General features: G+C 67.7%; 46 protein-coding genes. 15 read left to right on the plus strand and 31 right to left on the minus strand.

Annotated features, from left to right (window positions below):
• Positions 1 to 232: 232 nt before the first annotated feature.
• The 7 genes from bla to pip form a co-directional block, all read right to left on the minus strand.
• Positions 233 to 1,084, minus strand: a complete 852-nt coding sequence (gene bla / locus FJU31_RS05535) for a subclass B3 metallo-beta-lactamase (RefSeq protein ID WP_150453852.1) — start codon at positions 1,082 to 1,084, stop codon at positions 233 to 235.
• Between the two features lie 157 nt (positions 1,085 to 1,241).
• Positions 1,242 to 1,883, minus strand: a complete 642-nt coding sequence (locus FJU31_RS05540) for a response regulator transcription factor (protein ID WP_150453853.1) — start codon at positions 1,881 to 1,883, stop codon at positions 1,242 to 1,244.
• Positions 1,876 to 2,934 carry a sensor histidine kinase gene (locus FJU31_RS05545; RefSeq protein ID WP_150453854.1) on the minus strand — a complete coding sequence of 353 codons (1,059 nt, stop codon included), beginning with the start codon at positions 2,932 to 2,934 and terminating at the stop codon, positions 1,876 to 1,878. Before FJU31_RS05545 ends, FJU31_RS05540 begins: the two co-directional genes overlap by 8 nt.
• 180 nt (positions 2,935 to 3,114) lie before the next feature.
• Complete coding sequence (locus FJU31_RS05550; RefSeq protein ID WP_150453855.1) at positions 3,115 to 3,855, minus strand: MgtC/SapB family protein; 741 nt, start codon at positions 3,853 to 3,855, stop codon at positions 3,115 to 3,117.
• Complete coding sequence (gene mgtA, locus FJU31_RS05555; protein WP_150453856.1) at positions 3,855 to 6,614, minus strand: magnesium-translocating P-type ATPase; 2,760 nt, start codon at positions 6,612 to 6,614, stop codon at positions 3,855 to 3,857. Before mgtA ends, FJU31_RS05550 begins: the two co-directional genes overlap by 1 nt.
• 56 nt (positions 6,615 to 6,670) lie before the next feature.
• Positions 6,671 to 6,970 (minus strand): hypothetical protein, encoded by a 300-nt coding sequence (locus FJU31_RS05560; RefSeq protein ID WP_150453857.1) that lies wholly within the window; start codon positions 6,968 to 6,970, stop codon positions 6,671 to 6,673.
• A gap of 540 nt (positions 6,971 to 7,510) precedes the next feature.
• On the minus strand, positions 7,511 to 8,458 hold the full coding sequence (pip, locus tag FJU31_RS05565) for a prolyl aminopeptidase (protein WP_150453858.1): 948 nt from the start codon (positions 8,456 to 8,458) through the stop codon (positions 7,511 to 7,513).
• A gap of 131 nt (positions 8,459 to 8,589) precedes the next feature.
• Between pip and FJU31_RS05570 the strand changes: the two genes are divergently transcribed.
• Entirely contained in the window at positions 8,590 to 9,261 is a 672-nt protein-coding gene (locus FJU31_RS05570) for a TraX family protein (protein WP_150453860.1), read from the plus strand.
• Positions 9,262 to 9,281: 20 nt separating this feature from the next.
• Positions 9,282 to 10,391: a DNA glycosylase AlkZ-like family protein gene (locus tag FJU31_RS05575; protein WP_150453861.1), complete on the plus strand. Its 1,110-nt coding sequence runs from the start codon at positions 9,282 to 9,284 to the stop codon at positions 10,389 to 10,391.
• 15 nt (positions 10,392 to 10,406) lie between these two features.
• Here the strand turns inward: FJU31_RS05575 and FJU31_RS05580 are convergent, their stop codons facing one another.
• From FJU31_RS05580 to FJU31_RS05595, 4 genes are all read right to left on the minus strand, one after another.
• Positions 10,407 to 10,706 carry a hypothetical protein gene (locus tag FJU31_RS05580; protein WP_188115459.1) on the minus strand — a complete coding sequence of 100 codons (300 nt, stop codon included), beginning with the start codon at positions 10,704 to 10,706 and terminating at the stop codon, positions 10,407 to 10,409.
• 67 nt (positions 10,707 to 10,773) lie between these two features.
• Positions 10,774 to 12,522 carry a sensor domain-containing diguanylate cyclase gene (locus FJU31_RS05585; RefSeq protein WP_150453862.1) on the minus strand — a complete coding sequence of 583 codons (1,749 nt, stop codon included), beginning with the start codon at positions 12,520 to 12,522 and terminating at the stop codon, positions 10,774 to 10,776.
• Positions 12,523 to 12,635: 113 nt separating this feature from the next.
• On the minus strand, positions 12,636 to 13,586 hold the full coding sequence (locus tag FJU31_RS05590) for a cation diffusion facilitator family transporter (RefSeq protein WP_150453863.1): 951 nt from the start codon (positions 13,584 to 13,586) through the stop codon (positions 12,636 to 12,638).
• A gap of 69 nt (positions 13,587 to 13,655) precedes the next feature.
• Entirely contained in the window at positions 13,656 to 14,315 is a 660-nt protein-coding gene (locus FJU31_RS05595) for an AprI/Inh family metalloprotease inhibitor (protein WP_150453864.1), read from the minus strand.
• A 208-nt stretch (positions 14,316 to 14,523) separates the two neighbouring features.
• Between FJU31_RS05595 and FJU31_RS05600 the strand changes: the two genes are divergently transcribed.
• A complete protein-coding gene (locus FJU31_RS05600; protein WP_150453865.1) occupies positions 14,524 to 15,300 on the plus strand; it encodes a CHAD domain-containing protein in 777 nt (258 codons plus the stop codon).
• Positions 15,301 to 15,781: 481 nt separating this feature from the next.
• Here FJU31_RS05600 and FJU31_RS05605 read toward each other — a convergent pair whose 3' ends face one another.
• From FJU31_RS05605 to FJU31_RS05665, 13 genes are all read right to left on the minus strand, one after another.
• Positions 15,782 to 18,577 carry a PAS domain-containing hybrid sensor histidine kinase/response regulator gene (locus FJU31_RS05605; RefSeq protein WP_246161223.1) on the minus strand — a complete coding sequence of 932 codons (2,796 nt, stop codon included), beginning with the start codon at positions 18,575 to 18,577 and terminating at the stop codon, positions 15,782 to 15,784.
• Between the two features lie 101 nt (positions 18,578 to 18,678).
• The gene (locus FJU31_RS05610; protein WP_150453866.1) at positions 18,679 to 18,939 is read right to left on the minus strand and encodes a hypothetical protein; all 261 of its coding nucleotides are present in this window, start codon (positions 18,937 to 18,939) and stop codon (positions 18,679 to 18,681) included.
• Positions 18,936 to 20,288 (minus strand): TFIIB-type zinc ribbon-containing protein, encoded by a 1,353-nt coding sequence (locus FJU31_RS05615; protein ID WP_150453867.1) that lies wholly within the window; start codon positions 20,286 to 20,288, stop codon positions 18,936 to 18,938. Before FJU31_RS05615 ends, FJU31_RS05610 begins: the two co-directional genes overlap by 4 nt.
• Before the next feature lie 20 nt (positions 20,289 to 20,308).
• Positions 20,309 to 21,448: an SPFH domain-containing protein gene (locus tag FJU31_RS05620; protein ID WP_108768966.1), complete on the minus strand. Its 1,140-nt coding sequence runs from the start codon at positions 21,446 to 21,448 to the stop codon at positions 20,309 to 20,311.
• Positions 21,449 to 21,563: 115 nt separating this feature from the next.
• Complete coding sequence (locus tag FJU31_RS05625) at positions 21,564 to 22,097, minus strand: lipocalin family protein (protein ID WP_150453868.1); 534 nt, start codon at positions 22,095 to 22,097, stop codon at positions 21,564 to 21,566.
• Between the two features lie 12 nt (positions 22,098 to 22,109).
• Positions 22,110 to 23,183 carry an SAM-dependent methyltransferase gene (locus FJU31_RS05630; protein ID WP_150453869.1) on the minus strand — a complete coding sequence of 358 codons (1,074 nt, stop codon included), beginning with the start codon at positions 23,181 to 23,183 and terminating at the stop codon, positions 22,110 to 22,112.
• Positions 23,180 to 23,971 (minus strand): DUF1295 domain-containing protein, encoded by a 792-nt coding sequence (locus tag FJU31_RS05635; RefSeq protein WP_150453870.1) that lies wholly within the window; start codon positions 23,969 to 23,971, stop codon positions 23,180 to 23,182. Before FJU31_RS05635 ends, FJU31_RS05630 begins: the two co-directional genes overlap by 4 nt.
• On the minus strand, positions 23,968 to 24,513 hold the full coding sequence (locus FJU31_RS05640; RefSeq protein WP_150453871.1) for a DUF2878 domain-containing protein: 546 nt from the start codon (positions 24,511 to 24,513) through the stop codon (positions 23,968 to 23,970). The genes FJU31_RS05635 and FJU31_RS05640 overlap by 4 nt, the downstream gene beginning before the upstream one ends.
• A 15-nt stretch (positions 24,514 to 24,528) precedes the next feature.
• Positions 24,529 to 25,788 (minus strand): SAM-dependent methyltransferase, encoded by a 1,260-nt coding sequence (locus FJU31_RS05645; RefSeq protein WP_150453872.1) that lies wholly within the window; start codon positions 25,786 to 25,788, stop codon positions 24,529 to 24,531.
• The gene (locus FJU31_RS05650; RefSeq protein WP_150453873.1) at positions 25,785 to 26,552 is read right to left on the minus strand and encodes a DUF1365 domain-containing protein; all 768 of its coding nucleotides are present in this window, start codon (positions 26,550 to 26,552) and stop codon (positions 25,785 to 25,787) included. The genes FJU31_RS05645 and FJU31_RS05650 overlap by 4 nt, the downstream gene beginning before the upstream one ends.
• On the minus strand, positions 26,549 to 27,826 hold the full coding sequence (locus FJU31_RS05655) for an NAD(P)/FAD-dependent oxidoreductase (protein ID WP_150453874.1): 1,278 nt from the start codon (positions 27,824 to 27,826) through the stop codon (positions 26,549 to 26,551). Before FJU31_RS05655 ends, FJU31_RS05650 begins: the two co-directional genes overlap by 4 nt.
• A 2-nt stretch (positions 27,827 to 27,828) precedes the next feature.
• Entirely contained in the window at positions 27,829 to 28,782 is a 954-nt protein-coding gene (locus FJU31_RS05660; RefSeq protein WP_150453875.1) for an acyl-CoA desaturase, read from the minus strand.
• 84 nt (positions 28,783 to 28,866) lie between these two features.
• Entirely contained in the window at positions 28,867 to 29,634 is a 768-nt protein-coding gene (locus tag FJU31_RS05665; protein WP_150453876.1) for a hypothetical protein, read from the minus strand.
• Positions 29,635 to 29,773: 139 nt separating this feature from the next.
• On the opposite strand from FJU31_RS05665, the gene FJU31_RS05670 reads away from it, so the two are divergent.
• From FJU31_RS05670 to FJU31_RS05680, 3 genes are read left to right on the plus strand one after another with little or no spacing between them, the layout of a single operon-like run.
• Positions 29,774 to 30,397 (plus strand): sigma-70 family RNA polymerase sigma factor, encoded by a 624-nt coding sequence (locus FJU31_RS05670; protein ID WP_150453998.1) that lies wholly within the window; start codon positions 29,774 to 29,776, stop codon positions 30,395 to 30,397.
• Positions 30,394 to 31,077 (plus strand): ChrR family anti-sigma-E factor, encoded by a 684-nt coding sequence (locus FJU31_RS05675; RefSeq protein WP_150453877.1) that lies wholly within the window; start codon positions 30,394 to 30,396, stop codon positions 31,075 to 31,077. Before FJU31_RS05670 ends, FJU31_RS05675 begins: the two co-directional genes overlap by 4 nt.
• A 19-nt stretch (positions 31,078 to 31,096) precedes the next feature.
• Complete coding sequence (locus FJU31_RS05680; protein WP_150453878.1) at positions 31,097 to 31,783, plus strand: NAD(P)H-binding protein; 687 nt, start codon at positions 31,097 to 31,099, stop codon at positions 31,781 to 31,783.
• Here the strand turns inward: FJU31_RS05680 and FJU31_RS05685 are convergent.
• Genes FJU31_RS05685 through FJU31_RS05695 form a run of 3 tightly spaced genes read right to left on the minus strand, consistent with a single transcriptional unit; the run spans position 31,749 to position 36,848 of the window.
• Positions 31,749 to 34,154: a response regulator gene (locus tag FJU31_RS05685; RefSeq protein WP_150453879.1), complete on the minus strand. Its 2,406-nt coding sequence runs from the start codon at positions 34,152 to 34,154 to the stop codon at positions 31,749 to 31,751. The two genes, FJU31_RS05680 and FJU31_RS05685, sit on opposite strands and share 35 nt — an antisense overlap.
• Entirely contained in the window at positions 34,147 to 34,614 is a 468-nt protein-coding gene (locus tag FJU31_RS05690; RefSeq protein WP_108768952.1) for a response regulator, read from the minus strand. Before FJU31_RS05690 ends, FJU31_RS05685 begins: the two co-directional genes overlap by 8 nt.
• Positions 34,611 to 36,848: an ATP-binding protein gene (locus tag FJU31_RS05695; protein WP_150453880.1), complete on the minus strand. Its 2,238-nt coding sequence runs from the start codon at positions 36,846 to 36,848 to the stop codon at positions 34,611 to 34,613. Before FJU31_RS05695 ends, FJU31_RS05690 begins: the two co-directional genes overlap by 4 nt.
• Positions 36,849 to 37,186: 338 nt before the next feature.
• Between FJU31_RS05695 and FJU31_RS05700 the strand changes: the two genes are divergently transcribed.
• Complete coding sequence (locus FJU31_RS05700; protein WP_150453999.1) at positions 37,187 to 37,441, plus strand: hypothetical protein; 255 nt, start codon at positions 37,187 to 37,189, stop codon at positions 37,439 to 37,441.
• 7 nt (positions 37,442 to 37,448) lie between these two features.
• Here the strand turns inward: FJU31_RS05700 and FJU31_RS05705 are convergent, their stop codons facing one another.
• Both FJU31_RS05705 and FJU31_RS05710 read right to left on the minus strand, forming a co-directional pair.
• Complete coding sequence (locus FJU31_RS05705; RefSeq protein ID WP_150453881.1) at positions 37,449 to 37,934, minus strand: TspO/MBR family protein; 486 nt, start codon at positions 37,932 to 37,934, stop codon at positions 37,449 to 37,451.
• Between the two features lie 77 nt (positions 37,935 to 38,011).
• Positions 38,012 to 40,198 carry a translocation/assembly module TamB domain-containing protein gene (locus FJU31_RS05710; protein ID WP_150453882.1) on the minus strand — a complete coding sequence of 729 codons (2,187 nt, stop codon included), beginning with the start codon at positions 40,196 to 40,198 and terminating at the stop codon, positions 38,012 to 38,014.
• Positions 40,199 to 40,315: 117 nt separating this feature from the next.
• Here FJU31_RS05710 and FJU31_RS05715 point away from each other — a divergent pair, with 117 nt between their 5' ends.
• The 7 genes from FJU31_RS05715 to FJU31_RS05745 all read left to right on the plus strand — a co-directional run bounded on the left by FJU31_RS05715 (position 40,316) and on the right by FJU31_RS05745 (position 47,690).
• Positions 40,316 to 42,145 (plus strand): XVIPCD domain-containing protein, encoded by a 1,830-nt coding sequence (locus tag FJU31_RS05715; protein WP_150453883.1) that lies wholly within the window; start codon positions 40,316 to 40,318, stop codon positions 42,143 to 42,145.
• Between the two features lie 133 nt (positions 42,146 to 42,278).
• Positions 42,279 to 43,139: an STAS domain-containing protein gene (locus FJU31_RS05720; RefSeq protein ID WP_150453884.1), complete on the plus strand. Its 861-nt coding sequence runs from the start codon at positions 42,279 to 42,281 to the stop codon at positions 43,137 to 43,139.
• The gene (locus tag FJU31_RS05725; protein WP_108765238.1) at positions 43,139 to 43,501 is read left to right on the plus strand and encodes an STAS domain-containing protein; all 363 of its coding nucleotides are present in this window, start codon (positions 43,139 to 43,141) and stop codon (positions 43,499 to 43,501) included. Before FJU31_RS05720 ends, FJU31_RS05725 begins: the two co-directional genes overlap by 1 nt.
• A complete protein-coding gene (locus FJU31_RS05730; RefSeq protein ID WP_150453885.1) occupies positions 43,498 to 43,899 on the plus strand; it encodes an anti-sigma regulatory factor in 402 nt (133 codons plus the stop codon). The genes FJU31_RS05725 and FJU31_RS05730 overlap by 4 nt, the downstream gene beginning before the upstream one ends.
• On the plus strand, positions 43,890 to 44,903 hold the full coding sequence (locus tag FJU31_RS05735) for an ATP-binding protein (RefSeq protein WP_150453886.1): 1,014 nt from the start codon (positions 43,890 to 43,892) through the stop codon (positions 44,901 to 44,903). Before FJU31_RS05730 ends, FJU31_RS05735 begins: the two co-directional genes overlap by 10 nt.
• The gene (locus FJU31_RS05740; RefSeq protein WP_150453887.1) at positions 44,903 to 45,772 is read left to right on the plus strand and encodes a sensor histidine kinase; all 870 of its coding nucleotides are present in this window, start codon (positions 44,903 to 44,905) and stop codon (positions 45,770 to 45,772) included. Before FJU31_RS05735 ends, FJU31_RS05740 begins: the two co-directional genes overlap by 1 nt.
• Positions 45,759 to 47,690, plus strand: coding sequence for a response regulator (locus FJU31_RS05745; protein WP_150453888.1), 1,932 nt, complete (start codon positions 45,759 to 45,761; stop codon positions 47,688 to 47,690). The genes FJU31_RS05740 and FJU31_RS05745 overlap by 14 nt, the downstream gene beginning before the upstream one ends.
• A gap of 42 nt (positions 47,691 to 47,732) precedes the next feature.
• Here FJU31_RS05745 and FJU31_RS05750 read toward each other — a convergent pair whose 3' ends face one another.
• Entirely contained in the window at positions 47,733 to 48,011 is a 279-nt protein-coding gene (locus FJU31_RS05750; RefSeq protein WP_150453889.1) for a hypothetical protein, read from the minus strand.
• Between the two features lie 227 nt (positions 48,012 to 48,238).
• Between FJU31_RS05750 and FJU31_RS05755 the strand changes: the two genes are divergently transcribed.
• Positions 48,239 to 50,473 (plus strand): TonB-dependent siderophore receptor, encoded by a 2,235-nt coding sequence (locus FJU31_RS05755; protein WP_246161224.1) that lies wholly within the window; start codon positions 48,239 to 48,241, stop codon positions 50,471 to 50,473.
• A gap of 60 nt (positions 50,474 to 50,533) precedes the next feature.
• On the opposite strand, the gene FJU31_RS05760 is transcribed toward FJU31_RS05755, so the two are convergent.
• Positions 50,534 to 51,229: an HAD family hydrolase gene (locus FJU31_RS05760; RefSeq protein ID WP_150453890.1), complete on the minus strand. Its 696-nt coding sequence runs from the start codon at positions 51,227 to 51,229 to the stop codon at positions 50,534 to 50,536.
• Positions 51,230 to 51,400: the final 171 nt, after the last annotated feature.

Below are 51,400 nucleotides of genomic sequence, written 5' to 3' on the forward strand. Positions count from 1 at the left end.
TCGACGTTCGTGTGCGGGATGGGGATCGCTCGGCTCGTCTGTCGGCGCTATCCGCAGATCCATGCTTGTCGGTCCCTCCACCCTGGCTCCTACATACCTCGTAGGAGCCGGGAGGAACATACAAGCCATGCTCGACTGGCTCTTGTAGAGCCGAGCCATGCTCGGCTGCCGTTTGCAGAATCAGTCGAGCATGGCTCGACTCTACATGAGCGAAAGTCGAGCAAGCTCGACTCTACCGGGCCAGAGCTGCATCGAGCTTCTGCTCCGCGGCATCCGCATACGCACCGCAGGTCACTGCCTTGGCGCCGGCCTGGGCCCCGGCCGCATAGTCCCAGCCACTGCCATCCGGATGCGGGGTCAGCAGCACGTCGCACGGCAGGGCGCGCACGGTGGCGAAGCTGCGGCGGAAGTCTTCGACCAGGTGCGGATAGCGCGGGTTCTCCTTCAGCGTGTATCCCGGTGCACTCAGGCTGTCGGCATAGGCGATGCGCACCGGCCCGCCGTCGCGGGTATCAGTCCAGGTCCAGGCCGTGCTGCCCGGTGTGTGGCCCGGCACGAAATGCGCGGTGAAGCGCATGCCGCCGACGTCTACCGTCTCGCCGTCCATGATGATGCGATCGACCTGGGCCGGCGGGAAGGTGAAACGATCGCCGAAGTGCAGGTCATCACTGCCACCACGGGCCAGCAGTACCGCCGTTTCGGCATTGGCCAGTATGCGCGCGCCAGTGCGTCGCTTGAGCTCGGCCACCGACCCGGCATGGTCGGTGTGGGCGTGGCTGAGCAGGATCACGCGCAGGTCGGCCGGGGCAACACCACGCAGCTGCAGGTTGTGCAGCAGGTGATCGGCCATCTGTGGCATGCCGCCATCCAGCAGCACCGCGCCCTGCGGGGTCTGCACCAGCAGCGAGGTGAGATTGGCCGTGCCGATCTGCCAGGTATGGTCGGCAATCTGCAGCGGGGCGATGGGCTGCAGCCACGAAGGATCAACGGTGTAGGCCTTCAGCTGCGGCAGCACCGGTTCGGCGGCATCGGTGGCCAGCGGAAGGCTGGCGGCAAAGGCGAGGGCAAGAGGCAGCAGGCGCATGCGGAAAGGTCGCGGGTGAAGGTGCAACGACGCTATCACGGCCACTTCTTTTCCAGTTTCGCGTATTGCTCATGGCTTCGATAAGCAAAACCAGTCGAGCATCGCTCGACTCTACAGAAAGCAAGAGCAGTCGAGTATTGCTCGGTAGATGCTCGCGTCATGGCGCAGCTGCCTGCAGGCGGTCGTACATGCGCACCAGGTCGACCAGGGTGCGCGCCTCCATCTTGCGCATCACCTGCGCGCGCCTCACTTTCACCGTGATCTCGCTGACGCCCAGGTCGGCGGCGATCTGCTTGTTGAGGCGGCCGCGCACCACGCCGTCGACCACCTCGCGTTCGCCGGTGCTGAGGGTGTGCCAGCGTGCCTGCAGTTCGCCCAGCGCCTCGCCCTCGCGGCGGCGCTCGCGGTCCAGCGCGATGCCCTTGTGGATGGCGTCGAGCAGTTCCTGGTCGCGGAAAGGTTTGGTGAGGAACTCGATGGCCCCGGCCTTGATCGCGTTGACGCCCATGGCGATGTCGCCATGGCCGGTGATGAACACCACCGGCAGCTGCAGGCCCAGGTCCGCCATGCTGCGGTGGAAGTCCAGGCCGCTCTGTCCGGGCATGCGCACATCCAGCACCAGGCAGGCCGGGGCATCGTCGCGCGGGTGGTCGAGGAAGGCCTGGGTGGATGCGAAGGCGCGCACCTGCAGGCCCATCGAGGCCAGCAGGTCTTCCAGCGCCGCGCGCACGGACGCGTCGTCGTCGACGACGTAGACGATGGGCGCCAGCTCGGCCGGCGGTGGCAGGGGCTTACGCATGGTCATCCTTGCCGGCTGCCGGCAGTTCGAACACGAAACAGGCGCCGCCGCCGGCCGGGCGCTCGGCACGGATGTGGCCACCGTTGGCTTCGATCATCGTCCGGCTCAGGCTGAGGCCCAGGCCGAGGCCATGGTCCTTGGTGGTCCAGAACGCGTCGAAGACGCGGTCCGGCTGCTCGCTGGGCAGGCCGACACCACGGTCGCGCACGCTCAGGCTGACCTGGCCGCGGCCATCGCGCGCCGTCGCCAGCGCAACACGCCGCTCGGCAGGCGGCAGCAGGGCCATCGCGTCGACCGCGTTCAGCAGCAGGTTGCCGATCACCTGCTGCACCTGCACGGGATCGGCGAAGACCGGTGGCAGGTCCGCATCGAGCAGCAGCGCCACATCCACCTGGTGCTGGTCCAGTTCATTGCGTGACAGGGCCAGCATGTCCTGCACGGCCTGGTTCAGGTCGAAGGCGCGGCGTTCGGGCGCAGCGCCCTGGGTCAGGCCGCGGATCCGGGCAATCACGTCACTGGCGCGGTGCGCATCGGACAGGATGCGGGCGATGGCCTGCAGCGCCTTGTCGACATTGGGGGGCGATTGCGCCAACCAGCGCTGGCTGGCCTCGGCGCTGCTGGCGATGGCGGCCAGTGGCTGGTTCACTTCATGGGCGATGGAGGTGGTCAGTTCGCCCACCGTGGAGGCGCGCGCCACCCGCAGCAGGCGTGCCTGCGCCTCCTGCACGGCCGCCTTGGCCGCTTCCATCTTCAGCACCAGCCAGGTGGTGATGCCGATGACCAGCATGCCGATGGTCGAGTTGACCAGGCCGATACGGTAGGTGCCGAAGCGGGTGAGAAAGAAGCTCAGGCCGGTGAGTGCGATGCAGGCGGCCGCCAGGATGAGCAGGCCTCGCGGGGCCATCAACCGCGAGGCGGCGAGGATGACTGCTGCGTAGAAGCAGGCGGCGGCCACGGCATAGTCGGTGACGGTGTCGAGCAGGAAAATCGCCGCCATCACCACGATCAGGGCGAGCAGCGCCAGCGGGCGGCGGGGCGACAGCGACGGCATCGGGAACAGCTCCCTGGCGGGTGGTGGGGGGATGATAAGCGGCGGGTCTGGTAGATGCCCACCTTGGTGGGCATGCCGACCAGCGGCCGGCACTACCGGGGTGCGATCATGCCGGCAGTGCTCTGGTAGATGCCCACCTTGGTGGGCATGCCGGCCAGCGGCCGGCACTACCGGGGTGGGTCATTCTTCGAGGCTGGCGTTCCAGAACCCCTGCAACACGCCCGGCGTGCCGGCCAGGTTCTCCAGCACCGCATCCAGTTCCGCGGCGTCGACCGAGGTGGCATACAGCACCGCCTCGATCTCTACGTCGCGTTCGCCGAACGGCCGCTGGTCCACCGCGCGCACCGGATACTGCGCCTGCTCGAGCAGCAACAGCAGCCGGTCCAGTACTTCGGCCTGCTGTTCACGCTGGCAAACCACGTTGATCGCGTACGTCGCCTCGCTGAAACCCTGCGCCAGCGGCTGCCGCTGGATGCGGTTGACCACCGGCCGCAGCAGGGTGTTGGCGGCCAGCACGAACACCGCGGCCATCACCGCTTCCGGCAGCAGCTTGACGCCGGCACAGGCACCGACGGCCGCCGAGCCCCACAGCGTGGCTGCGGTGTTCAGGCCCGAGACCTGTGCACCGTCCTTCATGATCGCGCCGGCGCCGAGGAAGCCGACGCCGGAGATCACGTAGGCGACCACGTGCAGCGGCGAGGGCGGGCCGCCGAACAGATCGTGGAAGCGCACCGCCAGATCGACGAACACCGCCGCGCCCACCGCCACCAGCGTGTTTGTGCGCAGTCCGGCGGTGCGCTGGCGCAGCTGCCGCTCCAGCCCGATCGCTGCGCCGAGCACGAAGGCCACGGTCAGGCTCAACAGCGAGCCCAGCGTGGCGCCAGCGTCGAACGGCGGCAGGTTAACCTGCAGCCCCAGCATCACTGCCACCCGTATCGGCGGATGTAGAGCTGCTTCATCGCCGTGGTCAGCACCGCGTAGCCGAACAGGATCGCCACCAGGAACGGCCAGTAACCCAGCGGCAGGGCCTGCAGCTTGAAGTAGCCGGCCAGCGGGCTCATCGGCAGCAGCACGCCGATCGCCATGATCGCCGCGGTCATCAGCAGCAGGGCCGGCGCGGCGATGCTCTGCAGGAACGGCACCTTGGGCGTGCGGATCATGTGCACGATCAGGGTCTGGGTGAGCAGGCCGACCACGAACCAGCCGGACTGGAACAGGCTCTGGTCGGCCACCGTGCGCGCGTCGAACACATGCCACATCAGCGCGAAGCAGCAGAGGTCGAAGATCGAGCTGATCGGCCCGAAGAACACCATGAAGCGCCCGATGTCGGCCGGATTCCACTTCAACGGCTGGCGTACCAGTTCCTCGTCCACGTTGTCGAACGGGATGGCGATCTGCGAGATGTCATACAGCAGGTTCTGCACCAGCAGCTGCAGCGGCAGCATCGGCAGGAACGGCAGGAACGCCGAAGCAACCAGCACCGAGAACACGTTGCCGAAGTTGGAGCTGGCGGTCATGCGGATGTACTTGAGCATGTTGCAGAACGTGCGCCGGCCCTGGATGACGCCGTCCTCCAGCACCATCAGGCTCTTTTCCAGCAGGATGATGTCGGCCGCTTCCTTGGCGATGTCCACCGCGCTGTCCACGCTGATGCCGATGTCGGCCGCGCGCAGGGCAGGGGCATCGTTGATGCCATCGCCGAGGAAGCCGACCACCTTGCCCTGCGCGCGCAGGCAGCGCACCAGCCGCTCCTTGTGCAGCGGCGTCAGGCGGGCGAACACCCGGTGCTGCTGCAGGGCATGCGCAAGCGATGCGTCGTCCATGCGTTCGATCTGCGGCCCGGTCACGATGGCATCGACCTCCAGCCCGACCTGGGCGCAGACGCGGGCGGTCACAAGCTCGTTGTCACCGGTGAAGACCTTGACCTCCACGCCATGCGCGGCCAGTGCCTGCAGGGCCTGCGCGGTCGACTCCTTGGGCGGGTCGAGGAAGGCCACGTAGCCGACCAGGGTCAGGCCGCACTCATCGGCCTGCGAATACACCGACTGGCTGGCCGCGGTCTCCTTCATCGCCACGGCGACCACGCGCAGGCCCTGTTCGTTCAGTTCCTCGGTGGTCTGCCGCACCCGTGCCAGCCGTGCCGCATCCAGCGGCTGGTCGATGTCGCCCTCGCGCACGGTGGTGCACACCGCCAGCATCTCTTCCACCGCGCCCTTGCAGATCAGCTCGTGGTGGTCCTCGCGCTCGGCCACCACCACCGACATGCGGCGGCGCTGGAAGTCGAACGGAATCTCGTCGACCTTGCGGTAGTCCTGCGACAGGCGCAGTGAGCTCTGCAGCTCCACGTGCTCGAGCACGGCACGGTCGAGCAGGTTGATCAGCCCGGTCTGGAAGTGGCTGTTGAGGTAGGCGAACTTCAGCACGTCCTCCGAGTCCTGGCCGAACACATCGGTGTGGCGCTCCAGCGCGATGCGGTCCTGGGTGAGGGTGCCGGTCTTGTCGGTGCACAGCACCTCCATCGCACCGAAGTTCTGGATCGCGTCCAGGCGCTTGACGATCACCCGCTGCCGCGACAGCAGCACCGCGCCCTTGGCGAGGGTGGAGGTGACGATCATCGGCAGCATTTCCGGGGTCAGCCCGACCGCCACCGACAGCGCGAACAGGAAGGCTTCGGTCCAGTCGCCCTTGGTCCAGCCGTTGATGAGCAGTACGAACGGCACCATCACCAGGGCGAAGCGGATCAGCAGCCAGCTGACACTGTTGACGCCGGCCTGGAACGCGGTCGGCGCGCGCTCGGTGGCGGTGCTGCGCTGGGCCAGCGTGCCGAAGTAGGTGCGGTTGCCGGTGGCCAGCACCACCGCCGTGGCCGTGCCCGACACCACATTCGTGCCCATGAACAATAGATTGACCTGTTCCATCAGACCTGCGTCGGCGGCGCCCGGGCTGGCGAATTTCTCCACCGGTAGCGACTCGCCGGTCATTGCGGCCTGGGCGACGAACAGGTCCTTGGCGCTCAGCACGCGGCAGTCGGCCGGGATCATGTCGCCGGCCGAGAGCACGATGTGGTCGCCCGGCACCAGCGCACGGATCGGCAGATCGAGCAGGCGCGAGGGACGCCGGCTGTGCAGGTGCGCGCCGAAGTACTGGTCGGCCAGCTCCGCTGCCTCGGTGCCCGCGCTGCGGCGCAGGACCCGCGAGGTGTTGCCGACCAGTGCCTTCAGCCGTTCGGCCGCGCGGTTGGAGCGGCCCTCCTGCACGAAGCGGATCAGGGTGGAGAGCACCACCATCGCAGCAATCACCACCGTGGCCTTGGCGTCCTCGGTCAACCAGGACACCGCCGCGAGCACGCTGAGCAGCAGATTGAACGGATTGCGGTAGCACTGCCACAGATGGCGCCACCACGGCAGCGGCTTTTCGTGATCGACTTCATTGGGGCCGAGACGGGCAAGGCGATCAGCGGCCTCCTGCGGGCTGAGGCCATCGCTGTGCGAATCCAGCGCGGCCAGCAGCCGGGCATCGTCGTGGCGGGCCAGAGTCAGCAGGCCATCGGTGAGCGCGGAGGGCGCGGCATCTGCCGCACCACGGCCAAAGCCGGCCTCGGGCAGAGCGCGGCGGCGGAACAGGCTTCCCGCGCGGCGGCTGCGCAGGAAGGCGTTGAACCAGGCGTTGAGCAGGCTCATGGGGGTCATCCTCGGAAATGCCGACCCGGACGTGCCGGGTCGCGGAGTGGCGTGGATCAGGCGCGGCGCAGGGCCAGCACTGACGGCGACCACGGCTGCAGGTGCAGGCGCTGGCTGCCGCCGATGCACAGCGGCTTCATGGCATCGCGCAGAGGGTGGGGCAGGTGGCGCAGCACGGTGATGCGCTCGCCGATTGGCAGCAGCGACAGCGCGTCGGCGACGACTCGAGGCGAACCGAGTGCCAGCGCATGGGCGAACAGCACCGGGCCGTGCTGCAGCAGGCGGCTGCGCAGGCCGACGACATCGCGCTCAACGATCAGGCGGCGCAGGCTGATGTAGAGGATCTTGTAGGACATGGGGAAACTCCGGGTAGGCGACGCCCGGGGCCCCCATCACGCGTGCGGACAGGGACCGGCGATGGGCGCCAGCAGGGAACAGGCGGCGGCACTCGGGGGCGCGGTGCGCCCGGCAGGGTCGGGGTCCATCAGCATCTCCATCGGTGGGGCCTGTCTGGGCCAGTGGCGCTATTGTCCGCACGCGGCCGCGCCGGGCCTAGATGCCCGTGGGTAAGCGCGGATATACGTTGGTATAGGCGCGCGCCATGCGTGGCGAACGCCATCCACGCGTGGGCCGCCCGTCCTGTAGAGCCGAGCCCATGCTCGGCTGCCTTTCGCGCCATGCGTGGCGAACGCCATCCACGCGTGGGCCGCCCGTCCTGTAGAGCCGAGCCCATGCTCGGCTGCCTTTCGCGCGATGCGTGTCGAACGCCATCCACGCGTGGCGTGGACCTACAAACCGTCCGCGAACGCGTCGGCCGCCCGTCCTGTAGAGCCGAGCCCATGCTCGGCTGCCTTTCGCGCGATGCGTGGCGAACGCCATTCACGCGTGGCGTGGACCTACAAACCGTCCGCGAACGCGTCGGTCGCGCGGACCAGCGCATCGGTCGTGGCCGGCTCGGTGGCGCTGTGCCCGGACAGCACCATCTCCAGCCGGGCTTCCGGCCAGGCGCAGGACAGGTCCCAGGCGCTGCGCGCCGGGCAGATGATGTCGTAGCGCCCCTGCACGATCACCGCGGGCAGATGGCGGATGCGATCGACGCCTCGCAGCAGCTGCCCGTGCTCGAGAAATGCGTTGTGGCGGAAGTAGTGCGCTTCGATGCGGGCCTTGGCCAGCGTGTCCAGCGGATCGGCATCGGAGACCGCATCGACATCGTGCACCAGCGTGGCGGCATGGTCTTCCCACCCCAGCCAGGCAAGGCCCGCGGCAATGCGGGTGGCAGGGTCGGCGCTGTCCAGCCGCTTCCAGTACGCCGCAATCAGGTCGCCACGCTCGTCCTCGGGAATATGGGCTTCGTAGCGCGCCCAGCGTTCCGGGAAGATCCAGCGCGCGCCGCCGTCAGCCTCGGCGAACCAGGCGTTCTCCTCGCCGCGGCCCAGATATACACCCCGCACGATCACGCCGGTCGCGCTCTCGGGATGGGCCTGTGCGTAGGCCAGCGCCAGCGTGGAGCCCCAGGAGCCGCCGAACACCAGCCAGCGTTCAATCCCGAGGTGCGCACGCACCCGCTCGATGTCCTCCACCAGATGCACGGTGGTGTTGTCGTGCAGTTCGCCGAACGGCGTGGAGCGGCCGCAGCCTCGCTGGTCGATCAGCACGATGCGGTAGCGCGCCGGGTCGAAGAAGCGACGATGCGTGGGCGAGACGCCGGCCCCCGGACCACCATGCAGGAACACGGCAGGGATGCCCTCCGGGTTGCCGCACTCCTCGATATGCAGCGTATGCAGCGCATCCACGGCAAGGCGGTGCTCGCGGTAAGGCGTGATCGGCGGAAAGAGCTTACGCATGGCGGTGTCTCACGAGCAGGAACGACAAGCATAGCGGTGCCGGTCGGACGACGTCGCATCGCGCGTGGTTCGAGTATCCTCGGCGTCCAGGAACGGCCGCGCGCGCAGGCCGCCATCACTCCAGGAACGGCATGGACCAGCAGGATGCAGCGAAGCAGGCCGCGGCGCCGTATACGCTCAGCAGTGGCGGACGCGAGCTGCTGAAGTGGGTCGCGCTTCTGCTGATGACCGGCGACCACGTCGCCAAGGTCGTGTTCTGTGGCTATGTGCCGGTTGCCAGCGAGCTGGGGCGCGTCGCGTTTCCGCTGTTCGCCCTGGTGATGGCCTGCAACCTGGCCCAGCCTGGCGCTGACCTCGGCAAATCGATCCGGCGCCTGCTGCTCTGGGGCGCGATCGCCCAGCCGCTGCATCTGCTGGCCTTCGGCCAGCCGCTTCCGTTGAACATCCTGCTGACCTTCGCCGTTGCTGCACTGGCCGTGCTCGCGCTGGCGCAGGGGCGGGCCTGGCTGATACTGCTGGCGGGCGGCGTGCTGCCGGTGCTGGTCGACTACCAGTGGGCGGGCGTGGCGCTGGTGGTGTTGGGCTGGATCGCGTTCCGCAACCGGCTGTGGTGGCTGCCGCTGCCGGCCTTGGCTGCGCTGTGCTGGACCAATGGCAACGGCTGGGCGCTGCTGGCGGTGCCGCTGCTGTGGGCAATGGCCCGGCTGCCGTGGCGGGTGCCGCGCTGGCGCTGGTCGTTCTACCTCTACTACGTGGGCCATCTGGCGGTGCTGGCGGGCTATGCGATGGTGGTCGGCCGCTGACCGATGGCCGACAATAGCGCATGCCTGCCACGCCGACCCTCGATGATCTGCGCCGTTACGCCATAGCGCGCACGCTGTTCAGGCCGACGACCCTGCTGGCGGCCATCCGCCGCCTCGGGTTCGTCCAGGCCGATCCCATCCGCGCCCCGGCCCGCGCCCAGGATCTGACCCTGCGCCATCGGGTCAAGGGCTATCGGGCCGGTGATCTGGAAAGACGCTACGCGCGCCTGCCGGTGGAAGAGGATTGCGTGGTCAACTATGGCTTTCTGCCGCGCGAACTGCTGGCGCTGATGCACCCGCGGGTTTCATCGCGGGTGTGGGATGCGGCGACCCGCCGCAGGGCGGCCGAGGTGCTTGAATTCGTGCAGGCGCGTGGCAGCGTGCATCCACGCGAGGTGGACCAGGCCTTCGCGCATGGCCGGGTGACCAACTACTGGGGCGGCACCAGCAACGCCAGCACCCATCTGCTCGATGGCATGCACTACCGCGGCATGCTGCGGGTGCAGCGGCGCGACAGAGGGACACGTATCTACAGCGTGGCCGACCATCCGCAGGCAGACACCGGCGTGGCCTCGCAGGCGCAGCGTGCCGCCGCCCTGGTCGACCTGGTGGTGCGCAAGTACGCGCCCCTCCCGGCCGCCAGCTTGACCTACCTGGTGCGCCTGCTCGCCTATGGCGCGCCGCACCTGACGGCACCGCTGCAGCAGGCGCTGCGCGAGGCGCGGCAGACGTTGGCCAGCGCCGTTGTCGAAGGAACGACCTGGTACTGGCCGGCGGATGAGAATCCGCGCTCGCGGCGCTTCGCCGTGGATGAGCAGGTCCGCCTGCTGGCGCCATTCGATCCGGTGGCGTGGGATCGTCGGCGCTTCGAGCTGCTCTGGGGCTGGACCTACAAGTTCGAGGCCTACACGCCCGCAGCGAAGCGCCGCTTCGGTTACTACGCACTGCCACTGCTATGGCGCGACACGATCATCGGCTGGGCCAACATCACCACGCCCGAAGGCCGCCTGCAACCGGCGTTGGGTTACGTCACTGGCAAGGCGCCGCGCGAAGCGGCGTTCCTCGCGGCGCTGGACGACGAACTGCAGCGCATGGACGACTTCCTCCACGGGCCGGGCAGCGGCGCCTGAGCATTGCCTCCACGGTCATCCACGTCCTCGACCTGGCAGCGGCGCCGCGCCGATGGTCGCGACGGCCGTCGAGGTGACGGCCAATAGGTGACCGCACTCATCCAGCCGCGCATTGGCCACGGCCTGGGTCGCGCCGCAATGGGTGCAGGCGAGGATGGTGCCGCCGTCCAGTCGCACGATCTGTATACCTTCGGTGCGGGTGACCTCTCCGCAGGCTTCGCAGCGCAGTGCCATCGAACGGACCTGCACGATTGCGCCTGCCGGGTCCCTGTCTGCATCGAGCGCCAATACGAAAAAGCGACCGGTTTTGGGCATGGCACTGTCTCCGTAGAACCTGCTGACAAGGTGCTCGCAGCGCTGGCTGCAGGGCGTGATGGAGGGCTCAATCGGATGTGGACGCGGACGTTCCCGGCATCACGGCGTCATCCTCTCGCTGGACCCGGCGGTCCCGCTCGCGGGTGCTGTACAGGCCGTTGTCGGCGCGATGGATGGTGTCGGCGACCAGCTCGCCGCCGGCATGCGTGGCCGCGCCCATGGAGAACGCGATCGGGGCGAGACCCGCGTTCTGCTCGTACCAGTCCAGCAGCGCCTGCAGGCGCTCGCGTGCCGGCTGGATCAGCACCACCATGAATTCATCGCCGCCCAGCCGGACTTCGCTCTCCCCCGCACCCAGCGGCGAGCGCAGGAAGGCGGCGAACTCGACGAGGACGGCATCTCCGCGACGATGGCCCTGGGTATCGTTGACCTGCTTGAAGTGGTCGAGGTCGAACACCACGCAGGCCCAGGATTCGGTCTCCAGCTCTTCGAGCCGGTGCAGGTAACGGCGGTTGTGGCACAGGGTCAGCGGGTCGCGCTGGGAAAGTTCGCGCAGACGCGCTTCCTGCTGCCGCAGCGCGGTGACGTCCTGGGCGTGGCCGAGCACGAAGGGCGGGTGTGCCTCGCTGTCGAGGACGTTGTTGTAGGCCCAGTAGCGGAGGCTGCCATCGGCGGCGATCAGCTCGATCACGCCGGCATCGGTGTGGTTGCTCTCGATCCGCGCCAGGTAGGCCTTGAAGGCATCGCGCTTGTCCGCAGGCATCAGGTCGCACAGGCTGCGGCCGACCATCTGGCTCTCGGGGAACCCCAGCGACTGCACCGCCGCCGGGTTCACCGAGGTAACGGTCCCGTCGAGGGTGTGCGTGCAGATGAGGCCGAGGCTGTAGTGGAACAGGCGCCGGTAGCGCACTTCGCTGGCTTCCAGCGCGTCCAGCACGGCGCGTTCCTCGGTGATGTCCTGGATGGCCCCGACCAGGCGTGGCCGCCCCTCGACCTGCTGGCGACTGCCGACCACGCGCGTCCAGATCGCGCGGCCGTCGGCGGTGGACATCGGCAGCTGCACTTCCCACGGCGTGCCGGCGTCGATGCAACGCTGCACCGAGGCCCGGATGATGGCGCGGCTGTCCTCGCGATAGAACGAGAGGGCGCTGTCCAGGGTCGGCTGGTAGCTGGCGCGCACGCCATGGATCTGCTTGGTTTCGCGAGTCCAGCGTACCTCGTTGCTGGTCAGGTCCAGTTCCCAGCCACCGACCTTGGCGGCGGTGTTGGTGCGTTCGAGGAAATCCTCGCTGCGCTTGAGATCGCTGTGCAGGTGCTGCGCCTGGTCGACTTTCTGCAGCAGCGTGGCGCGCTGTTCCAGCAACTGGGTGGTGACCCGGCCCAAGTGCACCATCAGTTCGCGCTGCGAGGGCGAAAGGACGCCGGGCATGGTATCGAACAGACACAGGGTTCCGATGCGTGCGCCTTGCGCGCTACTGAGCGGGATGCCGGCGTAATGGCGGATGCGCGGCCCGCCGGTGACCAGCGGGTTGCCGGCGAACAGAGGATCCTGGCGTGCATCGGGAACCTCCATCAACGCATCGCGCTCGATGGCGTGCGTGCAGAAGGAAATGTTGCGCGGCGTTTCGCTGGTACCCGGCAGGCCGATATTGGCCTTGAACCATTGCCGGTGCTCGGCAACGATGGAGATCAGGCCCATCGGCATGCCGGTGGCGGCTTGGGCGGCGGCAACGATGGCGTCGAAGACGGGTTCGGACGGAGTGTCGAGCACTCCCAGACGCTCGATCTCGCAAAGTCGGAAAGCTTCATCATCCATAGCTGGCGCGCTGGCTTCTGCGGGGAAGGGCGGGGCAGGCACCACGCTAGTGGGGTAATGGTTAGCATTCCGCGTTCCGGGGTGATGCCCGCGTGAGGTCGGCCGACGGCGTCTCAGCTGTGTCTCTTCAGGGCGGCCCGCCGTGCAGCGAAGACTTCCGGTGTCTGCGGCTTGACGAACAATGCCACCAGTTCGGGAAATTCGCCCTTGACCGCCGTCTCGATACGGGTGATGCAGGCTTCGATCTGCGGTGTCCGGCGGTCGTCCTCGAACTCGGCACTGAGCATGGCCACTACCTGTTCCGGGCCCATCTGCATGGTGGTCACGCCATTGGCACGCAGCAGGTCGGGATCGGTCACCGCCACCGCCATGATCCGCTGTGCCACCGCCGGGTGCGCCGGTTCACCCACCAGCAGGCCCTTGGTTTCCCGGGCCAGCAGGAAGGCGGTCACCGCGAGCACGGCGGCGATGCACAGCGAGGCCACTCCGTCGAGCACGGGCATGTCCAGCAGCTGCGCAGCGAGCAGTCCGGCGAGCGCGAAGCCCAGGCCTAGCAGCGCCGCGCTGTCTTCCAGCAGCACGGTGAAGGTGGACGGGTCCTTGCTGCGCCGGAAGGCCTCGAAGTAGCCCATCGACCCCTTGCTACGGCGGAATTCGCGCAGGGCGATGTACCACGAGCTGCCCTCGAACAGCAGCGATATTCCCAGCACCGTGTAACTGAGCGCGTGGTTGGTGGCTGGCTGCGGATGGCGGATGTGCTGGATGCCTTCGTAGGCCGATACACCAGCGCCGGCGGCGAACACCAGCAGGGCGACGATGAAACTCCAGAAGTACAGCTCGCGCCCATAGCCGAAGGGATGCAGCGTGTCGGGCGATTTTTCGGCACGGTGCAGGCCGTACAGCAGCAGGACCTCGTTGAGCGTATCGACCAGCGAATGCACGCCTTCGCTCAGCATGGCCGAACTGCCGGAAATGCCGGCGGCGACGAACTTGGCGATGGCGATGGCAAGGTTGCCGAACAGCGCGGCGTAGACGACCAGGCGTGATCCTGTGGGAGCGGCCATATCAGGGGGCAGGTGGAACGGACACCCCATGGTGCGATGGGGGGTGTCCGTGCCGCGTATACGTCCCGCTCAGCGCTGCCGCGGGTTGAGGTAGATGCGGGTGCCGTCCGACTCGCGGCGGCCGGACCAGCGTCCGCCACCGCTCGGGCGGAAGCGTCCAATGACCTGGTTGTTGGTGTCCGTCAGCAGCAGCTGGTTGCCGGACAACAGCCAGCGGTTGACCGGGAAGAAGCCATCGGGGCAGCCAGCCGGCACCCACGCGCCATAGCCGCCGAACCACTGGCTTTCCTTCAGGGTGATGGTGCAGCTGCTGCCGTTCTCCTGGCCCAGCGTCCAGTCGCCGAACAGATCGCTGTCGTTGATCGGGGGGCCACCCCGGTGGCGGTCATGGCCCCAGTCGTCACCGCGGTTGTCGGGGCGGCCGATATCCACTTCGACGTCGGAACCGTGGCTGCGTGATTCCGAATGTGAACTGCCGGTGGTCGTGGACTCGGTGGTCATCGAGCCCATGTTGCCGAAGTCGGAATCGCCCTGCGTCTGGTCGCTGCGGTTCTCGCTGGTGCCGCTGGCCGAGTGGGTGGTGACGGTGGTCTGCGCGCTGCTGCTGGATGACTGCGTGGTGGTGGCGTCCTGGCCGAAGCCGATCGACGCGTCCTGGGCCACGGCAGCGGCAGGGAGGCAAAGGCTGCACAACGCCAGCAGCCCGTAGGGCGGGAAGAGCTTGGCCATCATGGAATCCTCGTTGGGGAACGCTGAAAGCGCTCATCTGCGTGTGGGGCGGCAGCGTCCCGCGCCGGCGGAGCATAGTGCCGGCCGCGCGGGGTGGTGTGAGGGTGGCGTGCAGATGGAGGCCGCCCGCGCGTGGCCCGGGTAATGTGAACGGGGCAGCCCTGGGCTGGGGCTACACTGCGCTTTCACCCACGCGGGGCAGTCCCCGATGTCCGCAGCAGACCCTGGCGAGTCGGTTCGAAAACGGGCGATGCAGGAATGCCGCTCGATCATCGCGGCATTGTCGGCGTCGGACGATCCGCATGCCGCCATCCATGCCGCGCGCAAGGCGATCCGCCGGCTGCGTGCGGTGCTCGCGCTGTCGCGGGATTCGGCGCTGGAACTGGATGATGCCGACCGCCGCCTGCAGCGTCTGGGTGACAGCCTGTCCGATCTGCGCGATGCCCACGTGGTGGTGCAGGCCGCGGTCTATCTGCAGGACGCGCATGCGGCCGAAGCGTGGCCGGGCATCATCGCCCGCCTGATCCAGCGCCGCGACCGTCTGTTGCAGGAGGCCCTGCAGCGCGACCCCGGATTCGACCGGCGGGTGCGCGTGGTGCTGGGTGTCCAGGAACAACTGGCTGCACAGTCGTGGTCGAAGCTGCGTCGCTCGACTCTGCGCCGCAACCTGGAGTACAGCCGTACCCGGGCCGGGAAGGCGGCGCGTCGCGCGAGCGACGATGGCGGCGCCGAGGCCATCCACCGCTGGCGACGCAAGGCTCGCCGCCTGCGCATGCAGATCGACGTGGCGCAGGCGCTCAAGCTGCACGCCGGGCATGCGGAGTCGAAGAACGGCGATGCACGGGCGCTGCACCGGCTCAGCGATGTGCTGGGCGAGCAGCAGGACCTGCAGCTGCTGCGCAACCTGGTGCGGGCGATGCCGGCGGCAGACGGCAAGGCGCGGGTGCTGGAGCAGCTGCGGGATGCCGAACCGGTGGGCGGCTGAGGTCGCCGGGCACGGCCCGGCGCTACCGCACTGGTAGCGCCAGGCCATGCCTGGCGAAGACCTTCAGGCATCGTGGTCTCGGTCGAGGCCGCTGCGCTCGCCGGGCACGGCCCGGCGCTACCGCACTGGTAGCGCCAGGCCATGCCTGGCGAAGACCTTCAGACATCGTGGTCTCGGTCGAGGCCGCTGCGCTCGCCGGGCGTGGCCCGGCGCTACCGCACTGGTAGCGCCAGGCCATGCCTGGCGAAGACCTTCAGGCATCGTGGTCTCGGTCGAGGCCGCTGCGCTCGCCGGGCACGGCCCGGCGCTACCAAAGCTGGTAGCGCCAGGCCATGCCTTGCGAACAGCCTCAGACATCTTGTCTTCTGCGGTCAGGCGCGGAGGTGCAGATGGAAGGCCATCGCTGCCACCAGCAGGCCGGGAGCCACACTGGTGCGGCTGGGCAATTCGGATTTCGCTGCCCGCCGGGAAGCGCTGAAGCTCAGCGTTCCGCGGAGAGGACGGCGCGTACCCGCGTGGCCAGTTCGCCGATGGTGAAGGGCTTGCCGATCAGCTGCACATGCGCGTCGAGCACGCCGTCATCGACCAGGGCATTGCGGCTGTTGCCGGTGGCAAACAGGACCTTCAGGTGCGGATGCCGCGCCAGGGCCTCGTCGGCCAGCTGGCGACCGTTGACCCCGGGCATCACCACATCGGTGAACAGCAGCGCGATGCCGGGGTGGGCCTGCAGCAAGGGCAGGGCGCTGGCAGCGCCATCGGCCGAGAGCACGCGATAGCCGAGTTCGGACAGAGCATCGACCGAGAACGCGCGTACCGCCGCGTCATCGTCCACCACCAGGATCTGCTCGGCGCCACCGCCGGACAGCGGCGCCACATCGGCCTTGGCCGGCGGCAGGGTATCCACCTCGGCCAGCAGGCGCGGCAGGTAGATGGTGACGCTGGTCCCCACGCCGGGTGCGGACTGCAGGCGGACGTGCCCGTTGGACTGCTGCACGAAGCCATAGACCTGCGACAGGCCCAGGCCGGTGCCCTGGCCGACCGGCTTGGTGGTGAAGAACGGATCGAACGCGCGCGCCATCACCTCGGGCGCCATGCCGCCGCCGGTATCGGTCACCGCGATGCGCACGTAATCGCCGATAGGGATGCCGCCGTGCTTGGCCACGCTGGCCAGGTCGATCTGGCAGTTGCTGGTCTGCAGCGTCAGGCGGCCGCCGCCCGGCATGGCATCGCGCGCGTTCACCGCCAGATTGAGGATCACGTTCTCCAGCTGGTTGACATCGGCGTGCGTCCACCACTGGCCGCCACCCAGCACGGTTTCGAGGATGACGCTGCTGCCGAGCGAATGCACCAGCAGATCGGTCATGCCGGCCACCAGATGGTTCACGTCCAGGGCAACCGGCTGCAGCGGCTGCTGGCGTGAGAAGGCCAGCAGCCGCTGGGTCAGCTGGGCGGCACGCTGGGCGCCGTCCAGGGCCATCTCGATGTAGCGCACCGCGCGCGCATCGCTGTCGCCGATGCGCAGGGCCAGCAGGTCCAGCGGGCCGATCACCGTGGCCAGCATGTTGTTGAAGTCGTGCGCGATGCCGCCGCTGAGCTGGCCGACGGCTTCCATCTTGCGGCTCTGCCGCAGCGCGTCTTCCACCCGCATGCGCTCGGCCACCTCGGCACGCACCCGCGCCTCCAGCTGCTCGTTCAACTCGCGCAGGCGTTCGTCGGCGGCCTTGCGAGCGGTGATGTCGATGGCCACGCCCAGCAGGCGTACGCAGCGCCCGGCCTCGAAGATGCCCCGGCCCTTGGCCGCGATCCAGCGCACCACGCCATCTTCCTTGCCGACAGTGCGGTATTCCACATCGTAGTTGGCACGCCGCTGCGGATCGGCGGATGCATCGAGTGCTGCCAGCGTGGCGGCACGATCGTCCGGGTGCAGGCCGTTGCGGAAATCCTCGAAGTCCACCTCCGCGTCGGGGAAGATGCCGAACATCGCCTTCATGCGCACGGGCCAGAGCAGGACGTTCTGCACAAGGTCCAGGTCCCATAACCCAAGCTCGCCTGCTTCCGTGGCCAGGCGCAGGCGCTCTTCACCCTCGGCCAGCGCTGCTTCGGCCGCCTTGCGTCCGGAGAGGTCGAGCATGGCGCCGATCATCCGCTGCGGCCGCCCATCAGCGTCGCGCAGCACCGCACCACGATCAAGCACGGCGGCATAGCTGCCATCGGCGCGACGGAACCGGTACTCGTCGTGCCACGTGGCGCCGTCGCCGTCGATGACGGCGTGGATGTTGCGGTCGATGCGGTCGCGGTCCTCGGGATGGATGTGGTCCAGCCACCACTGCGCGCTGGTTTCCATCATCGAGTGTCCGAACAGGCTGCACAACGCCTCGTTCCAGACGATGTGTCCGTCGGCCATGCGCCAGTCCCATACCGCATCGTTGGTGGCCTGCGCGGCCAGCCGATAGCGTTCCTCGATGTCAAGACGCTCGGCCTCGGCGGACTTGCGGTCGGTGATGTCCAGCGAGGTGCCGACCAGGCCGGTCACTTCGCCAGCAACGTTGCGCAGCGGCGCCTTGGTCGACAGCCACCAGGCCCTGCGGCCGTCTGGAAAACTGACTTCTTCTTCCACCTGCTCGCTGCGGCCGCTGGACATTACCCGCTCGTCGGTGGCCATCACTGCCGCAGCCTGGGTGGGGTTGGCCAACAGCTCGGCATCGGTGCGCCCGACATACTCCGCCGGGGGGCGCCCGATCAGTTCCGTGGTGCCGCTGTTGCCCATCAGCAGTCGGCCCTGGCGATCCTTGGCATACATCACGCCCGGCGCGGCCTCAACGAAGGAGCGCAGCAGGGCTTGGGCCTGGTCACGCTCGGCCTGCACCCGCAGCCGTTCGTCGATGTCGATGAGGACGCCGGGGAAGCGCAGTGCCCGACCGTTCTCGTCCAGGTCGACGCGGCCGATGCTTTCCAGCCAGTGGTAACCGCCGTCGGTGCCGCGCGTGCGGTACTGATGCGCGAAGCGGCCGCCGCGCCGCACGGCATGCTCGATGGCCGAGGTCAGCCCTGCCAGGTCATCGGGGTGCACCGTGCCCAGCACCTCGTGCAGCTGCAGCTTGCGCTGCGCCAGCGTCGGGTCGAGCCCGAACGCGCGGGCGAGCGCTTCATCAACGGTCAGCTGGTCGTTCGGTACATCCCAGAACCAGGTACCGACGATGGCACCCGCTGCCAGCGCCATGTTCACGCTGTCGGAGGCATGGGCGGCTTGGGGCTGGGGAACGGGAGGCTGGTTCACGGACGATCTCGAACGGCGGGGGTTGCCCGCCCTGGCAGGGGCAGGCAGAACATGGGCCGCCAGTCTAGATCAAGGCCGCGTCACAGCAGCGTGGTGCCGTGTCAGTCAGCGGCGGGCTTCACCCGCATGACCCGTTTGCGGTACTCGTACACGTTGTCACCACGCACGCGCCGTTCCTGCGTACCGGTGATCGAATCGACGCGACGGTCCGAGCCGGTGACCGGCTTGGCGTCGATCGAGGTTTCGTGTTCGAACGAATGCGATTTGTCGGTGTTGCGGTAATAACGGTACAACGCCCAGTACAGCGCCGTAGCACCGGCCGGGCCGGCCGCCAGCAACCAGAGACCACTGTCGTCACTCATGTTGTCGCCACCAGGAAGGCAATTGCGAGGGCTTCGATGACCGTGCCGGTGGCCAGGGCGGCCAGCAGCATCTTCCATTGCTGCACGGGCACGCTGCCCATGGTTTCACCGGTACGGCCGTTCACGGCGATGTAGTGCAGCATGCCGCCGTTGGTGCCGGGCTGGTGGTAGGAGTACAGCCAGACCGGCAGGTACATCGACACCCAGCGGCTGCCGTGCACGTCCAGCTGTTCCTGCTCCCAGCGCACGCCACGGTCGTAGCGGCGAACGCTGGCTTCCACCTGCGCCCGGGCGATCGACAGCAGCTGGTCTTCCAGTCGCGGACGCAGCTTCTCCACATCCACGTTGCGCTTCTCGGACGTGAAGCCAGCCAGGTAGGACGCGTTCCACTTCACCGCGTTCTTGGTATCGAACGGCAGGATGGTGTTGATGATGTTGTTGGTGTTGGTGCGCGTGTCGAGGTTGCCGCGCTCGGCCGAGGATTCCAGCGGCAGGTCGTCGACGGTGAATTCGACCTGGCGCTCGACCTGGTAGATGTCCGCGTCGTAGTAGGTCTGCTTGTTCTTCTCGGTACCGCGGGTGTACTCGCGGGTCTTGATCTCGCCCTTGCCGGCCACCGCCGCGCTGACGTTGCTGTCCACGATCATGTAGGGCAGGTACACGCCCACCACGTTTTCCGGGGTGAACTGGTCCTTGAAGGCCTTCAGCGCGAACATCCGGCGCTTGTCCACGAACTGGCGGATGCGCGCAACCGCATCGTCCTTCTTTATGTGGAAGGGCAACACGGCATCGGGCACGGCGCCGTTGCTGATCTGTTCGTTGACGCCGAAGACGTGGCGGCACCAGTGGCAGCGCGCGGTCATCGTGCTTTCGGTGTTGACCGTGACCTCGGCGCCACAGCCGCCGCACTTGAAGGTCATCAGCGCCGAGGTATCGGCGTCGATGTCGCGTGCGCCGGAGGCGATGACCGTGCCCTGCAGCTGCTCCAGCGCTTCGCCCAGCCCGAATTCCTCCTCCACCCGCGCGCCATGCCATTCGTGACGGCAATACAGGCAGACCAGGACGTCGGTGCCGAGTTTGGGGCGGATGTCGGTGCTGCCGCACTTCGGGCAGCGGTTCAGGCCATCCTTGAGTTCGCTGGCCGAGGTGTCGATGGCCAGCGGATCAGGCGCCTCGACTTCATCACGGATGGCCTGCGGCAGCGTGCTGGTATCCAGCGGGAAGCTGCCAGGCGGGGGCGGGACATCCTGCGGCGAGCCCGGACCATCCAGCTTCGCCGCCGGCAAGGGCGGGGGCGAAGCGGGAGCGGCCTGGGGCAGTGGCGGAGGACCGTTTCTGGGGTCGGACATGGGTCTGCGGGTCCGGCGGCTTACAGGCCAAGCGCCTTGGCCTTCAGCGCGTCGTAGTCGCCCTGGGTGATCAGGCCCAGGTCGAGCATTTCCTTGGCCTTCTTCAGCTTGGCCACCGGATCATCGGCGGCCGGCGCGGTCGGCTGCTGCAGGCTGCCCGCACCGAACATGCCCGAGGCCATGCCGACGCCGACCAGGCCCGCCGCGCCGCCGTTCTCGCCGGCCGACTGGATGCCCTGGGCCACGCTGGCCTGCAGGTTGGAATTGCCGCGCGAGCCGGACAGCGCATCGGCGCGCTGCACGGTCTTCAGCAGTTCACGGGTGTTGGCGTCGTACTCGATCGAGACGATGGCGGTCTTGACGATGGCCAGGCCGCGGTCGGATTTCCATTGGTAGGCCTGTTCGACGGCGGCGGACAGGCTCTGCGCGAAGCCGATCGAATCCTGCTGCAGCTTGGTGATGCGGTTGCCCTTGGACGGGTCGTTGCTGTACAGGCTGAACGCTGGTGCCAGCGAACCCACCACTTCATTGAACAGCTGGGTGGCGGCGGCATTGTCCATGTCGGTGAAGTCGAACACCTGGCCCGGGCGCAGGTAGCTGGCCGGCACGAAGTTCTTCACGAACAGGATCGGGTCGACGATCTTCAGCGTGTACGAGCCACGGGTAACCGCGCCCACCTGGGTGTTGAGGAAGGCATCGTCCCAGTAGATTTCCGACTGGGTACCGAAGCGGTTGTCCGGCAGTTCCTTCAGCGAGACGAAGAAGGCGGCCTGCTGCGAGCCCGGCTGGCCACCGAACTTGAAGCGTTCCCAGCTCTGCTTGATGAAGGTGCTGACCAGCCCGTCACCGGCGAAGATCGACTGCGAGTTGAGGTCGTCCGAGCGCCACTCGTAGCCTCCCGGCTCGGCAACGAACGCGGTGATCGCGCCGTCCTGGAACAGCAGCAGGCCGTAGCCTTCGGGCACGACGATCTTCGAGCCGTTGCTGATGATGTTGGACGAGCCGCTGGTGTTGGAACCACGGCCGGCATTGGTGCCCTGCGGCACGGCCGCGAACAGGGCTGCGGTCGACGGCAGGCCCGTCGGCACGGTGTAGAAGTCTTTCCACTGGTCGGCCAGAACACCGCCCACTGCACCCTTGACCGCCTGTACCAGACCCATGACCTGCTCCCTGTGGTTACCGGACAGGCACCATGCCTGTCGTGCCCGGCTGACTATAGTGGAGCGGGGCGGTGGCTCGCCACCGGTCATGGTGGCGGCCATTCATCTGGCAGGATCAGCGTACGGACTGCGGAACCTTCCTCAGCTTCGAAGTGTCATAGCCCATCGCGGCGATGCGCTCGACCGCAGCCTGATACTCCTGCGGCGACACCTGCGGCGTGCGCGCCATGTACCAGACATAGTCGCGCTTGCTGCGGCCGACGATCGTCTGCTGATAGTCGTCGTCCAGCCAGGCGATGATGTACTCGGCCTGGATCGGCCAGATGAACTGCATGCCCCACACCGCGCCGGCACCTTCCTTTTCCACCCGGCCGACCGGGTGCATGCTCTTGTATGGCGCCTGGAAGCTGCCCTTACGGTAGGTGAAGGTGGTCTGGATGCGTCCATCCGGCCGTAGGTAATAGCTCTCGACGGCGTCAAAAGCCTCGCGCTCCGGCCGGGAGGGAATGTGGGCGATCACGTACCAGTCGCCCATGAAGCGTGGCACGTCCACTGACGCTTCGCGTGGCAGTGGCCGGGTGTCCTGGCTGCTGCAGCCGGTGCCGAACAGGGCCAACGTCAACAGGGTGAACAAGGGGGGCATACGCATGGCCAGTCTCCTTCAGCGGGGGCGGAACAGGTAGTGGGCGACAAGCCACTGCTGGCCTTGGTCATAGCCGAACAGCTCAGCGCAGGCCATCCAGAACATGCGCCAGCGCTGCCACCAGATGCGTGCGGCGGCCCCGCCGTAGGTCGCCTGCAGGATCGGCATCAGCTGCGAGCGGGCCGCGTCCTGGTTGTCCAGCCAGTGGTTGGCGGTGCGCTGGTAGTGGGTGCCGTCGAGCAGCCAGCGCTGGTCCAGCTGCAGGTGCTGCTGGAAGTGCAGGAGGGTGTCGGCCGCCGGCATCAGGCCACCGGTGAAGAAGTGCCGCCCCATCCAGTTGTCATCGCCTTCGGTATCGAACGGGTACATCAGCGTGCGGTGGGCGAAGATGTGCACGAAGAGGGCGCCGTCCGGCCGCAGCCAGCCAGCGATGCGCTGCAGCAGCTGCTGGTAGTTGCGCACGTGCTCGAACATCTCCACCGACACGCAGCGGTCGAAACGCGCGCTCGGCAGGTCCAGCTGGTTCACGTCACGGGTGAGCACCTCGACGTTGCGCAGGCCCCGTGCCTGGCACTGGCCCATGATGTGCTCGCGCTGGCTGTTTGAATTGGACACCGCGGTAATGCGTGCATTCGGGTAACGCTCGGCCATCCACAAGGTCAACGAACCCCAGCCACAGCCGAGTTCGAGGATATCCTGGCCATCGCCCAGCTCGGCGCGCTGCGAATACAGCTCCAGCATCGCCTCTTCGGCCTGGTCCAGCGTCTCGTGACCGGTGCGGTAGTAACAGCTGCTGTACTTCAGGCGCTTGCCGAGGCAGGCCTGGAAGAATGCGGCCGGCACTTCGTAGTGCTGGCGGTTGGCGGCATCGACGTGCAGGGCGAGCGGGCTGCCGGCCAGCTCGGCGATGCGTCGCTGGAACCGCACCGACTGTCCTTCCTGGCCGCCTTCGTCCTCCTCCTGCAGGCGCTGCGCGCACAGGCGACGGATGCCCGCACGTAGCGCCGCGTCCGGGATCCAGCCGCGCTCGGCCCAGCCGGTCAGGCCGCCTTCGATTTCGACGGGTGGGTACAGCGTGGTGGTGGCGTTCATGGCTGGCGGTCCTTGGAAGGGGAGGTGCGGGGAAACCACGGGAAGAACATCGGGGTGCTGCGCTGATACTCGCGGTAGTCCTCGCCGCGGCTGCGCAGGGCCTGTTTTTCGGTGAAGGGAACGCCGCTGAGGTAGCGCAGGAACAGGTACATCACCACCGGTCCCGACCACGCCAGCCACCACAGCGGTGAGCCGACGGCCAGCAGCACGTAGGTGAACCAGTGCAACCACTCGAAGAAATAGTTGGGATGGCGCGAATAGCGCCACAGCCCCTGCCGGCAGGTCTTTCCCTTGTTGGCGGGGTCGGCGCGGAAGCGTGCAAGCTGGCGGTCGGCCAGTGCTTCGCCACCGACGCTGAGCAGCCACACGGCCACGGCGGCGGCGATCCAGCCGGCATGGCCGCTGGCCGGATTGCGCGCCACGGCCAGGAACGGCAGGGCGAACAGCACCACCAGCAGCGCCTGGGCCATGAAGAAGCCGAAGATCTTTCCCTGGTGGCCGTTCCAGTGTTCGCGCAGGTAGCGGTAGCGACCGTCCTCGTCTTCGCTGCGCACGCGGTGCCACAGATGCAGGGCCAGCCGGCTGCCCCACAGGCCGCCCAGCACCGCCAGTGCGATGCGCGGCTGCAGGCCGCCGTCACCCAGCCAGGCCAGCAGCAGTGCACCCGCGGCCACACCCTTGGCCCACAGCACGTCGACCACACCGATGTTGCAGTGGCGGCGCTGCCAGGCCCAGCCCCAGCACATCACCAGCACTGCGTAGAGCAGCACCCAGCCAAGCAGGTTCATGCGCGCACTCCTTTTGTGTGTTCAACCGCCTTGTCAATGCTGCGGCGTGCCAGCGCGCACAGCAACGAAAGGGCAATGCTCCAGCCAACGCCCAAGAGCAGGACGCCCTGCCACACGGGTGAGCTGAATTGCACGGCCTGGAAACCACGCGCCGCCGACAGATAGGCCAGCGGTGCCAGCAGCAGGCCAAACAGCACCGGCAGCAGGCGGTACCGCTGCAGGAACGTCATCGAGCTGGTCAGTGTCATCGCGAACGCGGCCCACAGGGCCATGATCCACGGCGGCGGTGCCCATCCCAGCGGTGCGGCGGCATAGCGCACGGTGCCGCTGGCGGCGGCAGTGCCATCCACCAGCCAGGCGCAGGCGAGGGCGAGCAGCAGCAGGCGCAGGTCGACGCGCGGCACCGGGCTGGTCAGCAGCTGGCTGGCGAGATACAGCGCCGCGGCCAGCAGTGCCGGCCATTGCCAGCCGCGACCCGCGCCAGCCACGGCGCACAGCCAGACCAGCTGGTTGCCGAGCAGGTTGGCCCAGGTCCGTTTCATGCAAGGCCTCCCATCTCAGGCCTCGCTTCCGGCGGGAACGTCGGTGCAATGGCCCGGCCGTGCCAGCAGCAGGTGCGACACGCCAATGGAGCGCTCCAGGAAGCCACCCTCGCAGTAGGCCAGATAGAACTCCCACAGGCGGCAGAAGCGCTCGTCGAAACCCTGTGCCTGTACGGCGGCGCGCTGGGCCAGGAAGCGCTGCCGCCAGGCGCGCAGGGTGAGTGCGTAGGAATGGCCAAAGTCCTGCTGGGCGATCAGTTGCAGGTCGCTGGCCCGGGTCTTGGCCGCCATGATCGCGTTGATCGAAGGAATGAAGCTGCCAGGGAACACGAAGCGCTTGATGTAGTCGACGCTGCGCCGCGCCTGTTCGTAGCGGTGGTCTTCGATGGTGATCGCCTGCAGCAGGGCCACGCCATCAGGCTTCAGCAGGCGCTGCAGGGTCCCCATGTAGGTATCGAGGAATTCGGCGCCGATGGCCTCGATCATCTCGATGGAGACCAGCTTGTCGAACTGGCCCCGCAGGTCGCGGTAGTCCTGCATCAGCACGGTCACGTGCTCCTGCAGGCCCGCGTCCTGCACGCGCTGCACGGCCAGTGCGTGCTGTTCGGCTGAAATGGTGGTGGTGGTGACGTGGCAGCCGTAATGGCGTGCCGCATGCACGGCAAAGCCGCCCCAGCCGGTGCCGATCTCGACCACGCGGTCGCCCGGCTGCAGCTGCAGCTGCTGGCAGATGCGGTCCAGCTTGCGGGTCGAGGCCACTTCCAGCGGCTCGTCCGCCTGTGCATACAGCGCCGAGGAATACATCAGGTCCGGCGACAGGAACAGCGCGAAGAAATCGTTGCCGAGGTCGTAGTGGGCGGCGATGTTGCGGCGGCTGCCTTCGCGGCTGTTGCGGCGCAGGCGGTTCCAGCCGCGCAGCAGCCAGCCAGCGGCGCGCGCCGGGCCGCGCTCCATGCCGTCCAGCAGATTGCGGTTGCGCACCAGCAGGCGGACCAGCGCGACCAGGTCATCGCAGCGCCAGTCGCCGTGGATGTAGCTTTCGCCCGCGCCGACGCTGCCCTGCGCGGCCACCTTGCGGTAAAAGGCCGAGTCGTCGATGGTCACCGTGGCCTGCAGCGGGCCCTGGCCATCCCCCAGCAGCTCCTCGCCGAAGGCATCGCGTACGCGCAGCTGGCCATCGTGCATCGGCGCCAGCTGCGCCAGCAGGCGACGGCGCAGGAAGGCATCCAGTGCACCGGCACGGGGCAGGGCCACCGAAGGCGTCAGGTTGTTCATCGCGGTTTCTCGGCAAGGGAAGGGTGGTCGTGCACGGGGTTGCGTTTCAGCCACAGGCGCAGCGCCTGCCAGTGGATGGCGGCGACCACCTGCACGGTCATCAGAGGGTAGGCCAGCAGCACCCGCGCCAAGCCGCGGCCGTCCAGCGGATGGCGCTGCATGGACTGGGTCGCATCGAACTGGCGCACGCCCTCGCGCCAGACCTGCATGTGCACGCGCAGCGCATCGCCGGGGGCGTTGAAGCGCCAGTCGTAGCGGCAGTCCATCGGCATGAAGGGCGACACGTGGAAGCACTTGTCGAACTGCCAGCGCAGGCTGCCGCCTTCGTGCTGCGCCTGCTCAACCGGCAGCACGTAGGCGTGGTGTTCCTTCCACGGCGTATTGGTGATGTCGGCGACGATGCAGTCCAGGGTGCTGCCGTCGGCCTGATAGCAGTAGTAGAAGCTGACCGGATTGAACACATGGCCGCCAAAACGCAGGTGGGTCAGCAGCCGCACCGGTCCTTCCGGGCGGCGGTCCAGCGCGGTGGCGGCATGGTCGCGCACGGCATCGGCCAGTGGCACCTTCGCGTCGCCCAGGTAGTCGCTGCGACGGAACTCGGCCAGGTTGCGGCGGTTGACCGACCACAGCCAGCGCCCGGCGAAGATCGTGTCCAGCTCATCCAGGTCCAGCAGCAGCTGCGCGACCGGGTAGCGGAACGCGTGCGCATGCGGATGGTGCCGCCGGTGCTGCACCTGTCCGATATAGAGCGCACTGGCGGTCATGCCGTGATCTCGGTCGGCCGCAGCGGCGAGGCGATGCCGGTGCGGGCGCGCAGCGCGTCGACCGTGCGCCGTGCGCTGGCGATGCCATCCTCATGGAAACCCCAGCCCCAGTAGGCACCGGCGAACCAGGTGTGGCGGTGGCCCTGGATCTCGCCCCAGCGCTGCTGTGCCCGCACGGCGGCATGGTCGTGCACGGGGTGCGCGTAGTGCAGGCGGCGCAGCACCTTGGCCGGATCGATGGCATCGCTGCGGTTGAGGGTCACCACCAGCGGCGTCTCGCCGGGCAGGCCCTGCAGCAGGTTCATGCAGTAGCTGACCGTGCAGGGCGCCGAAGGATCTTCCGGCACGTGTGCGTTCCAGGCAGCCCAGGCCTTTCGGTTGGCCGGCAGCAGCGAGGCGTCCGTGTGCAGCACGGCCTCGTTGGCCTGGTAGCGGATCGTGCCCAGCACCGCGCTTTCGACCGGATCGGCGTCTGCCAGCAGCGCCAGGGCCTGGTCACTGTGGCAGGCCAGGATCACCTCGTCGAAGCCCTCGATGCCGGCCGCGCTGTGCACGCGCGCGCCCCACGGCATGCGCTCGACCGCCTGCACCGGCGTCTCCAGCCGCTCATGCACGCGCCAGCGGCTGCGCAGCGCATCCACGTAGCGCGCCGAGCCGCCCTTGACCACACGCCACGGCGGGCGACCGGTCATCTGCAGCATCTGGTGGTTGGCCATGAACTGCACCAGGTAGCGCGCCGGGAAATCCAGCACGGTGGCCGTGGGCGAAGACCACAGCGCCGATGCCATCGGCAGCAGGTGTTCCTCCACGAAGGCATCACCGAAGCGCTGCAGGCGCAGATACTGTCCCAGCGTCGGGCCTTCGGCCTCGGCCAGCAGCAGAGGTGCGTCCCGGTAGAAGCGGCGCAGGTCGGCCAGCATGCCCCAGAAGCGCGGCGAGACGAGGTTGCGGCGCTGGCAGAACAGGCCGTCCAGCGAGGTGGCGTTGTATTCCACGCCACTGCGGTCGCTGTGCATCGAGAAGCTCATCGTGGTCGGCTGTGACGCCACGCCCAGCTCGTCGAACAACGCCGTCAGCAGCGGATAGTGCTGTGGATTGAAGACGATGAAGCCGGTGTCGACCGACATCTGTTGGCCGTCGACCTGCACCTGATGGGTGTGGGTGTGCCCACCCAGGTAGTCGTTGGCTTCATACAGGGTGACTTCGTGCTCGCCGTCCAGCCAGTAAGCGCTGGCCAGCCCTGCAATGCCCGAACCGATGACCGCGATGCGCATGCTCAGTCCTTCGCCTTGGCCAGCACCCACTCGGGGATCGGCTTCAATCCGCTGACCAGGCCGACGGCAGCCATCAGGCGCAGGCCGTACCAGGTCAGGTCCACCTCCCACCAGCGGAAGCCCTGGCGGGCGGTGCCGGGGAAGAAGTGGTGGTTGTTGTGCCAGCCTTCGCCGAAGGTCAGCAGGGCCAGCCACAGGTTGTTGCGGCTGTCATCGCGCGTGTCGAAGCGGCGGCTGCCGAAGCGGTGGGCCAGCGAATTGATGGTGACCGTTGCATGGAACAGCACCACGGTGGAGATGAAGAAGCCCCAGACCAGCAGCTGCGGGCCCGTCGTGTGCAGGCCGGGTGCCACCCGCTCCAGCAGCGCGCCGAGGCCGTACAGACCTGCGGCCAACAGCACCGGCACGGCGATGTCGAAGCGGTCCAGCCAGCGCAGCTCCGGGAAACGAGCCAGGTCAGGCACGCGCGCCAGGTCCGTGGCGAAGGCTTCGCGGGTCAGGAACCAGCCCATGTGGCTGCGCCAGAATCCGCCGCTGACCGGGGAATGCGGGTCCTGCGGCTGGTCGGCATGACGATGATGATGGCGGTGGTGGGCGGCCCACCACAGCGGACCGCGCTGCACGCTGGACGCACCGACCACCGCGAACACGAACTGGACCGGGCGCGAGGCCTGGAAGGTGCGGTGCGAGAAGTAGCGGTGGTAGAAGCCGGTGATCGCGAACATCCGCACCGCATACAGCGCCAGTGCCACCGCCACTGCGGTCCAGGACACGCCGACCCAGATCACCCCCACGCACGCCACGTGCAGCAGCACGAACGGCACGGCCCGCAGCCAGTCGATGCGGCCGGGCCGCGCCGGGTCGGCCTGCGCCGCCGCGGCCCCGGTGTCGAACCAGCGTCGCAGGGTGCGCAGCAGTCGCTCACGTCGGCGTGGAAGGGGCGCAGCAGCGGACATGGGCGGGGTCTCGAGGGCGTGTCTGTCCCTATCTACGCAGCATGGCGTGGATTGGATGCACTCAATCGGCATTGCGTGACGGCTTCACCTGCTGCTCACGCCGCAGGACGCCACCAGCGGTTCTGCCCAGGCCTGCTGCCACTGCGCCTGTGGCTGCGTTGTCGCGGGGGAGGCAAAGCGGACAATGACGACTGGATAGGCGCCACGGGCATCACGCAGGTTGCTGGTGCCGCGGAACTCCAGCAGGCGGCGATCATCATCGGCGTAGACCATGGACAGCCGAGGAGCGACCGCGCCATACCAGGTGGCCAGGCGCACCTCGATGGCCTGGGCGGGTGCACCCTGCCAGGTGAGCGCACCGGTACGGCGCACGCTGACCCGGTAGAAACGTTGCCGGCCCGGCACCAGGAAGGGCAGGCGAACCTCTTCTCCCTTCATCAGTGCAGGCCAGTGCGCGCGCACCGCCGCGTCGAACCCGGTGTCGATCACCGCGTCGGCAGGCAGTGGCACCTGCGCATGCTGCTCCGCGTCCGGCGCGCTTTCCTTCCAGTCGATGCTGACCTGTCCGCCGGCCACCACCACTCTGGCGGCCTGGCCGCTGCGGCCGTCCTGCAGCCGGTAGCCCCGCGCCTGCGGCTGGGCGGTGCCTGGCAGCTCCTTGCGTGCGAACGGGCGACCGTCCGGGCACAGGTACTGCACCCAGAGCGGCGCGCCTTCGGCCGCCCCGCGCCGCCAGTGCACCTCGCGGTAGGCGGGGGTGCCGTCGGCCAGGCTGGCAACGCCTTCGCTGCGGAGCAGCGGCGTGGCGCTGGCCACGGTGGACAGGTACAGCAGCAGCCCGGCGGTATGCATGGGGGGGTCCTTGCAGGTTGATCTGCTGAACGTACGCACGATGGGCCCGGCTGGATGCAGGGCAGTGCGCTGCATCCAATCCGGCCTCTGCTGCGTAAAGCACACAGACCCACCTTCACCTGCCTGATCGCCGCCCGTGATGTACCCTGACGCCGCCAGCCCCTCCTTTGACTTCGACGCCGCACGCATCGTGTCCAGTTCCCAGCAGCCAAGCAGCGAGCCGACGAACTGGACCGGTGACATGGACGGTGTGGCGCGCCTGCGCGACCGCACCTGTTTCATGCGCATCTATGACCACTTCATGCCGCGCCTGTGTGTCTACCTGCGCGGGCTCGGCGCGCCCGAAGCGGTGGCCGAGGAGCTTGCGCAGGAATGCCTGTTGCGGCTTTGGCTGCGCGCGGCCGACTACGATGCGGCGCAGGGTGCGCTGAGCACCTGGCTGTACCGGATCGCGCGCAACCTGCAGATCGACCGGGTGCGCCATGAGCGCAGCTGGATGCACGTACAGGCCGCGGTGGAGGAAGCTGCCAGCAGCGACGCGCAATCCCACAGCAGCGCCGAGCACTATGCCGACCAGGCGCGCCTGCGCCAGCGCATCAATGAGCTGCCGGCGGTGCAGGCGCGGCTGGTGCGCATGTCCTATTTCGAGGCCAAGAGCCACGGCGAGATCTCCGAGGCGCTGGGCATGCCGCTGGGCACGGTGAAGTCACACCTGCGCCGGGCCTTCCTGCAGCTGCAGTCCAGGGTCGGGGGCATGCCATGAACCCGCACCATCACCTGCACGAATCGACCCTGCTCAGCTATGCCGCCGGCGCGTTGCCGGCGCCGCTGAGCGTGGTCGCCGGCACCCATCTGGAGCAATGCCCGCATTGCCGCCAGCGCATGCGCGAGGCCGAGGCCATCGGCGCGGCGCTGATCGAACAGACCCAGCCGATGGTGGTTGGCGGCCGCAGCCAAGCGCTGCGGGTGGCCATGCTGGCCGAGCTGGAACGTGACGAGCCTGCGGTGGCTGCCATTGCCGTCGCGCGGCCGGCCGCGCCGCCGGTGGAGCGGCCGGAGGTGAGCGCGGACCATCTGCCGGCGTCCCTGCACCCGTACTTCGGTCGCTCGCTGGCTGCGTTGCGCTGGCGCTGGATCGCACCGGGCGTGCACTGCATCCGCTCCGCGGATATGCCCTCGCTGATCATGCTCAAGATTGCGCCGGGCAAGTGCCTGCCGATGCACAGCCACGGCCGCAGCGAGCTCACCCACATCCTGCGCGGCGCCTACAATGACGCGCTGGGTCTGTTCGCGCCAGGCGATGTGGCTGATCTGGACGAAGACGTGGAACACCAGCCGGTCACCGCACCGGGTGTGCCGTGCATCTGCGTTTCCGCACTGGATGCCCCGCTGGTGTTCAGCGGTTGGCTGGCGCGCAAGGTCCAGCGGTTCGTCAAACTGTAAAGCGTTGGAGGAAAGCCCAATGGGCAACGGCAATGCGATGCGGGTGCTGCTGGTGGGCGCCACCGGTCTGGTCGGGCAGGGAGTGCTGCAGGCCTGCATGCAGTCTGCGGAAGTCGGCCACGTCGCCGCACTGGTGCGCCGGCCGGGCAGCGTGCCGGGCAACGTGGAGGAGATCGTACTGGCGGACTTCCAGCGAGCCGCCACCCTGGGCGATGCGCTCGCTGGATTCGACGCCTGCTTCTACTGTGCGGGCGCAGCGCCGGTGGGAACGGCCGAGCCCGAGTACCGGCAGGTGACGCTGCAGGTGACCCGCACCGTCGCCGAAGCGTGGGCCGCAGCCAATCCCGATGGATGCTTCCTGTATGTGTCGGGTGCACATGCCAACCCGGACAGCCGGATCATGCCGCTGAGGGTGAAGGGCGAGACCGAGCAGGCGCTTGCCAATCTGCCGGTGCGCACGGTGATGCTGCGACCGGCCGGCGTGCGGCCGGTATCCGGCACCGGTACGCGACACGCGCTGCTCAAACCGTTCTATCTGCTGGCCCGCCCGCTGATGGCCGTGGCCGAGGGGCTGCTGCCGGCACTGACCACCAGCAACCGCGGCATCGGCCAGGCGATGATCGCGCTGGCCCGGATGCCGTCACCGCCGACGGTCGTGGAATGCGCGCAGATCAATGCGCTGGCGCGCGATCCTTCAGCACGCTGATGATCGACTCGGCCAGGTCGCTGCGGGTGAACGGCTTCGACAGCAGCGGTGCCGAACGCCCCAGGCTGCCAGCAGCATCGTGGTCGCGCGGATAGCCCGAGGTAAACAGCACGGCGACCTCCGGCCAGCGTTCGCGCACTTCACGGCCCAGTGCCCAGCCTGACATCCCCGGCATCACCACGTCCGAGAACAACAGGTCGATCTTCGCATCCGGACGCTCCAGCAGGCGCAGCGCGGACGGGCCGTCGTGCGCTTCCAGCACGCGGTAGCCCAGCTGGCGCAGCGCCTCGACGGTGTAGGCGCGCACATCGTCGTTGTCTTCGGCAACCAGGATCGTTTCTTCGCGCGGCTCGTAACCGGCCAGGCCGGTGGCCGCCACGGCGGTCTCGCAGGGCAGGTCCAGCATGGAACGCGGGAACATCATGGTGATGCTGGTGCCGCCGCCTTCCACCGAATCGATAAGCACATGGCCGCCGGACTGCTTGACGAAGCCGTGCACCATCGACAGGCCCAGACCCGTGCCACGGCCTACCTGCTTGGTGGTGAAGAAGGGCTCGAACACCTTGGCCATCGTATCGGCGGACATGCCGTGGCCGTTGTCGCGCACGCGCAGCATCACGTATTCGCCGGGCTTCGCATCCGGGAACAGCGCGGCATAGTCATGGTCGAGGTGACTGTTGTCGACCTCCACCACCAGGCGCCCGCCACCGGGCATCGCGTCGCGCGCGTTCACTGCCAGGTTCAGCACCGAAGCCTCGAGCTGGCTGAGGTCGAGTTCGACGCACCAGATGCTCTCGCCGGTGCGGATGTCCAGCTGGACCAGTTCGCCCAGTGCCCGCTGCAGCATGTCATCCATGCCCAGCAGCGCGTCGTTGAGGTTGACCGCCTGGCTGCGCAGCGGCTGCTTGCGCGCAAACGCCAGCAGCCGCTGGGTCAGGCTGGCGGCACGGCCGACGCCCTTCAGGGCGTTGTCCAGCGCACGCGCACTCATGTTGCCGGGCTGGCCGTCACGCTGGTTCAGCAGCATCGCGTGCTCGACGTTGCCGGCGATCACGGTCAGGATGTTGTTGAAGTCATGGGCGATGCCACCGGTGAGCTGGCCCACGGCCTCGATCTTCTGTGCCTGCCGCAGCGCGTGCTCGGCATGGATGCGGGCGGTGGTTTCCACGGCCTCGGAGACCACGGCGGTCACCGTGCCCTCGGCATCCTGCAGCGGGCGGAACGTGAAATCAAAGCTGCGGCGACCGGTGGGCAGGTCCAGGTCCATCGCCTGCACCGCGCTGCGGCCGCGCGCCGCATCGGCCACCGCCTGGTCCACGACGCCCGCGAGCCCGGGCGTGGCAGCAAACCACGGCGATTCCCAGAACGGCAGGCCGATGACATCGTCCTTCTCGGCCAGTACCGCGGCGAGCGAGGCGACATTGGCATCGACGATGCGGCCGCTGCGGTCCAGCAGCACCTGGTGCTGGAAGCTGGATTCAAAGATGGCCTGCAGGCGCCGCTTGCTGGCCTGCAGCTCGGCGGTACGCGCCTGCACCTGCCGTTCCAGCGATTCATTGTCCTCGCGCAGCGCCAGCTCGGCGCGCTTCAGCGAGGACACGTCACTGCCGAGGCAGGTATAGCCGGTGACGCTGCCATCGGCGGCATGCTCGGGCACGCAGTCCATCTGCAGGAAGCGTGACTCGCCACTGCGGTGCACCAGGGTGACCTGGAAGCTGGCGCGTTCGCCAGCCAGAACCCGCTGCAGGCTGGGCAGGGTATTGGCAAAGGCCTCCTCGCCACCAACCTCCGCGGCGGTCCGGCCAAGGATGCTCTGCAGGTCGGTGCCGTGCCAGTCGAGGAATGCCTTGTTGGCGAAGCGGTAGCGGTGGTCGGTGCCGAGGTGGGCGATCAGCGCCGGCACGGCATCGGTGATCTGCTGCAGCTGCGCCTGGCTTTCGCCCAGCGCGGCACGGGCCTGGGTCAGCTGGTTGCGCTCGCTGGCTTCCTGGCGCGCGCGACGGATCGCGTCGGGCAGGCGCTGCAGGCGCTGCTTGACCACATAGTCACGCGCGCCACGGGTCAGGGCCTGCACCGCCAGTTCCTCGGTCAGGGTGCCGGAGACAAAGATGAAGGGGATGTGTGGTGCGCGCTCTCGCGCCAGGTCGAGTGCGGCATCGCCGTCGAATCCCGGCAGCACGTGGTCGGCCAGGATGACGTCGAAACGATCACTCTGGATCGCTTCGATGAAGGCGTCGCGGGTCCACAGGCGCTCGATCTCGAAATCCAGCCCGCCCCGCTGCAGTTGCGCCGTGATCAGCTCCGCATCGAGCGCGCTGTCCTCCAGCATGAGGATGCGCAGGTGCGAAGCACGGCGCGTGGCATCACGCATCGCGGGGCCCTGTTCCGACCGACGGGTGCGGTGGCGGCTGGTTGGTGATGCCCCAGAACATGCCCAGGCCCTGGATGGCGTCGAAGAACTCCTTGAAGTCCACCGGCTTGACCACGAAAGCGTTGACGCCCAGCTGGTAGCTGCGCACCAAGTCCTGCTCCTCGCGCGACGAGGTGAGCATGACGATCGGCGTGCTGCTCAGCGTCGCGTCGTTGCGCACCTGCTCCAGCACTTCCAGGCCATTGATCTTGGGCAGCTTCAGGTCGAGCAGGACCACCACCGGGCCACCATGCTGCGTGCCGGCATAGGCGCCTTCACAGCGCAGGTAGTCCAGTGCTTCGGCACCGTCGCGTACATGGATGACGTCGTTCAGCAGCTGGCAGCGTGCCAGTGCTGCCATCGTCAGCTCGGCATCCTTGGGGCTGTCTTCAACCAGAAGGATGGGCCGCAGATCCCTCATGGGTGTTCTCCGTTTTGATGGGGCAGAGTGAAATACAGGGTGGCGCCCTTGCCCAACGCGCCCTCGGCCCAGGTGCGGCCGCCATGGCGGCCGACGATGCGGCGGACATTGGCCAGGCCGATGCCGGTGCCTTCGAATTCCTCGACGTGGTGCAGGCGCTGGAACACGCCGAACAGCTTGTCCACGTAGCGCATGTCGAAGCCGCAGCCGTTGTCGCGGACGAAGAAGACGTTCTCCTCGTCGGTGCGTTCACAGCCGATCTCGATGACGGCCTTCTCGCGTTCGCGGGTGAACTTGACGGCGTTGGACAGCAGGTTCTGCCAGACCAGGCGCATCATCGTCGGGTCGGCCTCGATGACCGGTAGTGCGCCGACCTTCCACTCGACCTCGCGCCCGGCATAGTCGAAGGCCAGGGTGCGGCGCACATCGCTGACCAGGGCGCCCATGTCCAGGCGCATTCGGCCCAGTGTCGAGCGGCCCATCTGCGAGAAGCTCAGCAGGTCATCGACCAGCGTGCCGGCCGACTTGGCCGATTCGACGATGGTGTCCAGGAAACGGCGCTCGGTGGCGTTCAGGCGCTCGGCGGCGGAACTGCCAAGCAACTCGGAATAGCCGACGATGTGTCGGAAGGGCGCACGCAGGTCATGGCTGACCGAGTACGAGAACGCCTCCAGCTCCTTGTTGCTGCGCAGGAGCTGCTCGTTGAGTTCGGCCATCTCCTCGGCCTTGCGCAGCACGATGTCGACGATGGCGGTGCGCATTTCGTGCGCGGCATCGCGGTCGGCGTCGCTCCACGGCAGGCTGCGCTGTTGCACGGTTTCCTTCCAGGCTTCGAAGGAATTGCGTGGCGACAGCACCGTTCCCGGCGCCGCGGTCTTGCGCGGGTCGCCGCCCCAGCGCACGGTGCGTACCACTTCGGGGCGGAACCACATCAGGAAACTGTCGTGCAGCTGGGAGATCGACACCGCCAGCAGGCCGCTCGCGGTGTCGGTCAGGGCTTCGCCCGCGGGCCAGGTGCTGGCCAGGTGATCGGTGGCATAGACCTCGTCGCCGGTGTGCTCGCTGGCCAGCCAGTGGGCGATGTCCAGCACCTCGTTGCGGGGCGGGCAGTGCCCGACCCGCAGGCAGTCGCCCTTGTGCACGATCGCAGCGCCGGCGGCGTTGGTCAGCGACATCAGGCTGGCCGGATCCTGGCGCAGCGCAGCCATGAACTCCTCGTCACCTGCCATGCGACCCAGCAGCCGGACCAGTACCGAGCGGCGGTTGATGCGCTCCTCCACCGCACGGGCACGTTCCTTCAGGGCAATCTGCAGCGAAACGATCTGGCCCATGAACTCACAGGCGGTGCGCACCGGGTAGGGCAGGCGCCGGGCATCCGCGCTGTGGCAGGACACCAGACCCCACAGCTGGCCTTCGTGGATCAGCGACACCGACATCGACGAGCCGGTGCCCATGTTGCGCATGTACTGCAAGTGCACCGGCGAGACGCTGCGCAGCACGGACAGGCTCAGGTCGGTGGGCGCCGCATCGGCATGATGTGCAGCGCGCACCAGCGGCACCGCGCTGTAGTAGGCATCGGCGATCAGGCGCACGCGGTTGCGGCGGTAGAGTTCGCGCGCCTGCGCCGGGATGTCCGACTCGGGGAAGCGCAGGTCGAGATAGGAGGGCAGTACCCCATTGCCATCCTCGGCAATGACGATGCCGTTCCAGCCGCTGTCGAACTGATAGACCAGGGTGCGGTCGAAGCCGGTCATCGCGCGCATGTGCTCGGCGGCGATCTGGCACAGCGCCTCGACCGTACTGGCGGTCTCGATGGCCGCCATCAGTTGGCGGATGGCCGGATACAGGGCTTCCAGCGAAGCCGGCTGGCCCGCAACCGGTGATTCCAGCTCCAGCAGCAGGGCCTGCGCCGAGCGATGGGCCAGCACCTGGTGCCGCCCGTACTCCGGCAGTTCGATGGAGCCGAGGTGCACCGAACTGTCCATGGCCACCTGGCCGAGCGGCTCGATGTAGTCCGCCAGCGCACCGCCCAGCACGTCGGCCAGCGACTGTCCCAGCGGGTCGCCGAGGCGTGCAAGCAGGGCTGGGTCGCTCACCGCGCGCTCGAGGACCTGCAGCGAGTGCGGGTCGAGCACCAGCAGCACGCCGTAAGGCTGGATGGCACCCGGGGTGTGGATGGGCTCTCGCGCGCAGAGGTCCAGCGCGGCGTCCTGCGCGGTTTCAGCAGAAGACATCAGCAGCAGTACTCGCGTTTCGGGGCGGGTTGACAGCGCCGCAATGCACGCCACGACGCATGTCTGAGTCGGAAGAAAAAGCCATCACTACATGGTGAAGCAAAAACAGTGATTCGCATACCACTCTTTCATATGAAGACGGAGAAGGGCGACGCTGAACGGTTCAGCTATCGGCGCGGGTGGAAGCGTGAGGGTTTCGCGGGCCGTGCATCAGCGCTGCACGCGTGCTGCACGCGCGGCTGCATACAGTAATCCCACCCCCTTCATGGCGACGCCGCGTGGATCTGCAGCCTTCCGTTTCTTCCTTCGATCGCCATCCTGCCTTCCCGCGCCGGCCGATGGCGGACAGTGCCCACTTCGAATTGCTCGACGTCAGTGCCCTGCAGGATCCCTGCAGCGGCCGCATCGTGCATCTCTATGCCCTGGTGGCGCGCTGCACGGCGTGCGAAACGGTGTTCAAGGCAGAGGAAGGCGCTGGCCTGGTCAGCACCTCGTCGGCCCGCGTGGTGCGCTGCCCGTCGGGCTGTGGCCAGCAGTCGTTCACCGGCGCCGCGCTGCGGCAGTGGCGAGCGGCGGTCGTTCCCGCCGCCTGAGCCCCGCTCACAACACCGAAGGGTTGAGCTGCCATACCGCATGGTTGAGTGCGGTAGCGAAGCTGACCCAGGCCAGGTAAGGCAGCAGCAACCAGGCCGCCAGGGCCCTGCGACGGGCAAAGGCCAGCATCGTGGCCACGATCAGCACCAGCAACAGCAGGATGTCGGCGAAGGCCGCGCCACCAAGCTTCCACGCGAAGAACAGCCAGCTCCAGAGCACGTTGACAACCAGTTGCGCGACGTACAGTCCAAGCGCGGCCCGATTGCTGCGCCAACCGCCCTGGCGCCAGACCAGCCATGCGCTGAGCGCCATCAATACATATAAGAGTGTCCAGACCGGTCCGAACACATTGGCCGGCGGCGCCCAGCTGGGCTGGACCAGCTGCCCGTAGAACTCTGCGGCCGTGATCGAGGCGCGCGCGCCCAGCGCCGCTGCAGCCATTGTAAGTGCCAGCCAACCCACCAGGCCGAACATCTGTCTTCTCTGATTCATCACTGATCCTCTCGAACGTTTGCCATCGCAGCATGTGTACGCAGACCGGTGCAAATTGGATGCAGACCCCGTACCGCTCACTCTGCGGTACCAGGTGCGCCATCGGCAGGCAGCAGGGCCGGGCGCCCGTCGAACCATTCACGCGCGCCCGCCAGATGCCACTTGCGCTCCTTGCCTTTCATCTCGATGCCGGCACCCAGCAGTCCCCAGCGCAGGTAGAGATCGCCGCGCTTGTTCTGTTCGAGCAGATCCAGCCGCGCGCGCAGGGACAGCCGCTCGTTCTCGGCTTCCAGGCCATCGAGCACCAGATGGCCCGCCTCCCACCGCAGGCGCGTGGTTGCGTTCACTTGCCCGGCATCGAGCAGGGACAGCGCCCAGCGCGGATAGTCGCCACGCTCAGCGAACACCGCCAGCAGGGGCGCTGCATCGCTCATGGTCAGCGCCGCGCTGGCATCGACCCGGAACGGTGCCTGCGCATCGATGCGTCCCTGCTTGAACTGCACGCGTCCCTGCCAAGGCCTCTTACGCTGCTGCTGTCCGACCTGCACGTTGCGCAGCTGCACCGACGTGCCTGACAGGTCAAAGTAGCGTTGCTTGAAGTCGGCGCGGCGCAGGGTGGCGTCGACCTCAGCATTACCCAGCAGGTCGAGGCCGGCCACCTGCAGGCGTGCGCCGTTGCCAAGCAGGGTGGCGGTGCCATGGCCGACCCGGCCGTCGGTGTCCAGTTCCACATCGCCGGTGAGCGAGCCGGTGCCACCCAGCAGCTTGGCCTGGCCCTTGCCCAGATAGCGGTTGTAGGCGGTCAGGTCCGGAATCGTGGCATTGCTGAAGCGCAGGCGCGCACGCATGTCCTTGCGGAACTCACGCAGGCGGCCATCACCGCTGAGCACCAGCGAGAGGTCGCGGCCGTCGAACAAGGTGTCTCGTTTCTCACTGCCTGCGCGTGCGTTGAAGCGCGGTACCCGCACATCCAGCGTGGCGCGGGTGGGCGTGCCGGGCGCCAGCTCGCCGTGTGCGCTGGCCGTGCCGGTCAGGCGCACGCCCGCTACTTCGGCTGTCGCCGCCGCTTCAGGAATGTCCACCGTGCTGCCGGCTGCGAGCTCCCCCGCTTTCAGTTGCAGGTCCGCCCGCACGGTGCCGCCACCGTCCAGCTGCACCCAGGGCTTGCGCAGGAACAGGGCGGGAATCCAGTTGAGCGAGGTGAAGATCCATTCGCCCTGCACCCGACCGGAGGTGCGCTCGATCAACTGGCCAGGCTCGCGGAAGGGAATCTTCCGCCCCGTGATGTGCAGGTCGGCATCGAGCGAGGCGCCCGTACCCTCGCGCGCCGGCAGGCGTGCCTGCAGCCGGATGTCCTGGGCGGCGTTCAACTGCAGGGCCAGCGTGCCGCGATCGGGGGCGCCGGCGCCGGCCTGCAGCGGCACCCGCCAGACGGCGCGACTGCCCGGCTGCAGGGTGCCGCGGTCGAGCGTGATGTCCGCCTGCAACTGGCCGGTACTGGGTGAGCTGGAAACCGCCAGCGTCCGCGCATCGGTGTCCACCCGGATGCCGTGGCTGCGCGCATCCACCTTCAGTGCGGCGCGGAGGATGTCGAACTTGGCGAGGCCGGGCGCCTGGTCGCGGTAGTGCCAGGGGTAGCCGAACGTTGCCTCGACCTTCATCGCGTCAAGCAGCTGCACGCCGTCATAGCTGGCGATGGCATCGCTGAAGGCCACCTGCGAATCGTACAGTTCCGACGGGCCGCCACGCAGCTGCTTGCGGAAGCCGACGGTGCCCTGGCCCTGGCCGATGATCAGCAGCTTGCCGAAGCGGGCGTGCTGGATGGAATCACTGTGGATGGCATCGAAGCGCAGGGTCCAGCCCTGGTGGCCACGCGGGGGCGGTGGCACGACATCGTCGACACGGGTGACTTCGGCCGACACGCCACTGGCCTGCAGGTGCGGCACGCGTACTTCGCGGTGGAACAGCGGCCACAACGCCAGCCGGGCGCTGGCCCGGTCGGCGTGCAGCACATAGACCGTGTGGTTCACATGGCCGCGCATGTGCACGTTCCATGCAATGACATGCCCCGGCAGCAGGGTGATGGCCGGCCCGGTGCGCATCACGAACTTCTGCGGTTTGCGGTTGGTGACCAGGTCGAACAACGGTGTGTTGAGGAAGATGTTGCCCGCCAGCAGATAAAGCGCGTAAACGCCGGCAACGCTCCAGGCCAGCAGCCGCCAGCGGCGGGGCCATTGGGTGAAACGCGCGGGAAATGCGGGCATCCGGGCTCATCATCGGGTGGGACGTGCGTCACTATCCCGAACATGACTGCGTGATGATGTGAATGCCTGGCGATATCGCCTGCCTATAATCGCGGGCTACGTAGAGGAGCCCATGGCATGACTGCACAGGCTGGCAAGGACAGCACCACTGCTTACGACGCCGCAGACCAGGCGGCCTTCGATCCCACCTACACCTCCAGCGTGCACGAGGCGCGGCGGACGTCGCGCGACGGCAGCGTGACGGTCTCCGGGACGGGGGTGAAGTCCAGCAGCGAACGCAAGCTGGCTGGGACGAAGTTCGCGGGACAATTCGTCGACGCCAGCGCCGCCGTCACTGAAACGGTCGTCGATGGGCGCAACGAGTTCCAGCTGGAGGTGGCCAATGCCACCCGCAGCCAGCTGAAGGCCGGCATCGTCGAAGGTGCGGTGACCGCCGGTGGCCGTGGCCGCTACAAGGTTGCCCTGCCGCAGGAGGACACCACCGATCCGCGCGAGGTCAGCCCACTGGACCCGACCACCATCCCGCGCGGTGGCAGCGTCATTCTCGATGGGCAGCAATTCACCGGCACGCAGATGGAAGCGCGTTTCCGCAACATGGCCGTCGAGAGCCAGCTGACCGAGGCGCAGGGCGCCAGCTATCGCGTCGATCGCCTCAGCGATGGCCGGGTGCGCGTCAGCACGGGTTCGAACGAGGCCGTGGAGGCCTTCAATGGCGTGGGCGTCTCGGCAGGCAGGTTCAGCGCCGTTGCTGGCCGCCAGGATGGACTGGGGCAGTCGTCGGTGCGCAGCGCCACCTTCGATCTGGAGCAGGCCGATGGCCGTGCGGCCTACGCGCAGTTTGTCGAGACCGGGCGGATGCAGGCAGGCACGCCGGGCATGCAGGACCTGGCCACCATCGAGCGGATCGGCATGAACTCGCAGACCCGCCTGAAGCTGGACTACAACGACAAGCTCGGCGTCGACCTGGCTGGCCAGCGCAATGCCGGCGATATCGTCCGTGTGCGCCGCGAGGATGGCAGCTACACCGAGCGGATGAACTTGGAGTACAGCGGCAACCTGCCGATGAGCCGCATCAGCGCCTACGGTGCCGACGGCAAGGAAGACCTCGCGCAGCGCCGCTACGAATTCACCTTCGACCTGAAGGACAACCCCGACGGCGAGCAGATCGCCAGCCTGGCCAACAGTGCGCTGGCCGGGCGGGCCGGCAACGATGTGCGCGGGCCGTTGAAAGCCGGCGAAGTGAACACGCTGGTGCTGGACGAGGGCCAGATGCGCGGGTTGATGCAGCGCACCCAGGCGATGGTCAAGGACAACCCGATGATGGGCCCGGCCTGGCATCTGCTGGCCGAGGACGGGCAGGGCAGGCCGCAGCAGGATGTCGATGCCTTTGCCGTGGCGCTGGCGCGCAACCAGGGCCATTCGGCCTATGGCATGGCCGAGCGCCTGTTCCACGTCGCCGCCGCCGGCGGCCAGGATCTGCAGAGGATCGACGCCACGGTGCGTGGCGACCACCTGCAGGGCCTGCCGCCGCCGTCGCCGCTGCTGCCGCAGCAGGACCCGCGCCATGCCAGCAGCCCGGACCACGCGATGTGGTGCCAGAGCCAAGGCGCGGTCGGCAGCCTGGACCAGGCCATGGGCCGCACACCGGATGAAATGAGCGAGCGCCTGAGCATGGCCCTGCTCGTGGCGGCGCGGCACAAGGGCATGCAGCGCATCGATGTGGCCGTGCTCAGCGACGATGGCCGCTACGCGTTCGCGGTGCAGGGGGAGGCGCATGCGGCTGACCGGCAGATCGCCCGCGCCGACACCGCGCAGGCCGTCGCCACGCCGGTGAGTGAGCAGGTGCGAGAGCTGCCCCGGCCTGCCGAGCGTGGCGCGGAGCACGCTCAGACCGTGCAGCAGGAACAGCAGGTGCAGGAGCAGGCCGGTCGAGCGATGGCGCGCTGAGGTGTGCGAGGACTCAATCGTTGGGAATTTCACATGGCGGAGACATCTTCACAGTGCTTAATACGGTTCCTGACGAGTAGGGGGCTTGTCCAGAGGGCGGTCCCTGGCGTTTCCAACTACCTGGACCGTACCCATGGCGGCTTTGCAGCAGCGCACCATCGATCTCATCCGCGAGCACCGGTCGACCCTGATCGCGCAGTGGCGTGACAACCTCAACGCCGCCGGCCAGAACGATGACAGCCGTATCGGTGCGCGCGACCTGGACATCCAGGTCAATGAATTCTGGCAGCTGCTGCTGTCCGCGCTGTCGGCCGCCGATGCCGGCAACCTGCACGGCGCCGAATGGCAGGCCATCCGCCATTTCCTCGAAGACCTCTCGCGCGACCGCGCGATCAAGGGCTTCACGTCGTCGGAGACGGCCACCTTCATCTTCTCGCTGAAGCGGCCGCTGTTCCAGCTGCTGCAGCAACATCACAGTGGCGATCCGCAGTCGCTCGGTGAACAGTTGTGGTCGATCTCCGAGCTGCTGGACGTGCTCGGCCTGCACACGGTCAAGGCCTTCCAGCGCACCCGCGAGGATGTCATCCAGCGCCAGCAGGAAGAGATGCTGGAGCTGTCCACCCCGGTGGTGAAGCTTTGGGATGGCGTGCTGGCGCTGCCGATGATCGGCACGCTGGACTCGCAGCGCACCCAGGTGGTGATGGAATCGCTGCTGCAGCGGATCGTCGACACCGGCTCGGAAATCGCCATCATCGACATCACCGGCGTGCCCACCGTGGACACGCTGGTTGCCCAGCATCTGCTGAAGACCGTCACCGCCATCCGCCTGATGGGCGCCGACGCCATCATCAGCGGCGTGCGTCCGCAGATCGCGCAGACCATCGTGCACCTGGGTCTGGACCTGCAGGGCATCGTCACCAAGGCCAACCTGGCCGACGCGCTGGCGCTGGCGCTCAAGCGGAACGGCGTGACCGTCAGCCAGGCCCATCGCTGATGGACCGCATCCCGATCCTGCAGATGGGCGACCTGCTGCTGGTCACCATCCAGGTGGACATGCACGACCAGCTGGCACTCAACCTGCAGGACGACCTCAGCGAGCGCATCCGCCGCACCTCCGCGCGTGGCGTGCTGATCGACATCTCCTCGCTGGATATAGTGGATTCCTTCATCGGCCGCATGATCGCCACCATTTCCGCGCTGTCGCGGGTGATGGACGCCACCACCGTGGTGGTGGGCATGCAGCCGGCCGTGGCCATCACCCTGGTCGAGCTGGGCCTGGACCTGAGCGGGGTGCGCACGGCACTGAACGTGGAGCGTGGCATGAAGCTGCTGCGCCGGAGTGATGAACTGCCATGACCGCACGCCAGGGGACGTTACCCGTGCGGGTCGAGCAGGACGTGGTGCTGGCCCGCCAGGCCGTGCGCCAGGCCGCCGTGGCCTGTGGCCTGCGCCTGGTCGACCAGACCAAGCTGGTGACCGCCGCCAGCGAACTCGCCCGTAACACCGTCATCTACGGCGGTGGCGGGCAGATGGACTGGCAGCTGCTGGAAGAGGGGCTGCGCCGTGGCGTGCGCCTGGTATTCTCCGACCAGGGGCCCGGCATCGCCAACATCGAGCAGGCGCTGACCGACGGTTGGTCGTCGGGCAAGGGCATGGGCCTGGGCCTGTCCGGCTCACGGCGGCTGGTGGATGTCTTCGAACTGGACACTGCACCGGGGCGGGGCACGCGCATCACCATCACCAAATGGACGTGAATTTCTCCGGCCACGTCACCCGCGTCGTGGCCGTGGAGGAACCCACCCAGGTCGGGCAGGTGCGCCGCGAGGCGCTGGCCCTGGCCGCACGGATCGGTTTCGATGAAACGGACAGTGGCAGGGTGGCGCTGGCTGCCAGCGAGCTGGCCAGCAACCTGCTGCGCCATGGCGGCGGTGGCAAGGTGTACCTCTCGGTCGTGCAAGGGCGCGACGCACGCGGCGTCGAGCTGTATACCGTGGACGCCGGTCCTGGCTTCGTGCTGTCGCAGGCATTGGTGGAAGGCTATTCCACCGGCGGCAGCCAGGGCCTGGGCTTGGGCGCGGTGAAGCGCCAGGCGACGCTGCTCGACAGCTGGTCCGATGCGCGCGGCACGATCGTGGTAGCCCGCATCTACCCCGAACGTGCCGGCCTACGTGTTGATCTCGCCTACGGCGCCCTGCGCCTTGCGATGCGGGGCGAAGAGGCCTGCGGCGATGCCTGGCACCTGTCGGTGCGCGAAGGGCAGGCGGCGCTGACCATGATCGACGGCCTGGGCCACGGCCTGCCTGCCACCGATGCAGCGCAGGCAGGCACGCGCCTGGCCGCGGACGTGGGCGTTGAAGCGCCGAACCCGCTGATTGAAGCCCTGCACCGCGCCATGTCCGGCACCCGCGGTGGTGCCGTTGCCGTGGCGACCCTGCCGCTGGCCGGCGGCGAGCTGCAGTTCTCCGGCATCGGCAACATCAATGCCGGCATCGCTGATGCCACGGGCTATCGCGGCCTGGCCTCGATGCCAGGCATCGTAGGCGTTCAGTTCCGCAAGGCACAGGCATTCAACGTTCACGCCGCGCACGGCACGCTGCTGATCATGCACAGCGATGGCCTGCAGGGGCGCTGGCGGTTGCAGGATTATCCAGGCCTGGTCCTCCGGCACCCGGCGCTGGTTGTGGCGGCGCTGCAACGGGATTTCGACCGCGGCCGCGACGATGCGAGCATCGTTGCCCTGCGCATGGGAGCGTGGTGATGGGGCAGGAACAGATGCAGGAAGAGAACACCCGGCTGGCGGCGGAAAACGCCGCCCTGCGCGCTGAACTGGAAGAAACCAACCAGGGCGTGCTGGCGCTGTATGCCGAGCTGGACCAGCAGGCGGTGCAGCTGCGCGAGGTCTCCGACCTGAAGAGCCGCTTCCTGTCCTACATGAGCCACGAGTTCCGCACGCCGCTGGGCTCCATCCTGAGCATGACGCGGCTGCTGGAAGATGGGCTGGATGGTCCGCTCAATGATGAGCAGCTGCGCCAGGTCCGCTTCGTCAGCGCCTCGGCATCGGAACTGCGCGAGATGGTGGACGACCTGCTGGACCTGGCCAAGATCGAGGCCGGACGCATCACGATCTCGCCGGGCTGGTTTGACCTGATGGACCTGTTCGCCGCCCTGCGCGGCATGTTCAGGCCATTGGTGGACAGCAACCAGCGCATCGAGCTGGTGTTCGAGGATCCTCCGCCGCTGCCGATGCTCTACACCGATGACAAGAAGCTGGCGCAGATCCTGCGCAACTACATCTCCAACGCCATCAAATTCACGCCGGAAGGACAGGTGGTGGTCTCGGCGAAGATGGAAAGCGATGCGGAGGTCCGCTTCACCGTGCGCGATACCGGCATCGGTATCGCTCCGGAGCTGCTGCCCGCGCTCTTCGAGGATTTCGTGCAGGTGGATTCGCCGCTGCAGAAACGCCTGCGCGGCACCGGCCTCGGCCTGTCGCTGTGCAAGCGGTTTGCGGAACTGCTGGGCGGCCGGGTGGCGGTGGAAAGCCTGCCCGCCAGCGGCTCGGCCTTCCATGTAGTCTTGCCGGTAGCACTGAACGAGGCGACGGAGGACGCCCATGCCGCACTCTGATCGCATATTGGTGGTGGATGACAATGCGGCCACGCGCTATTCCGTGCGCCGCGTGCTGGAGCATCATGGTTACAGTGTCAGCGAAGCGGCCACCGGGCAGGAGGGCCTGGATCGGCTCGAAGACTCGGAGTTCGGCGCGGTGGTGCTGGACGTCAACCTGCCGGACATGAGTGGCTTCGATGTGGTGCGCCAGCTGCGCACCCGGCCGCGCACCCAGCTGCTGCCGGTGGTGCACGTGTCTGCGGCTTCCATCGCCACGGGCGACATGATTACCGGCCTGGACAACGGTGCCGATGGCTACCTGATCCATCCGGTGGACCCGGACGTGCTGCTGGCGACGCTGCGCAGCCTGCTGCGTGCACGGAGGGCCGAAGAAGCATTGCGTGACGCCGATGCGCGGTTCCAGGAGATCTTCAGCCAGGTCAATGCGCCCATCGCAGTGCTGGATGAGCAGCTGCAGATCCGCGAAAGCAACCCCGCCTTCGCCCGCTTGGTCAGCGAGGCCGATGTCAACGGCTCGCTGTTTGCCATGCTGGGCAGCAACAAGGAGTTCGTGCTGGACCTGCAGGATGCACTGGCACGGCAGGAGCGCTGGCAGGGCGTGCTGTCCATCGCGGGCCGGCAGGGCGTGCGCAACACGCAGTGGCGGCTGACGCCAGACCGCCGTACCGGCCATGGCCTGGTGGTGGTGGAGGACGTGACCGAGCACCATGTGCGCGCCCTTGAGCAGCGTGCCGAACTGGAGACCGCCAACACCGAGCTTGCGCACCAGATCGCCGAGCGCAGCCGCACCGAAGCCGAGCTGCTGCAGGCGCAGAAGATGGATTCGCTGGGCCAGTTGACCGGCGGCATCGCGCATGACTTCAACAACCTGCTGACCACGATCATCTCCGGCCTGGACATGATCGAACTGGCTGTGTCGTCGTCGCGGCTTGAGAAGGTGCCGCAGTACAGCAGCATCGCCGCCGCGTCGGCGCAGCGCGCCGCCGCCTTGACCCAGCGCATGCTGGCGTTCGCCCGCAAGCAGCCGCTGGATTCGCGTCCCTTCGACCTGGTGGCGCGTACGCGCTCGCTGGAAGACCTGCTGCGCCGCTCGATCGGCGAGAACATCGAGCTTGAGTTCGAACTCGGTGATGAACCGATGGTTGCCGTTGCCGACGTCAACCAGTTCGAGAACGTCGTGCTGAACCTGGTCATCAACGCGCGCGATGCCTTGGGCGGCCGGGGCTTGATCCGTCTGCGCGCTGAGGCCTGCGAGATCCAGCGCGAGAACGAACTGACTCCGGGCCGCTATGTCAGCCTGAAGGTGATCGACAATGGGCCCGGCATTCCACCGGAGCTGGTAGCGAAGGTCTTCGAACCCTTCTTCACCACCAAGCCGCAGGGCGAGGGCACCGGCCTGGGCCTGTCGATGACCTATGGCTTTGCCAGGCAGTCGGGCGGGCTCGCGCGTATTGCCAGCGAGCCCGGCGAAGGGACCGAGGTCGAGCTTCTGCTGCCCGCCGGTGAAGTGACACATGCGGAAACGAGCGCCGAGCAGGTCGCTCCGCCGCGTGGCCAGTCCGAGCGCATCCTGCTGGTGGATGACACCGATTCGGTGCGGATGATGGTCGGTGAAATGCTGTCCGAAGCGGGTTACCAGGTGACGTTGGCGGCGGATGCGCGGCAGGCGCTGCGCCATCTGCGGCAGGATCCCGCCTTCGACCTGCTGCTGTCCGACGTCGGCCTGCCCGGCATGGACGGCCGCGAACTGGCCGATGCCGCGCGCGAGATCAATCCCGTGCTGCCGGTGTTGTTCATTACCGGCTACACCGAGCGCGCCGCCGTGCGTGAGTCCTTCCTCGGTACCGGCATGAGCCTGCTGCCCAAGCCGTTCAGTCTGCTGGAGCTGATGGCTGCGGTGCGCTCGGCGCTGTAGCTTGCTGCTGGGCTGACCTCACGGACAGGCCTGCACGATCCCTCAGCCCGGCAGTTCGCACTGCATCTTGCCGTCCACGTAATATGGTTTTGGCACGTTCGGGTTCTCGCTGGTTTTTTCGAAGACTACTTCGAACGAGTCCGCCTTCGCCGTTCCCTTGCGCTCGCTGCAGGCGTCGTTGAGCTTCTTCTTGACCGCGGTGATGCCGGCATCGCGGTTGGCGCCGTCGGCGCTGTTGGTCAGGTTCACCGTTTCAGCCAAGGCGAGCGGGCTGATGGCCAGCAGGCCGGCGGTGACGATCAGGGTGTGCAGACGGGTCATGCATTCTCCTCGTGCGTTTCATTGCGGATGCGCCGCAGCCGTGCGGCGCGCAAACAGGATAGGGAAGGCCGGTTAAGGCACCGTGCTCGGCCTTTCATCCCGCCAGGCTGCGACCGATTGTCGCTCCAATGGTAGTGGGAACCATTCGCATCTGCTATGATTTAACGCGTCTTTAACCAGCGCCGTTGCCGCCGCCCCCAGGCGCGCCACCCAGAAGCAGGTCCCCCATGTCCAACTTCCGTTCTACTTCCCGCGAGCCGATGCGCTCGCTGCTGTCCGTCTCCGTTGCAGCGCTGCTGGTCCTGCCGCTGGCCGCTCAGGCCCGGTCGGCGATGCCCGATGGCGCCACGCCCACCGATCTGGACGCGGTGCACGTCAACGCCTACCGCACCATCACCCACACGTCCGGCGCGACCAAGACCGATACCCCGGTGGCCGAGATGGCCAAGTCGGTGTCGGTCATCGCGCGTGAGGAACTTGACGCGCGCGGCGTGCAGAACCTCAACGAGGCGATGCGCTACGTGGCGGGTGTATCGCTGGAAAGCACCGGCATCGACAACCGTGTCGACGACTTCCGCATCCGCGGCTTCGATGCCGGCAGCTGGAGCAACAATGTCACCGTCGATGGCATGCGCGCGCCGCAGGGCGGGCAGTGGAACCGCACGATGGTCGACAGCTGGAACCTGGACCGCGTGGAAGTGCTCAAGGGCCCTTCGGCGGTGATGTATGGCCAGGTGGCTCCGGGCGGCATGGTCAACCAGGTCAGCAAGACGCCCACCCCGGACCAGCAGCAGGTGTTGCAGCTGGGCGTGGATGGCAACGGCCAGTACAGCACCGCCTTCGATGTCGGCGCGGGCAGCGACGACAAGCGCCATCTGGGCCGCCTGGTCGGCCTGTACCGAGACGGCGACACGCAGATCAAGCACACCGACCAGGAGCACGGGTTCCTGGCGCCGAGCTACACCTTCCAGATCGCAGAGCACACGCGCCTTACCCTGCTGGGCCTGTACCAGCGCGACGATGGCGGCTCGACCTATCAGTTCCTGCCGATGGCGGGCACCTTGGTGGCCACGCCCTATGGGCACATGAAGAACAGCACCTTCATCGGCGAGCCGACCTGGAACACCTACGACCGTACGATCTGGTCGGGCGGCTGGCTGTTCGAGCACGCCTTCAACGAGCACTGGACGCTGAGCCAGAGCGCGCGCCGGTTGAACGTGGAATCGACCTTCCGCAGCGTGGTCACCAACGGCGCGCTGAACGCCGATGGCCGCACGCAGAAGCGCCGCGCCACCTGGGGCGAGGGCGACTCGCGCGGCGACACCGCCGATACCCGCCTCACCGGCAAGTTCAGTACAGGCGCTGCCGAGCACACCCTGCTGTTGGGCGTGGACTGGCAGAAGGCCGACTGGACCGCCGCGCGTGGCGCGATGGGAACCGCGGCCGATACCCCCACCGCCATCGACATCTTCAACCCGGTCTACAGCGGCTACATCCCGGCCACGACCTCGATCGGCTACTCCGGTGGCATCAACCGCCAGACCGGTGCCTACCTGCAGGATCAGATCGCGCTGGACAAGTGGCGCTTCACCGTCGGCGGCCGCTACGACTGGACCAAGGATGACACCTGGACCCAGGCCTATACCGTGGTCACCCATCGCTATGGCGCGCGTGCGCCGAGCCACATCAAGAACGATGCCTTCAGTGGCAACGCCGGCATCCTGTATGTGGCCGACAACGGCCTGACCCCGTACCTGAGCTATGCCGAATCGTTCCAGCCGGCCGGCAGCACGGCCACGCAGTCCTTCGAGCGCACGGCGTTCGATCCGATCACCGGCAAGCAGTGGGAAGTGGGCCTGAAGTACCAGCCGGCCAGCTTCGATGGCCTGATCACCGTATCGGCCTACGACCTGCGGCAGCAGAACGTGCTGACCGACGACCCGGACAGCAGCCACAACACCTGCGGCACCACCGGCACCAGCCAGTGCCAGGTGCAGGATGGCGAGGGCCGCGTGCGCGGTGTCGAACTGGAAGGCCGCGTCACCCCGCTGCCGGGCTTCAGCGTGATCGGTGCCGCGGCGTGGATGGAATCGGAAGTGACCCGCAGCAACAACGGCTACGCCGGCAACGAGCTGGCGATGGTGCCGGACTGGACCACCTCGCTGTGGGGCGACTACACCTTCCAGGGCGGTGCACTGGAAGGCCTGAGCCTGGCGGCGGGCATGCGCTACAACGGCAAGAGCTACGGCGACAGCGCCAACCTGTACCGCATTCCGTCCTACACCCTGTGGGATGCGGCCATCCGCTACGACGTCGGCCTGTACGGCGCGGTGGGCACGCAGCTGTCGTTGAACCTGAGCAACCTGGCCGACAAGCGTTTCGTGTCGACCTGCACTGGCGCGTCGTCGTGCTACTACGGCACCGGCCGTACGGTCACCGCGACCGCACGCTTCAGCTGGTAAAGCTCACTGGGTTATGCAGAAGCCTGCCGCCGCACCCGGACGGGGCGGCGGCAGCGTCGATCAGGCCGCCGCGTTGGCGGCGTAGGCGGCCAGCACGGTCGGCAGATCGTGCATCGATTCGAATATCACATGCGCACCGGCCGCACGCAGGGCCTCGGGCGTGCTGTGGTACTGGCCGCCCGGGCTGTAGCCGAACACCGTGGCACCCGCTGCCACGCCTGCGGTGGCACCGGTCACGGTGTCTTCGATGACCGCGCAGCGGGTCGGGTCCGCACCCAGTGCCGCGGCGGCTGCGAGGTACACATCCGGGTGCGGCTTGGTGCGCGGCTGGTCCTGGCCGCTGAAGATCTGCCCGGCGAAGGCATCGAGGATGCCGATCTTGCCCAGCTGCAGGCGCACCTTCAACAGGTCGGCACCGGAGGCGCAGGCAATCCTGCCGTGGGTGGCCGCCTGGATCGCACGCACGGCGGCCGGCGCGCCCGGAATTTCGGTGAGGTCGCGCTCCAGCGCCACGTTGCGCTGGCGGCGGAATTTATCCAGCCACGCCTCGGTGAAGGGCTTGCCGGTGCGTTCCTCGATCAGGCCGGCGAGGCCGGCGACGGATTTGCCGAGGAAGATTTCACCGGCCTGCTGCTGGGTCAGCGGCCAGCCGCGCTCGCTCAGCATTTCCGCCAGCACGCGAGCGACCAGCGGCTCGGAATCGACGAGGACGCCGTCGCAGTCGAACAGCACGGCATCGAAGGGGAAGGGGGACATCAGGAACTCCTTGCAACAACCAACGGGGGAAGCTGCGCGCTATTTTCCCACAGGGCGGGGGCGGGCACCCGCGCCTCGATGAACGCCGCAATCCGGCTTGCCGGTAGAGTCGAGCTTGCTCGACTGCACGCAATGCCGCGGCAAAGGCAGTCGAGCAAGCTCGACTCTACG

Origin of the sequence: Stenotrophomonas cyclobalanopsidis (assembly GCF_008710035.1) — a bacterium.
GTDB classification, from domain to species: domain Bacteria; phylum Pseudomonadota; class Gammaproteobacteria; order Xanthomonadales; family Xanthomonadaceae; genus Stenotrophomonas; species Stenotrophomonas cyclobalanopsidis.

What these genes read in the sequence shown, in the direction of transcription:
- bla (WP_150453852.1), bottom strand. Translation starts at nt 1,084, where the DNA reads ATGCGCCTGCTGCCTCTTGCCCTCGCCTTTGCCGCCAGCCTTCCGCTG.
- FJU31_RS05540 (WP_150453853.1), bottom strand. Translation starts at nt 1,883, where the DNA reads ATGCGTAAGCCCCTGCCACCGCCGGCCGAGCTGGCGCCCATCGTCTAC.
- FJU31_RS05545 (WP_150453854.1), bottom strand. Translation starts at nt 2,934, where the DNA reads ATGCCGTCGCTGTCGCCCCGCCGCCCGCTGGCGCTGCTCGCCCTGATC.
- FJU31_RS05550 (WP_150453855.1), bottom strand. Translation starts at nt 3,855, where the DNA reads ATGCTGGGGCTGCAGGTTAACCTGCCGCCGTTCGACGCTGGCGCCACG.
- mgtA (WP_150453856.1), bottom strand. Translation starts at nt 6,614, where the DNA reads ATGAGCCTGCTCAACGCCTGGTTCAACGCCTTCCTGCGCAGCCGCCGC.
- FJU31_RS05560 (WP_150453857.1), bottom strand. Translation starts at nt 6,970, where the DNA reads ATGTCCTACAAGATCCTCTACATCAGCCTGCGCCGCCTGATCGTTGAG.
- pip (WP_150453858.1), bottom strand. Translation starts at nt 8,458, where the DNA reads ATGCGTAAGCTCTTTCCGCCGATCACGCCTTACCGCGAGCACCGCCTT.
- FJU31_RS05570 (WP_150453860.1), top strand. Translation starts at nt 8,590, where the DNA reads ATGGACCAGCAGGATGCAGCGAAGCAGGCCGCGGCGCCGTATACGCTC.
- FJU31_RS05575 (WP_150453861.1), top strand. Translation starts at nt 9,282, where the DNA reads ATGCCTGCCACGCCGACCCTCGATGATCTGCGCCGTTACGCCATAGCG.
- FJU31_RS05580 (WP_188115459.1), bottom strand. Translation starts at nt 10,706, where the DNA reads ATGCCCAAAACCGGTCGCTTTTTCGTATTGGCGCTCGATGCAGACAGG.
- FJU31_RS05585 (WP_150453862.1), bottom strand. Translation starts at nt 12,522, where the DNA reads ATGGATGATGAAGCTTTCCGACTTTGCGAGATCGAGCGTCTGGGAGTG.
- FJU31_RS05590 (WP_150453863.1), bottom strand. Translation starts at nt 13,586, where the DNA reads ATGGCCGCTCCCACAGGATCACGCCTGGTCGTCTACGCCGCGCTGTTC.
- FJU31_RS05595 (WP_150453864.1), bottom strand. Translation starts at nt 14,315, where the DNA reads ATGGCCAAGCTCTTCCCGCCCTACGGGCTGCTGGCGTTGTGCAGCCTT.
- FJU31_RS05600 (WP_150453865.1), top strand. Translation starts at nt 14,524, where the DNA reads ATGTCCGCAGCAGACCCTGGCGAGTCGGTTCGAAAACGGGCGATGCAG.
- FJU31_RS05610 (WP_150453866.1), bottom strand. Translation starts at nt 18,939, where the DNA reads ATGAGTGACGACAGTGGTCTCTGGTTGCTGGCGGCCGGCCCGGCCGGT.
- FJU31_RS05615 (WP_150453867.1), bottom strand. Translation starts at nt 20,288, where the DNA reads ATGTCCGACCCCAGAAACGGTCCTCCGCCACTGCCCCAGGCCGCTCCC.
- FJU31_RS05620 (WP_108768966.1), bottom strand. Translation starts at nt 21,448, where the DNA reads ATGGGTCTGGTACAGGCGGTCAAGGGTGCAGTGGGCGGTGTTCTGGCC.
- FJU31_RS05625 (WP_150453868.1), bottom strand. Translation starts at nt 22,097, where the DNA reads ATGCGTATGCCCCCCTTGTTCACCCTGTTGACGTTGGCCCTGTTCGGC.
- FJU31_RS05630 (WP_150453869.1), bottom strand. Translation starts at nt 23,183, where the DNA reads ATGAACGCCACCACCACGCTGTACCCACCCGTCGAAATCGAAGGCGGC.
- FJU31_RS05635 (WP_150453870.1), bottom strand. Translation starts at nt 23,971, where the DNA reads ATGAACCTGCTTGGCTGGGTGCTGCTCTACGCAGTGCTGGTGATGTGC.
- FJU31_RS05640 (WP_150453871.1), bottom strand. Translation starts at nt 24,513, where the DNA reads ATGAAACGGACCTGGGCCAACCTGCTCGGCAACCAGCTGGTCTGGCTG.
- FJU31_RS05645 (WP_150453872.1), bottom strand. Translation starts at nt 25,788, where the DNA reads ATGAACAACCTGACGCCTTCGGTGGCCCTGCCCCGTGCCGGTGCACTG.
- FJU31_RS05650 (WP_150453873.1), bottom strand. Translation starts at nt 26,552, where the DNA reads ATGACCGCCAGTGCGCTCTATATCGGACAGGTGCAGCACCGGCGGCAC.
- FJU31_RS05655 (WP_150453874.1), bottom strand. Translation starts at nt 27,826, where the DNA reads ATGCGCATCGCGGTCATCGGTTCGGGCATTGCAGGGCTGGCCAGCGCT.
- FJU31_RS05660 (WP_150453875.1), bottom strand. Translation starts at nt 28,782, where the DNA reads ATGTCCGCTGCTGCGCCCCTTCCACGCCGACGTGAGCGACTGCTGCGC.
- FJU31_RS05665 (WP_150453876.1), bottom strand. Translation starts at nt 29,634, where the DNA reads ATGCATACCGCCGGGCTGCTGCTGTACCTGTCCACCGTGGCCAGCGCC.
- FJU31_RS05670 (WP_150453998.1), top strand. Translation starts at nt 29,774, where the DNA reads ATGTACCCTGACGCCGCCAGCCCCTCCTTTGACTTCGACGCCGCACGC.
- FJU31_RS05675 (WP_150453877.1), top strand. Translation starts at nt 30,394, where the DNA reads ATGAACCCGCACCATCACCTGCACGAATCGACCCTGCTCAGCTATGCC.
- FJU31_RS05680 (WP_150453878.1), top strand. Translation starts at nt 31,097, where the DNA reads ATGGGCAACGGCAATGCGATGCGGGTGCTGCTGGTGGGCGCCACCGGT.
- FJU31_RS05685 (WP_150453879.1), bottom strand. Translation starts at nt 34,154, where the DNA reads ATGCGTGATGCCACGCGCCGTGCTTCGCACCTGCGCATCCTCATGCTG.
- FJU31_RS05690 (WP_108768952.1), bottom strand. Translation starts at nt 34,614, where the DNA reads ATGAGGGATCTGCGGCCCATCCTTCTGGTTGAAGACAGCCCCAAGGAT.
- FJU31_RS05695 (WP_150453880.1), bottom strand. Translation starts at nt 36,848, where the DNA reads ATGTCTTCTGCTGAAACCGCGCAGGACGCCGCGCTGGACCTCTGCGCG.
- FJU31_RS05700 (WP_150453999.1), top strand. Translation starts at nt 37,187, where the DNA reads ATGGCGGACAGTGCCCACTTCGAATTGCTCGACGTCAGTGCCCTGCAG.
- FJU31_RS05705 (WP_150453881.1), bottom strand. Translation starts at nt 37,934, where the DNA reads ATGAATCAGAGAAGACAGATGTTCGGCCTGGTGGGTTGGCTGGCACTT.
- FJU31_RS05710 (WP_150453882.1), bottom strand. Translation starts at nt 40,198, where the DNA reads ATGCCCGCATTTCCCGCGCGTTTCACCCAATGGCCCCGCCGCTGGCGG.
- FJU31_RS05715 (WP_150453883.1), top strand. Translation starts at nt 40,316, where the DNA reads ATGACTGCACAGGCTGGCAAGGACAGCACCACTGCTTACGACGCCGCA.
- FJU31_RS05720 (WP_150453884.1), top strand. Translation starts at nt 42,279, where the DNA reads ATGGCGGCTTTGCAGCAGCGCACCATCGATCTCATCCGCGAGCACCGG.
- FJU31_RS05725 (WP_108765238.1), top strand. Translation starts at nt 43,139, where the DNA reads ATGGACCGCATCCCGATCCTGCAGATGGGCGACCTGCTGCTGGTCACC.
- FJU31_RS05730 (WP_150453885.1), top strand. Translation starts at nt 43,498, where the DNA reads ATGACCGCACGCCAGGGGACGTTACCCGTGCGGGTCGAGCAGGACGTG.
- FJU31_RS05735 (WP_150453886.1), top strand. Translation starts at nt 43,890, where the DNA reads ATGGACGTGAATTTCTCCGGCCACGTCACCCGCGTCGTGGCCGTGGAG.
- FJU31_RS05740 (WP_150453887.1), top strand. Translation starts at nt 44,903, where the DNA reads ATGGGGCAGGAACAGATGCAGGAAGAGAACACCCGGCTGGCGGCGGAA.
- FJU31_RS05745 (WP_150453888.1), top strand. Translation starts at nt 45,759, where the DNA reads ATGCCGCACTCTGATCGCATATTGGTGGTGGATGACAATGCGGCCACG.
- FJU31_RS05750 (WP_150453889.1), bottom strand. Translation starts at nt 48,011, where the DNA reads ATGACCCGTCTGCACACCCTGATCGTCACCGCCGGCCTGCTGGCCATC.
- FJU31_RS05755 (WP_246161224.1), top strand. Translation starts at nt 48,239, where the DNA reads ATGTCCAACTTCCGTTCTACTTCCCGCGAGCCGATGCGCTCGCTGCTG.
- FJU31_RS05760 (WP_150453890.1), bottom strand. Translation starts at nt 51,229, where the DNA reads ATGTCCCCCTTCCCCTTCGATGCCGTGCTGTTCGACTGCGACGGCGTC.